Source organism: Pseudomonas sp. BN515, assembly GCF_029873155.1.
Lineage (GTDB): Bacteria > Pseudomonadota > Gammaproteobacteria > Pseudomonadales > Pseudomonadaceae > Metapseudomonas.
This window is the reverse complement of record NZ_SSOH01000030.1, coordinates 1-56063: the sequence shown is the minus strand read 5'-3', so window position 1 is coordinate 56063 and position 56063 is coordinate 1. Positions and strand designations below refer to the sequence as shown.

Sequence of the window (56063 nt, the reverse complement as noted above, 5' to 3'; positions counted from 1 at the left end):
CGACGTGTCCGAGGTGCGTGCCGGCATGGAGTGCGGTATCGGCGTGAAGAGCTACAACGACGTCAAAGTCGGCGACAAGATCGAAGTCTTCGAGAAGGTCCAGGTGGCGCGCACCCTGTAAGTGTCGCGCTTGCCACAAGCCGGGAGCCAGGAGCTGGAAGCCATCGCTTTCCACTCCTGGCTTTCGTCTTTTAAGCGTTCATGAGTGAAACGAAATGGCTAAAGACTACAGCCGTACCCAACGCATCGGCGACCAGATGCAGCGCGAACTGGCGCTGCTGATCCAGCGTGAGATCAAGGACCCGCGCCTGGGTCTGGTGACCATCACCGCGGTGGACGTGAGCCGCGACCTGTCCCACGCCAAGGTGTTCATCACCGTCATGGGTCAGGACGACAATGTCGAGAAGGTCAAGCTTAACTGCGACATCCTGCAGGACGCCGCCGGCTTCCTGCGCATGCAGCTGGGCAAGGCCATGAAGCTGCGCAGCGTGCCGCAACTGCACTTCCACTACGACGCCAGCATCCGTCGTGGTGCGGAGCTGTCGGCGCTGATCGAGCGTGCCGTGGCGGAAGACCGCAAGCACCAGGCCAGCGACGAGGAGTAATGGCGTGGCCCAGGTGAAACGTATCCGCCGCAACGTCAGCGGCGTGCTGATCCTCGACAAGCCGCGCGGCATGAGTTCCAACGCCGCGCTGCAGAAGGTGCGCTGGCTGCTCAATGCCGAGAAGGCCGGTCATACCGGCAGCCTCGATCCCCTGGCCACCGGCGTGTTGCCGCTGTGCTTTGGCGAGGCGACCAAGTTCTCCCAGTACCTGCTGGACGCCGACAAGGGCTATGAAACCCTGGCCCAGCTTGGCGTCACTACCTCCACGGGTGATGCCGAAGGTGAAGTGACCGAGCGTCGCGAGGTGACCGTTGGTCGCGAGGACATTGAGGCTCTGCTGCCGCGTTTTCGCGGTGAAATCAAGCAGATACCTCCGATGTACTCGGCCCTGAAGAAGGACGGCCAACCCCTCTACAAGCTGGCCCGTGCTGGCGAAGTAGTGGAGCGCGAGGCGCGTTCTGTTACTATTGCGCGCTTGGATTTGCTGGCCTGTGAAAACAGCCAGGCAAGACTGGCGGTAGCCTGCAGCAAGGGCACCTACATCCGGACCCTGGTCGAAGATCTCGGCCAGGCACTGGGATGCGGGGCGCATGTGGCAGAGTTGCGCCGGACCCAGGCGGGACCCTTCGTGCTGGCCCAGGCGATCAGCCTGGAGACCCTGGAGAAGGTTCACGCCGAGGGTGGCAGCGAGGCACTCGACCAGTTCCTCCTGCCGGTCGACAGCGGGCTGGAACACTGGCCACTGATCCAGCTGACCGAGCACAGCGCCTACTACTGGCTTCATGGCCAGCCGGTGCGGGCTCCGGAAGCACCCAAGTTCGGCATGATGCGAGTACAGGATCACACCGGTCGCTTCATCGGAATCGGTGAAGTGAGCGATGACGGGCGCGTTGCGCCGCGTCGACTGATTCGGTCGGAATGACCGATCCGAGGATGGCTGTTAATAGGCACGGTCAATCCTCTTTTTTGAACACGGGGCGAAGGTCCCGGCCTATTACTCTCAGAGGAAGCCCATCATGGCACTGAGCGTTACTGAAAAAGCCCAGATCGTTAACGAGTACAAGCAAGCTGAAGGCGATACCGGTTCTCCGGAAGTGCAGGTTGCCCTGCTGACCGCCAACATCAACAAGCTGCAGGATCACTTCAAGGCCAACGGCAAAGACCACCACTCCCGTCGTGGTCTGATCCGCATGGTTAACCAGCGCCGCAAGCTGCTGGACTACCTGAAGGGTAAGGACACCTCTCGTTACAGCGCCCTGATCGGTCGTCTGGGTCTGCGTCGCTAAGCGACTCAGATGAGCTGGAAGCTGGAAAACCGGAAGCTGGACATCGTTCCAGCTTTCGGCTTTCCAGCTTCTGGTTTTTTAAGGGATTGAAACGGGTCCGACTCCCGCCTCTCCCACGATTTCCCCCAAGGCAACATAGAGAAGGAAAACACCGTGAACCCGGTAATCAAGAAGTTCCAGTTCGGTCAATCGACCGTTACCCTCGAGACTGGCCGTATCGCCCGTCAAGCTTCCGGTGCCGTTCTGGTCACCATGGATGAAGACGTCACCGTTCTGGTGACCGTGGTTGGCGCCAAGCAGGCCGACCCGGGCAAGGGTTTCTTCCCGCTGTCCGTCCACTACCAAGAGAAAACCTACGCCGCTGGCCGTATCCCCGGTGGTTTCTTCAAGCGTGAAGGCCGTCCTTCCGAGAAGGAAACCCTGACCTCGCGCCTGATCGACCGTCCGATCCGCCCGCTGTTCCCGGAAGGTTTCCTGAACGAAGTTCAGGTCATCTGCACCGTGGTTTCCACCAACAAGAAGACCGATCCGGACATCGCTGCCATGATCGGTACCTCCGCAGCCCTGGCCATCTCCGGCATTCCGTTCAGCGGCCCGATCGGTGCCGCGCGCGTGGCCTACCACGAAGAAGCCGGCTACCTGCTGAACCCGAACTATGAGCAGCTGAAAGCCTCCGCCCTGGACATGGTCGTTGCCGGTACCGAAGACGCCGTGCTGATGGTTGAGTCCGAAGCTCAAGAGCTGACCGAAGACCAGATGCTGGGCGCCGTTCTGTTCGCCCACCAGGAATTCCAGTCCGTGATCGCCGCGGTCAAGGAATTCGCTGCCGAAGCCGGCAAGCCGACCTGGAACTGGACCGCCCCGGCTGAAAACACCGCTCTGCTCAGCGCCATCAAGGCCGAGTTCGGCGAGGCCATCTCCCAGGCCTACACCATCACCATCAAGCAGGACCGCTACAACCGTCTGGACGAGCTGCGCGACCAGGTCATCGCCCGCTTCGTTGGCGAGGAAGAAGGTCAGTTCCCGGCTGGTGAAGTGAAAGACGCCTTCGGCCTGCTGGAATACCGCACCGTTCGCGAGAACATCGTTAACGGCAAGCCGCGTATCGACGGCCGTGACACCCGCACCGTGCGTCCGCTGAAGATCGAAGTCGGCGTTCTGGACAAGACCCACGGTTCCGCACTGTTCACCCGTGGCGAAACCCAGGCCCTGGTCGTTGCCACCCTCGGCACCGCCCGTGACGCCCAGCTGCTGGACACCCTGGAAGGCGAGCGCAAGGACGCCTTCATGCTGCACTACAACTTCCCGCCCTTCTCGGTAGGTGAGTGCGGTCGTATGGGCAGCGCCGGCCGCCGCGAAATCGGCCACGGCCGTCTGGCCCGTCGTGGCGTTTCCGCCATGCTGCCGAAAGGTGACGAGTTCCCCTACACCATCCGTGTGGTTTCCGAAATCACCGAGTCCAACGGCTCCAGCTCCATGGCTTCGGTCTGCGGCGCTTCCCTGGCTCTGATGGACGCCGGCGTGCCGATGAAGGCGCCGGTTGCCGGTATCGCCATGGGTCTGGTGAAGGAAGGTGACAAGTTCGCCGTCCTGACCGACATCCTGGGCGACGAAGACCACCTGGGTGACATGGACTTCAAAGTAGCCGGTACCGCCAAGGGCGTGACCGCGCTGCAGATGGACATCAAGATCAACGGCATCACCGAAGAGATCATGGAGATCGCTCTGGAGCAGGCTCTGGAAGCGCGTCTGAACATCCTCGGCCAGATGAACCAGATCATCGCTGAGTCCCGCAGCGAGCTGTCGGCCAACGCTCCGACCATGATCGCGATGAAGATCGACACCGATAAGATCCGCGACGTCATCGGCAAGGGCGGCGCCACCATCCGTTCGATCTGCGAAGAGACCAAGGCCTCCATCGACATCGAAGACGATGGCAGCGTGAAGATCTTCGGCGAGACCAAGGAAGCTGCCGAGGCTGCGCGCCAGCGCGTTCTGGGTATCACCGCTGAAGCTGAAGTCGGCAAGGTGTACGTGGGCAAGGTCGAGCGCATCGTCGATTTCGGCGCCTTCGTCAACATCCTGCCGGGCAAAGACGGTCTGGTGCACATCTCGCAGATCAGCGACAAGCGCATCGACAAGGTCACCGACGTTCTGCAGGAAGGCCAGGAAGTCAAAGTCCTGGTTCTCGACGTCGACAACCGCGGTCGCATCAAGCTGTCGATGAAGGACGTAGAAGCTGCTGAAGCTTCCGGCGTCTGATAATCGTCACGCAATAGAAGAGAGGGCCCCTTGCGGGCCCTCTTTTTTTGCCTGGAGAATGGCAAACCGCCACCGTACCTGGATCAGTCATGGACAAGACGCTCTGCCAGTACCACCCAGCCCAACCCGCGACCTGGCACTGCGTGCCTTGCCAGCGCCATTTCGGCGATTGCTGCATTCCCCTCAACGCTGATGCTCCCGACGATAGCCCTGCCTGTCCTCTGTGCCGCAGCGAGCTCACCTTCCTCGGCGCGGCCAACACCGCCCAGCCGTTCTGGGAACGCCTTCCGCAGTTCTTCGCCTATGGCCTGCAGAGCAGCCCACTGGCCTTCAGTGCCCTATTGGCCCTGGCTGGCCTGTTCATGCCGCGTTCGCTGGTCCTCTGGAGCATCCTGCTGAGCGTGGCTACCAAGTATTTCCACAGCGTGATCGAGTCCAGCAGCGAAGGCGTGCGCGAGGCGCCGAGCCTGGTCAGTGCCTTCGGCGGTGACGGTTTCTCTCTGTTCATCAAACAGGTGCTGGTCTTCGCCATTGCGCTGGGTGCGCTCTGGCTGGCGGCGGACTTCAACAGCGAAACCATCTTCTGGGTGGTCAACATCGCCATCGTCCTGTTGCTGCCCGCCAGCATCATCCGCCTGGCGCTGAGCAAGGAACTGGGCTCTGCCCTGAGCCCCGACCAGGTCGGTGAAGTGATCAAGGCCATGGGCTGGCGTTACCTGATTCTCTGCGCCTTCCTCTTCATCCTCTGGCAGTCCCCGAGCTATGTGGCCTGGATGCTTTCCGGCGGCCTGCCGAGGGTCGTGCTGATGCCCATCGCCACCTTCCTCTTCGGTTATTTCGGCGTCGTGATGTGCTGCATGATGGGCTACGCGGTGTTCCAGTATCAGGGCGCACTGGGCTTTGCCATTGCCGAGGAGGGCGCCCAGCAGGGGATGCCGGAGAATGAATGGCGCCGCCGCAAGGCCCTGGCCGAAGCCGAGATCCGCCTCAAGGAAGGCCAGAGTGATGGTGCGCTGGAAACCCTGGCCAACGCGTTGCGGCGCGATCCGGAGGACTTGCGCCTGAACGAGCGCTACCACCAGCTGCTGTTTGGTTTGGGGGCTCACGAGCGCTGCCTGCGTCATCTGGACCACTACCTGCCCCTGGCCGCCCGCCAGAACCCGGCTTTGGCTGCCACCGCGCTGCTCAACGCCCGCCAGTTCAAGGCCGATTTCCAGCCGGCCGACGCCCTGGTCTGTGAGCAAGTTGCCGGAGCGCTGCTGGATCGGCACAAGGTGCGCGAGGCCCTCAGCCTGCTGCGCAATCTGCATCAGCGTTTCCCTGATTACCCGCACATTCCTCGCGCCTACCTGCTGGCGGCCCGTGGTTTCGCCGAAGGCCTCGGGCAGTTGGAGCCGGCGCAGAAGCTGCTGGCCTACATCCGCACGCGCTATCCGGCCTCGCCGTTGCTGGATCAGGTCAGTGCCCTGGAGGGCACCATCGCGAAGCTGGGTAGCGCCGGCCGCTGAGTCCGTTTTCATCGTGCAGTCTGCAACGCCTCAGTGGCGTGAACATGCAGACTGCATGCAAACGGATGCTTGGCTGTTTTCCTATCTCATTGATCTGGCGGATCTTTTTCTTCGTTGGAAAGCTGGCACAGGCCTTGCGACGTTCCTGCTGAGCCTGCAACCAGGAGCTTGTTGCAGACGTTCCGGAGAAGAGAGGAGACCCACCTCATGAAACAGACTTTCACCAAATGGACCTTTGCCGCTGTCACTGCCGCCGCCATGAGCCTGCCGTTCGCGACCGGCGCCTATGCAGAAACCAGCGGTCACCCGATGCTGGCAGCCAGCGAGACCATGCAGAAAGCCGAAGACGCGGTCTCTGATACCTGGATCACCAGCAAAGTCAAATCCACCTTCCTGGCCGACAAGAACCTCAGCGGGATGGACATCAAGGTTGAAACCAACCAGGGCGTGGTCGCGTTGTCCGGTACGGTACAGAGCGACGCCGAGCGTGACCTGGCCATCGACACCGCCAAGGGCATCAAGGGTGTCACCGCGGTTTCCGCCGACGGTCTGAAGTCCGCCCAGTAACTACCGTCCAGGCAAATGCACAAGGCCCCGCCTATGCGGGGCCTTGTCGTTCGAGGATTCAGCGCGCGAGGTGCTGCTGGTAGAGCGCGAGTTGCCGGGTCTGCTCCGCTTCGGGGAAGGCCCGGCGCAGGTATTGACCGAGTTCGCCCACTCCGCGCAGGTCCTGGCGTTGGCCCAGCTGCTTGGCCAGCTGCAGCGTCAGACCGGGTAGCTGCGGCGGCACCGGGCTTACCTGGCAGAGGCGACGCCACGGCGCCATGGCGCGGGTGCTGTCGCCAGCCTTGATCAGCCGTTGCAGCAAGTGCAACAGCACGGCCGGGTGCTGCAGCAGGCGCTGCTGCGGGTCCGCCACATCGTCTGCGAGCTTCTGCAGCAGGGGCAGGGCGGTGGCCTGTTCCGGCAGGGCGAACAGTTGCTTCAGCACGGCGGCCAACAGGGGCTTGTCCTGGCGGCTCTTGGCCAGTGGATAGAGACGTTCCAGCAGTGCCAGCCGGCCAGGATAGCGTTGCAGCATATCGAGGCCCCGAGGTGCGGCCTGATCAAGGGCGAAACGGCCGATCAACTGGTCCAGGGCGGCCAGTTCGCGCTTGAAGGGAGCGTCCGGGTCTTCCTTGCTGAGGTAGGCCTCGTCCACCTTGAGGAAGCCCACCCGGTGCAGCAGCCAGGTGGCCAGGAAGCCAAAGGCCAGGCCACCGAGGTGCGCGTAGTAGTTCACGTGGTCGTCGGCCAGCAGGACGCCATACAGTTCCTTGCCGAGCCAGGCGGGGAATATCCACAGGGCGGGGGCCTTGAAGTAGCCGATCAGCGGGCCCAGCCAGTAGAAGAAGCGAATCTTGCGCAGCCCGTATACGCCGATGGTCATACCCATCAACCCTGATACCGCGCCGGACGCACCGATGCCTGCCACCCAGGCGGGGTCCAGTGCCCACCAGAGCAGGTGCGACGCCAGCCCGCTGGCCAGGTAGAGGCCGAGATAGACCCAGCGTCCCAGGGCCGCTTCCAGGGCGAAGCCGCAGATGAACAGGAAGATCATGTTGCCCAGCAGGTGATCGAAGCTGCCGTGCAGGAACATGGCGCCGAACAGCCCCTGGACACTGAACTTGTTGGGGATGAAGCCAAAGCGCTGGGAGCTGATCTTGTCTCGCGCCGCCTCGGCCTTCTGTCGTGCCTGTTGCCACGCGGGATCGGCCTGGTACGCAGGGGCGCGGTGCAGCCAGTCCTCGAATTCCAGGTCACGCAGGATGATGGTCGCCAGTTGCTGGCGGCGCATGCCATCGATGGTGTGGCGCTGGTCGGCGTCGAACTTCTCCCGCTCCACCAGGTGGTCGACAAACAGGGCGCGCTCGCGATTGAGCAGGCCGCCGTCCAGATAGAGTTGCTGGGCCTCTTCGATCCGTGCCTGGTCACCGCCCTGATAGACGATGTAGATCAGGGTGTTGAGCAGGATCAGCAGCAGGGTGATGACCGGCGGCCGCCGCCAGTCCAGGGGTTGATCGGCGGGAAGGATGATCATCGCGCGCGGCTCAGTTGCGCTTGCTGTCGATTTCGCTGAGGCGACCGCCGACGAATCTCAGGTAGTGGTACATGCCGTTGGCGGGGCCGTAGACCCACTCTTCCACCTGCATCTCCTGACGCCCGCTGGTGGTCTCCGAATAGCCGATGAAATCGCGGGAGGCGGGCTCGCCGCACTTGCGCTGAACCTCGACGCTGCGATCGCCGATGCTCACGAGATTGCTTTCGCAGCGGAAGGTGCTGGCGTGGGCTGCGAGGGGCAGAAGGAGGGCGGCTGCGAAGAGGCAGGCGAGGGCTTTCATGGGGCGGGCATCCTGTCCGTGGGCTATAAGGCGCAGAGCCTAGCATTCCGCCCGAGAGGCTGTCAGTTGCCGCGTTTGCTGTCGATGTTGCGCAGCCGATTGCCCTCGAAACGGAGGAATTGGTACATGCCATTGCGTGGTCCGTAGACCCATTCCTCGACTCGTACCTCGTTGCGCCGGTAGTACTCGTCCACCACTTCCTTGAAACCCAGATCGGCGCGGCTGATCGGCTCTCCGCACTTGTCCAGCACTTCGCTGGTGGTGTCGTCGAGGCTGATGAGATTGCTGTTGCAGCGCAGGGTGGAAGAGGCCTGGGCATTGCCCACGGCAAGCAGCAGGGACAGGCAGAGGAGTACGCGGCGTTTCACGGGGAGGTCCGAAAGTCGGTGGGAGGTTGCGACAGCCTACACCCGGCGCCCTGGTGCGTCAGGGGCCACGCTTGGTTTCGATTCGAATCAGGCGATTGCCCTCGAAGGTGAGGATGCTGAGCATGCCGTTATTGGGGCCGTACACCCATTCTTCCACAGTGAATTCGCGGTTGTCGTAGGAACCCAGGGTGTAACCGACGAGGTCACGATGCACCGGCTCGCCGCATTTCTGCAGGACTTCGAAGGGGCGGTCGCCGAGGCTGACCAGCTTGCTGCCGCAGCGCATGGTCTCCGCCCCGGCCGGAGTGGCCAGGGCGAGGGTCAGCAGGGCGAACGGCAGCATGCGCATGAGGCCTCCTACTCGCTGTCCAGGTGCAGCGGCGTGATCACCTCTCCGGCCTGGTTGGGGTCCACGAAGCTGACGTCCAGCAGGAAGATGCGTTCGTCGGCAAGGCCGCCTCGGTCAACCAGATAGTCCTTGATGCTGGCGGCGCGGGCCTGGCCCAACTGGCGCAGTAACAGGTCGCTCTGGGCCCAGGAGGCGAGCACCGCTTCGCGCAGCTTGGCAGCGCGCTGCTCGCTTTCCAGGTCCTGCCATTCGGCCGGAGGCTGCTGTTTCAGGCGGGTGCGGTAGATGCCTTCCAGCATAGGCGCTTTCTCGTCCTCCGGAACCTCCAGCTGGCTGGCTTCGGCCGGTACCTTGTCGCCCCGGCGCTGGGCGATCTTGTAGTAGGTGCTCTGGTATTCCCGCTCCAGGCGTTGCTCGGCCAGCGGCGGGCCGTCAGCGGTCTTGGCGCTGGCGCCTTCCACTTCCAGGCGCAGGGTCGGACGCTGTTTCAGCGCCTCGGCCAGGGTATCCAGGGATTTCTGCGCTTCGGCATCCAGCTCGCTGCTGCCGGCCGGGAAGGGCACCTGGCCGAGGTCTTCGCTGCTGCCGCCCACCAGGCCGGCGACGAAGTTGAAGGGCGCCTGCACCGCACGCAACACCAGGTTGCGCAGGGTCTGCCAGACGATGGGCGCGACGCTGAACTGCGGGTCGTTGAGGTTGCCTGCCACCGGCAGCGAGATGTCGATCTTGCCCTGGGTGTCCTTCAGCAGGGCGACCGCCAGGCGTACCGGCAGGTCCACGGCATCGGGGCTGGAAACCTGTTCGCCGAGCTGCAGCTGTTCCAGTACCAGATGGTTCTCGGCCTTCAGCTGGCCCTTCTCGATCTGGTAATGCAGGTCCAGGTTCAGCCGGCCCTTGCGGATGCGGTAGCCGGCGAATTTGCCGGAGTAGGGCGTCAGTGTGGTCAGCTCGACGCGCTTGAAGCTGGTGGCGATGTCCAGGCTGTCCAGCGGATCGAAGGGGTTCAGGCTGCCCTTGATGGTCACCGGCGCGTAGCGGTCGACCTTGCCGTTAACCGCCACCTTGGCCGGCTTGGGATTGCGATTGTCGAGGGTGCCGATTTCACCGTTGAGCTGCTGGATGGCGGTGGCGAAGTTGGGTGTCAGGCTGAAGTCGGCGAAGTTGGCCGAGCCGTCCTTGATCTCGATGCCGCCGATGCGGATGCCCAGGGGCTTGCCGGCGGGTTCCGGCTGGGTGCTGGCGGTCGTCTGGGCATTGGCGTCGGCGGGTTGCTTGATCACCAGCTCGCTGGCGTTGGTGGTCAGGTCCTCGTTGATGATGAAGCGCGCATAGGGCTGGTTCAGGCTCACCTTGTCGATCACCAGGCTGTCGCCGTGCTGGTAGTTGAGCCCATCCACCAGTAGTTGCTGCCATTTGACGAAGTCGCGTTCCTTGATGGTGTCCAGGGTGTGCATCTGGTTGACCAGCGCGCGGCCGGTGATGCCCAGGGCCAGCGGCTCGGTGCTCTTCAAGTCGACGTTGAGATCGCTGTCGAGCAGGCCGCTGCGCAGCTCCAGGCGTATGAAGGGGCTGATGTAGGTCTGGGCCACGCGCAAGTCGATGTCGCGGGTCTGTACCTGCAGCTTTGCCGTGACGGGCTTGAGCTGGACCTGGCCGACCGCCTGTACCTTACCTTGCTTGCCGAGGCCAGTGTCGAGGCTGAGATTGAAGGGCGATTCGCCGCGACTGTCGAAATCCTTGAGGTCCAGGTTGAGCGGGCCCAACTCCAGTTGCACCGGCTCCTTGGGCACCCTGTCGGCCAGGTGCACCTTGTAGCCGCGCAACTGGGTTTCCTTGAGTCGCACGACCCAGGGCTTGCCGGGCTCATCAGCCTTGGCTTCGGACTGCCCGGACGCGGGTTTTTCTTCAGCCTTGGGCGCGGGCTTGGGCTCGCCGGCGAAGAGCTTCTGCCAGTCCAGTTGGCCGTCGGCCTCACGGGCGGCCCAGGTTTCCAGGTTCTGGCTGTGGATCTTGCCCACCAGCACTTCCTGTTTGGCCAGGTCCAAGGAGCTGTCGCTGACTTCCAGTGTCTCCAGCTTGACCAGGGCGCGGTTGTCCGGCGCCTTGATGGCAAAAGGCGCCACCTTGATCCAGATCTTGTCCAGGTTGAGCTGGGTGCCCTTGGACAGGTTCAGCTTGTACTCGGTGGACAGACTGAACACGCCTTGTTCCAGCACCAGGGGCACGGCATCGCGGACGTAGGGCCAGAAGGACTTCATCTTGCCTTCCGTGACCTTCAACTGGCCGCTGGAACTGAAGGGCACCAGGCTGATCTGGCCTTCCCAGTCGATGCGTCCGCCGTAGGGACCGGTGGCCACGAAGGACATCTCGGCATTGTCGTCGGGTAGGGTGCTGAGGTGGTGCAGTTCGAGGTTGAGGGAGTCGTAGACGAACTCGATGGCCTCGCTGGGGCGCAGGTCCTGGAAGTGCAGGCCACCTTCGCTCAGCTTGATGCGGTCGATGCGCACCGGAAAGGGATCGCCCGTCGGCTCCTCCGGCTTGGGTTCGCTGGGGGGCAGCTTGAACAGCTGGGTCAGGTTGAGCGTGCCGTCCTTGGCGAACAGCACCTCGGTGGTCGACTTGTCCAGCTGCACGTCCGCCAGGTGCAGGGCACCGGACCAGAGGCTGTCCAGTTGCAGGTTGGCATAGAGCCGCTCGAATCCCGCCTGCTCGGCCTTGTCGTCACCGAGGTGCAGGCCCCACAGGGTCAGCTCCAGGCTGAAGGGGTTGAGCTGGATGCGCTCCAGCCGCGCGGGGACGGTGGCGTATTGGGCCAATTGCTGGTTGACCACCCGGAGGGCGACTCCCGGGATGATCAGAAAGCCAAGCAGGCTGTAGAGGGCAACGACGATCAGCAGGGCGCAGGCGGCCCGTTTCAATCCTTTGTACATGAGGCGTCAACTATCCCGGCAAAGAGTGCCTTGGATTATGGCACGGCCTCCGGGTTCCGCCTGATGGCTGGATCTCGTTGCTGCGCGGCTTTCAGAGCTGCAGGATCAGGGTCTTGAGCGGTGGGCGTCCGTCCTGCGAAGGGAAGTCGGCGGCAGGAGCGAGCTGCTGCCACTCGCGCACCGGCCGGCCCAGCTTGCTGGCGCAACGCAGCACCTGCTCGCGCCAGTCCTCCATCGCGACCTTGGCGAGGTTGTTATTGCACACCAGCACGCCACCTTCGGCGGTCGCCATGAGCGCGGGCTTGAGCAGGCTCTGGTAGTCGCGCAGCAGGTCCACGGTGCCGAAGGCGCTCTTGGCCCAGGCCGGTGGGTCGAGGAACACCAGGTCGAACTGGCGCTGTTCCAGGCGTGGGTAGCTCGGCAGTTTCTGGCCATGACGGCGGGCGATGGTCAGGCCGGCAAACTGGCGGATGGCCGGGAAGTAGTCGGATTGCACGAAGTGCATGGGCGCAAGCGTCGGGTTCAGCTCACCGTTCTCGCGGCCGACCGCCAGGTTGCCCTCGGCGAAGTCCAGGTTCCACACCTCGCTGGCGCCGCCGGCCGCCGCACAGAGGCCGACGCCGCAGGTGTAGGCGAAGAGGTTGAGCACCGACTTGCCGGCACTGTTGGCCTTCACCCAGCCACGGGTGTTGCGCAGGTCGAGGAAGAGCAGCGGATCCTGGCCGGGGTGACGGCCACGTACCCGGTAGTTCAGGCCCCATTCATGACCCACCAGGTCCTCCAGGGCAGCGGGCTCGGCCTGGTAGACCGGGTCGCGGCGATCGACTCGCGAATTGCCCTGGGAGCGGTCGTTGTAGACCAGCAGCAGCTTCTCGCCGAGGAATTCGTCCACCGCAGCGGCCAGTTCCAGCAGGGGCTCGCGCTCCAGTGCCTGGTGGAAGCTCTGCACCATCAATTGCGCGCCGTAGCGGTCGACGGTCAGGCCGGGAGCGCCTTCCTGGCTGCCGTGGAACAGCCGATAGCAATCGGTGCCCTGGGCATGGAGTTCTGTCAGCAGCGGCTGACGGGCGTCGAGGGCGGCGCGCAGCGCCTGGAGGAGAGCGGGGGACATGCGCGGCGTCTCGCAAAAAGGGGCGCGCAGTTTAACAAAGGTCGAGGTCGGCGCGGCTCCGGCCGGCCTCGGTCGGTCTCACCGGGGCGGTAGCCCCATGCGACGGCGCGCACGATGCACGGCGCCATTGCGCATGGCCCAGCGCAGCAGCGGCGCCACGCGCCAGACCAGATCCCGCACCACGCGGCGCTGCCAGGGGCGCTGGTGCAGGCCGATCATGGCGCTGGCCCACTCCGGCATCAGGTCGATGCCGGCCTGCATCATCAGGATGCCGAAGGGTTTGGCCACGGCGCTGGGCGCCGGCGCGGCGAGGAGGACGCGCACCACTTCCAGGCTGCGTTCGTCGCAGAACAGCTGTGGGCGCATGGCTTCCAGGTAGTCCGCCACCTCCTGGCGGGACTTCGGCACATTGCTCGCGCCGAGCCGTTCGGCCACCAGGGCGATCTCGGCGTAGTAGCGATCCTGGTCTTCACCGCTCAAGTGCGGGTTGAGATAACGCAGGTGGGACTTGAGGAAGCAGCTGACCTCGGCCACGTGCACCCAGGTAAGCAGCGCGGGATCGCTGGCCGCGTAAGGGCGCCCGTCGGGGGCGGTGCCGGTTACCTGCAGGTGGATGGTACGCACCTTGTCGATCAGCCAGTCGGCGTCCTTGCGGGTGCCGTAGGTGGTGCCGGAAATGAACTGGCCGGTGCGACGCAGGCGGCCGAGCATGTCCGCGCGGAAATTGGAGTGGTCCCAGACGCCCGAGAGCGCCAGGGGATGCAGCATCTGCAGGAGCAGGGCGCTGATGCCGCCGATCATCATCGTGGTGAAGTCGCCGTGGACCTTCCAGGTCACCGAGTCCGGACCGAACAGGCCGGGGTCACCCTTGGGGTTCTCGAAGTCGAGTTGGCCGAGGGCGAGGCCAGTCAGGCCGATGATCTGGCTTTCGATACGGCGGCGGATGAATTCCATGGGGCGGGCGATTCCAAAGGAAAGGCGACAGCCCCCAGCGAGGGCTGCCGCCTTGGCAGGTGTTACTGGTTGAGGCGCTTGTCGATCAGGTTCTGCACCACGGACGGGTCGGCCAGGGTGGAGGTATCGCCCAGGTTCTCCAGCTCATTGCAGGCGATCTTGCGCAGGATGCGGCGCATGATCTTGCCCGAACGGGTCTTGGGCAGGCCCGGCGCCCACTGGATCAGCTCCGGCTTGGCGAAGCTGCCGATTTCCTTGCTGACCAGGGCCAGCAGTTCCTTCTTCAGCTCTTCGGAGGGTTCCAGGCCCTTCATCGGCGTGACGAAGGCGTAGATGCCCTGGCCCTTGAGGTCGTGGGGGTAGCCCACCACGGCGGCCTCGGCCACGGAGTCGTGCAACACCAGGGCGCTTTCCACCTCGGCGGTACCGATGCGGTGGCCGGACACGTTGATCACGTCATCGACGCGGCCAGTGATCCAGTAGTAGCCATCCTCGTCGCGGCGGGCGCCGTCGCCGGTGAAGTAGTAGCCGGGGTAGGCGGAGAAGTAGGTGTCGATCATCCGCTTGTGGTCGCCGTAGACGCTGCGGATCTGGCTCGGCCAACTGGCCTTGATCGCCAGTACGCCGGAGCCGGCGCCTTCGATTTCCTTGCCCTTTTCATCCAGCAGTACCGGCTGTACGCCGAAGAACGGGCGGGTGGCCGAACCGGGCTTGAGGGCGGTAGCGCCCGGAAGCGGGGTGATGAGGATGCTGCCGGTCTCGGTCTGCCACCAGGTGTCGACGATGGGGCAGCGGCAGTCGCCCACCACGTTGTAGTACCACTCCCAGGCTTCGGGGTTGATCGGCTCGCCGACGCTGCCGAGCAGGCGCAGGCTGGTGCGGGAGGCTTTCTTCACCGGGTCCTCGCCTTCACGCATCAGGGCGCGGATGGCGGTCGGCGCGGTGTAGAAGATGTTCACCTGGTGCTTGTCGATCACCTGCCAGAAGCGCGAGGAATCCGGGTAGTTGGGCACGCCTTCGAACATCAGGGTAGTGGCGGCGTTGGCCAGCGGGCCGTAGACGATGTAGCTGTGGCCGGTGACCCAGCCCACGTCCGCGGTGCACCAGAAGATTTCGCCGTCCTTGTAGTCGAACACGTACTTGTGGGTCATCGCCGCACCCAGCAGGTAACCGCCGGTGGTGTGCAGTACGCCCTTGGGTTTGCCGGTGGAACCGGAGGTGTAGAGGATGAACAGCGGGTCCTCGGCGTCCATCCATTCTGGCGGGCAGTCCTCGCTGACCCCGTGCAGGGCCTCGTGGTACCAGAGGTCACGCCCGTCCTGCCAGTCGATCTTGCCTTCGGTGCGCTGCACCACCAGCACCGACGAGACGTTCGGGCAGTCCTTCAGCGCCTTGTCGACGTTCTGCTTCAGCGGCACGTACTTGCCGCCGCGCACGCCTTCGTCGGCGGTGATCACGGTACGGCAGTCGGCGTCGAGGATGCGGTCACGCAGGGCGTCCGGGGAGAAGCCGCCGAACACCACCGAATGCACGGCACCGATGCGCGCACAGGCGAGCATCGCGTAGGCCGCTTCGGGGATCATCGGCATGTAGATGCACACGCGGTCGCCCTTTTTCACGCCACGGCTCTTCAGCACGTTGGCCAGGCGGGTGACATGGCTGTGCAGCTTGCGGTAGGTGATCTGCGCGGACTCACTGGGATTGTCGCCTTCCCAGATGATGGCGACCTGCTCGCCGCGCTGCTCCAGATGGCGGTCGATGCAGTTGTAGGCGACGTTCAGCTTGCCGCCCTTGAACCACTCGGCTTCGCCCTTCTTGAGGTCGCTGCGGTGCAGCTGCTCCCAGGGCTGGAACCAGGTGAGGAAACTGGTGGCCTGCTCGCTCCAGAACAGCTCGGGCTGCTCGACGGACTGCTGGTACAGGCGCAGGTAGGCATCGTTATCAATGAGCGCCTGCTTGCGCACGGCGTCTGGCACGGGGTGAAGGCTGATCTCGTACATGGCGGGTCCTTGTTGTTGTCTAGCCGAGATACCCACAAGGGTGCATCCAAGCCATCGCAGGGTTCAAGGGTTGACCATGGAGTTTTGAGCCCCAGGCCCGCCGGATCGTTCAGTGGCGCCGATATTCGAGCTGGGCGGCGACGAAAGCGGCAGTGGCGTCGCCATAGCGCGCGGCGATCCCGGCCAAGGCCTCGTCCAGCACTTTTCCGGGTGACGTCTCCCGGCCGGGGAGCGGCGGCATTCCTTTGGCTGGGGCGTCTGGTAGCAGCGTCAGGCCATTGAGGCTGCGGACCGGGCCGTTGCCGCTGGCCAGCACTTTGGTGCGGAAGCTGCGAGCCCAGGCATCGACGCGCAAGGCGAGGGTCGCTTCGTCCAGGTCCGGCTGCAGGGGCAGGGAGAGGGTTTCGTGGCGCCAGAAGGCAAGGTAATTGCCTGCCGCCGTCAGGTAGCCGCCAGCACCGAATGCGAAGGACTGGCTGTCGTGCGCTGGAGACCAGTCCGTCAACCCGATCTCCCGGCCCAGGGCTTCGGCTTTCAGCGGGCCGGCGATGGCTTCCACCAGCGCCAGGGATACCGGCACGGCGGCACTGACGCCCGAACTGGTCACCAGCTTGCCGTCCACCACATAGCGCCGGTCGGCCTGCCAACGGGTGTCGGGAAAGTCTGTCTCGCGCATTGATTTCGAATACCAGTGGCCGGTGGCTTGGCGGCCGTGGAGCAAGCCGGTGTGGCCCAGGACCAGCACGCCGTCGCAGATGCCGACGATGGTGGCGCCTTTGGCGGCCTGGCCGGCCACGAAGGCGGTGAGCACATGGTCGTCGCTGTAGTGCACGGCGGGCACGATCAAATAGTCGGCACCCTGTGGATAACGCTGCTCGAACTCGCGGGTGGTGGCCTGGGCGTCGATCTTCAGCGCCGGCATCATCTGCAGCGGCCCCTCACGGGTGGACAGGGCGACCACCTTGGCGACCCCAGCACGGCTGAGCAAGCCGAAGGGCACCAGGTAATCCACCAGTTCGGTCATGCGGTTCTCGCCGACCACGGCCACCAGCGGCTGTTCGCGGCCGAAGCGCGGCTGGTAGGGCTCAAGTGCGTCTGCTTGGGCGAGCAGGGGAGCGAAAAGCGTCAGGATCAGGAGCAGCGTGCGCATGGGTTTTCTCCGAAGTAGGGGTTCCAGTCTGGCGCGCGGGCGAATGTCAGGAATGACAGCTATCAGTGAATATCTGCCAACCCTGCTTTCGAGTATTCCCCGATGCCACACCCCCATCGCGTGCTGCTGGTGGTCTTCCCCGATTTCCAACTGCTGGATGCCACCGGCCCGGCGGAAGTGTTTGCCTCTGTCAGCGGCCACCTGTCGAAGGAGGCAGGTCCCGCCTATGTCTTGCAGAGCATCTCCGTCACCGGTGGGCTGGTGCGTTCCAGTACCGGGTTGGAGCTGATGACCGAAGCCCTGCCAGAGCCGGCCAGCCTGGCCGGGTGCACCCTGTTGGTGGCGGGCGGCTATGGCGTGCAACGGGCGATGGCGCAGGGCGTGCTGGCGCGCTGGCTCAAGGACGCGGTGGCCCGGACGGCACGCTGCGGTTCGGTGTGCACCGGGGCCTTCCTGCTGGCCCAGGCGGGTTTGCTCGATGGCCGCCCGGTGGTGACCCACTGGAAGTACGCGACGCTGCTGAAACGGCTGTTCCCGAAGTTGCTGGTGCAGGAAGACGCGCTGTTCGTTCGCGATGGGCGCTTCTACAGCTCGGCCGGGGTAACAGCCGGCATGGACCTTTGCCTGAGCCTGGTGGAGGAAGACCATGGTCGCGCGGTATCGCTGCAGGTGGCCAAGGGGCTGGTGATGTACCTGCGCCGGCCCGGCGGTCAGCGGCAGTTCAGTGCCGAATTGCTGGCGCAGCAGGCACCCCCTGGAGGCGTGATGGAGAAGCTGGTCCAGTGGTTGCGCGGTCGCCTGCACGAGGCATTGGACATCGAGGTGATGGCGGCGGAGATGGCGGTATCACCGCGGACGCTTCACCGGCATTGCCAGGCGGAGCTGGGGGTTACGCCGGCGAAACTGCTGTTCCAATTGAGACTGGAAGAGGCGTGCCGATTGCTGGGGCAGGGCGCGCCGTCACTCAAGCGTACGGCGGAGAACAGCGGATTCGGCAGCGAATACAACCTGCGCCGGGCGTTCATTCAGGCGCTGGGGGTAACGCCGAGCGAGTATCGGCAGCGGTTCTGCCGGTAGTGGCAAAAGGTTGCGAGAGTGTTGTGGCGGCGAATTCATTCGCTGACCGGACCGAAGGTTCGGCCCGGAGATATGCAGGGCGCTACGCGCCCATTGCGAATGAATTCGCCCCCACAGGATCAACCGCGGTGACGCGCGCGGAAGAAGTCGATCAGGCCTTGGGTCGAACCATCCTCGGCCTGGGCTTCGTCCTGGCCAGTCAGGCGCGAATAGACGGTCTTGCCCAGTTCCTTGCCCAGTTCCACGCCCCACTGGTCGAAGGCGTTTACGCCCCAGAGCACGCTCTGCACGTAGACCTTGTGCTCGTACATGGCAATCAGTGCACCCAGGCGGCGCGGGCTGATGCGTTCCATCACCAGGGTGTTGCTCGGACGGTTGCCGGGCACCACCTTGTGCGGCGCCAGACGCTGCACTTCTTCTTCCGGCAGGCCCTTGGCGCGCAGTTCGGCCTCGGCCTCCTCGCGGGACTTGCCGAGCATCAGCGCCTGGCTCTGGGACAGGCAGTTGGCGAACAGCCACTGATGGTGGTCGGCTACCGGGTTGTAGCTGGAGACGGGGACGATGAAGTCCGCCGGAATCAGCTGGGTGCCCTGGTGCAGCAACTGGTGGTAGGCATGCTGGCCGTTGCAGCCGACGCCGCCCCAGATGACCGGGCCGGTTCCGGCGGTGACCGGAGTGCCATCCTGGCGCACGCTCTTGCCGTTGGACTCCATGTCCAGCTGCTGCAGGTGATCGGTGAAGTTACGCAGGTAGTAGTCGTAGGGCAGGATCGCGTGGCTGCGCGCGCCCCAGAAATCACCGTACCAGACGCCGAGCAGGCCGAGGATCACCGGGATGTTGCGGTCGAAAGGCGTGCTCTGGAAGTGCTGGTCCATGCTGTAGGCGCCGGACAGCAGCTCCTTGAAGTTGGAGATGCCGATGGACATGGCGATCGGCAGGCCGATGGCGGACCAGAGGGAGTAACGCCCGCCGACCCAGTCCCACATGGGGAAGATGTTCTCTTCGCGGATGCCAAAGGCCACCGCCGCTTCCTTGTTGCTGGAAACGGCGATGAAGTGCCGGTACAGCTCTTCCTCGCTGCCGCCCTGGGCCAGGTACCAGGCGCGGGCGGCCTGGGCGTTCTTCAGGGTTTCCAGGGTGCCGAAGGACTTGCTGGAGACGATGAACAGGGTGGTTTCGGCGTTCAGGCGGCAAGCCAGTTCGCGGAATTCGCTGCCGTCGATGTTCGCCAGGTAATGGCAGCGCACGCCTTTCTGGGCGAAGGGCAGCAGCGCTTCGGACACCAGTTGCGGGCCGAGGAAGGAGCCGCCGATGCCGATGTTCACGACGTCGGTGATGGGCTTTTCCGTGTAGCCGCGCCACAGGCCGTTGTGTACATAGCCCACCAGCTCGGTCATCTGGTGCAGCACGCGGTGCACCTCGGGCATCACGTCGACGCCCTCTACCCGCACCTTGTCGCCGATGGGGCGGCGCAATGCGGTGTGCAGCACCGGACGGCGCTCCGAGGCGTTGATCACGTCGCCACGGAACATGGCCTTGATGGCATCGTCGAGCTTGGCTTCTTGCGCCAGCCTGACCAGCAGCTTCAGGGTGTCGGCGCGGACCAGGTTCTTGGAGAAGTCCAGCAGCAGGCCGCAAGCGCTCAGGCTGAACTGCTTGAAGCGCTCCGGGTCCTCGGCGAAGGCCTGGCGCAGGCTGAAGCCGGCAAGGTCCTGGCGATGCTGGTGGAGCTCCTTCCAGGTGGGCAGTTGGGTGACATCGAGCGGCGTCAGGTGGTGGTCCATGGCGTACCTGTGTGCGACTTATGAAAAAGCCCGGAAAGGTCCGGGCTTCGGGTCATGCAGCTTTCCGGTCTCAGGCGACCTGTACCGGAATCGCGTTGCTGGTGTGGCTGAGTTCGTTGCCCGGAGCCATGTACAGCATACGCGGTTTGAAATTGGCGAGTTCCGATTCGCTGTAGTGAGCGTAAGCGCAGATGATCACGCGATCACCCACCTTGGCCTTGTGCGCCGCGGCGCCGTTCACCGAGATCATCCGCGAGCCGTTTTCGGCGCGGATGGCGTAGGTGGTGAAACGCTCGCCATTGTCGACGTTGTAGATCTGGATCTGTTCGTACTCGCGGATACCGGCGAGGTCGAGCCAATCACCATCGATGGCGCAGGAGCCTTCGTAGTCGAGCACGGCGTGGGTGACTTCGGCGCGGTGCAGTTTGGCCTTGAGCATGATGGCGTGCATGGCTTTTCCTCGTCAGGATGCGGGCGGCGGCAGAGTTTGCCCGAACCCCCGAGGGGGTTCAAGGCTGCGACTGGCGTTGATCAGTGCGCTTCGAGGTTGAAGGCAAGGTTGTCGATCAGGCGGGTGTTGCCCATGAAGGCGGCACCCAGGATCACCAACTGCTGGTCCTTGTCGCCTGCGGGGCGCAGATTCAGCGCTTCGCGGACTTCCAGGTAGTCCGGGCGGAAACCGGCCTTGGCCAGTTCGGCCTGGCCTTCCTGTTCCAGCGTGGTGAAGTCACGACGGCCTGCGCGGATGGCAGAGGCCATCTGCTGCAGGGTGCGGTACAGAGCGGGAGCGGCGGCGCGCTGGGCGTCGTCCAGGTAGCCATTGCGCGAGGACAGGGCCAGGCCATCTTCGGCGCGAACGGTGGGCTCGCCCATGACCTGGATCGGCATGTTCAGATCGCGCACCAGCTTGCGGATGACCGCCAACTGCTGGAAATCCTTCTCGCCGAATATCGCGAGGTCGGGCTGCACCATGTTGAACAGCTTGCTGACCACAGTGGCCACGCCTTCGAAATGGCCTGGGCGGCTGCCGCCGCAGAGACCTTCGGAAACCAGCGGGACGTTGACGCGGGTCTGGCCGTTCATGCCGTCCGGGTACATCTCTTCCACGTCCGGGTGGAACAGGAGGTGGCAGCCGGCGGCTACCAGCTTCTCCTGGTCGGCCACCAGGGTGCGCGGGTAAGTGGCCAGGTCTTCGCTGGGACCGAACTGCAGCGGGTTGACGAAGATGCTGGCGACCACGAAATCGGCGCGCTGGCTGGCCTTCTCCACCAGGGCGACGTGCCCGGAGTGGAGGTTGCCCATGGTGGGCACGAAGCCGATGCGCTTGCCTTCGCTGCGTGCGCGGGCGACGGCTGCACGCAGTTCGCGGACGGTCTTGACGGTGATCATGCGGAGAATCCGTGTTCGGCTGCGGGGAAGGTCACGTCCTTGACGGCCTGGACGTAGGCCGACAGGGCAGCCTGGATGCTGGCCTGGCCTTCCATGAAGTTCTTCACGAACTTGGGCGCACGGCCGGTGAGGGACAGGCCGAGCATGTCGTGCAGGACCAGTACCTGGCCATCGGTGGCGCTACCGGCGCCAATGCCGATCACCGGGATCTTCACCGACTGGGTGATTTCGGCGGCCAGCTCGCTGGGCACGCATTCGAGCAGCAGCATGGCGGCGCCAGCCTGTTCCAGGGCCATGGCGTCGGCGCGCAGCTGGCGGGCCTGGGCTTCCTGGCGGCCCTGGACCTTGTAGCCACCGAGGATGTTCACGGCTTGCGGAGTCAGGCCCAGGTGGGCGCAGACCGGCACGCCGCGTTCGGCCAGCAGGCGGATGGGCTCGGCCAGCCAGGCGGCGCCTTCCAGCTTCACCATGTGCGCGCCGGCCTGCATCAGGGCGGCGCTGTTGGCGAAGGTCTGCTCGAGGTTGGCGTAGGCCATGAACGGCAGGTCGGTGATGATCAGCGCACCCTGGTTACCGCGTTTAACGGCGGCGGTGTGGTAGGCCATATCGGCCATGCTGACCGGCAGGGTGCTGTCATGGCCCTGCAGGACCATGCCAAGGGAGTCGCCCACCAGCAGCACATCCACGCCAGCCTGGCAGGCTGCCTGGGCAAAGGTGGCGTCGTAGGCTGTCAGCATGGCGATCTTCTCGCCTTTCAGCTTGAGCTCTTGCAGGGTGGTCAGGGTCACATCGGGCATGAAAACGTCCTCATCGGCGCCGGTTTGCACCGGCGCGGGGCAACGGGACGCTTATAGTCCCGATGGGGGGGCATGAAGTCAATTGCAGGTGTTACCGACCTGTTACGGCGTTACCGCCAGGTCGGGCAGGCGCTCGAGGCCTTCGAATGGGCAGGCGGTCAACAGGGCCTGCAGCGGGCGCCCATCGGGCAGTTGCAGGTCCTCGGCGATCTCGGCCAGGGGATAGAGCACGAAGGCGCGGGCGTGCATGTGGTAGTGAGGAACCTGTAACCGCGGCTCATCGAGTTGGCGCTGGCCGAACAGCAGGATGTCCAGGTCCAGGGTGCGCGGACCCCAGCGTTCGTCCTTGCGTACACGCCCTTGCGCCAGCTCGATGGCTTGCAGGGCGTCGAGCAGTTCCAGCGGCGCCAGCTCGGTATCCAGGGCGGCCACGGCATTTACATAGCGGGGCTGGTCCGGTGGGCCGAGGGGATCGCTGGCGTAGAGCGAGGAAACTGCCGCGAGACGTGTTCCGGGCAGCTCGCCCAGGGCTGCAAGGGCCCCGCGCAATTGGCTGACAGGCTCGGCGAGATTGCTGCCGAGGCCGATGTACACGCGCTCCATGATCATTCGCCCGAGTTGTCAGGCGCGCCATCGCTGCGAGGGCCGCGACGGCGGCGGCTGCCACCGCGGCGGCGGCGCTGGCCGCTGGGCTGTTGCTCGTCCTTGGTATTGAGCTCGCGAATCATGTTGCGGCGCTGGCTGTCGCTGGCGTCCTGGTAGTCCGTCCACCAGTCCCCCAGGCCATCGGTTTTCTCGCCGGCGCTTTCACGCAGCAGGAGGAAATCGTAACCGGCGCGGAATCGCGGATTTTCCAGCAGCAGGTCGGCACGCTTGCCATTGCGGCGCGGCAGGCGCTCCTGCATGTCCCAGATTTCACGGATCGGGATGCTGAAACGCTTGGGAATGGCGGTGCGCTGGACCTGTTCCATGATCAGGACATGGGCCGCTTCCTGCATTGCCGGGATCGGCGGCATGCCGCGTTCCTGCAATTGCGCGGCGCGGGCGGGCAGGGCCGGCCAGAGCAGGGCGGCGAAGAGGAAGGCCGGGGTAACGGGTTTGCCCTGGCGAATGCGCTCGTCGGTGTTGATCAGCGCCTGGCGAATCAGGCGGCCGGTGTATTCGGGGTTGCGTTCCAGGGCTGCGGCGCTGGCCGGGAACAGCGGGGCGAACAGGTCGTACTCCACCAGCAGTTCGAAGGTGCGCTCGGCCTTGCCGCCGAGGAACAGCTTGAGCACTTCGTCGAACAGGCGTGCCGAGGGGATTTCCCGCAGCATCGGCGCCAGGCGGCGAATGGGCGCGGCACTGTGCTTCTCGATCTCGAAGTCCAGCTTGGCGGCGAAACGCGCGGCGCGGAGCATGCGTACCGGGTCTTCCTGGTAACGCTGCTCGGGAATGCCGATCAGGCGCACCAGGCGGTTACGGATGTCGTGCACGCCGTGGGCGTAATCGAGGATGCGCTCGGTGGTGGGGTCGTAGTACAGCGCGTTGATGGTGAAGTCGCGACGCTGGGCGTCGTCTTCCAGGCTGCCGTAGACGTTGTCGCGCAGGATGCGGCCGCTTTCGTTGCGAGAGGCCTGGTTGCTGTCTTCCTCTTCCTCACCCTGCGGGTGGTTGGCGCGGAAAGTGGCAACCTCGATGATTTCACGGCCGAACTGCACGTGGGCCAGCTTGAAGCGACGACCGATCACCCGGGCGTTGCGGAACTCGGCGCGCACCTGCTCGGGGGTGGCGTTGGTGGCCACGTCGAAGTCCTTGGGGCGCAGATTCAGCAGCAGGTCACGGACGCAACCGCCGACGACGTAGGCCTGGTAGCCAGCCTTTTGCAGGCGATCGACGACCAGTACGGCATTGCGACTGATGCCCGAACGGTGCAGCGAATGCTGATTATTGCCCAGTACTTCGGGAGTGCTGCGCGGATGCTGCGCGCGGCGAAGGGGCGAACGGAAAGACTGGAACAGCTTCTTCAGCATGGGATGCACTGTTTTGCGGAATGGACGGCCAGAAAAGGATATGGGCGCACGATGGCCGCGGATTCTAGCACTGGGAGGGGGGATGGAGAAGAAAAGGTCTGAAAGGAGCCAAAGCTACTGGGGGAGCCGAAGCTCCCCCCCAAATTGGTGCGTGCTTTGTTTTTATTGTATCGGGCTTGGTGTTTTTGTTGTTCGACCCGTTCCAGCAGGCATTTCACCTCTGGATATGCCCTCCAATCGAGGGTTAGTAGCAAACGGATTGCTTTGGACGCTGATGGTGCCGTGATCATTCCGTGACCCAACCAGTACTGGCGCTGCTTTGGAAGCAGTTTTTGTTGTTCTCTGCCTGGCTGTGGGGCAAGCCCCAATGGCAACTCCTCTCCAAAAGAATCAGTTAGCTGCGCCTCCGCTGTCTTGTTTTTATTGTGCTGGAGTCGATACGTCTTGTTTTTATTGTGGGGTTCAGCGTTTGTTATTGTTGTTGTGCCGCAGATAAAGCAGATGCCGTGCCAACTTTTGAGATTCCTTGTAAATCAAGGGTTTGCGAAGGGTGGTGGCTGAGCGGTGGGCAAAAAAAAGCCGGGTTTTCGTTACCTTTAAACCCGGCTTTGTTACGTGATGTTAGGCGGGGTAACAGCGCAGGGAACCCTTTGTGTTCCCCCGGTGTCACCCACGCCGGGTGCTCAAGGCCCGGCTGCGGCGCCCGATTTGCGGCGCGGAATCCCCAGGCGCTGACGGCGTTCCCACAGGCATTTGCGGCTGATGCCCAGCTTGCGGGCCAGCTCGGTCTCGGTCATGTGGTCCTGATGCTCCAGCACGAAGTGCTGGAAGTAGTCTTCCAGCGACAGGTCTTCGGTGGGCTCGTGGGCGGTGTTGTTGGCCTGGGACGGAGCGGCGGTTTCGTTGAAGTCCTCTTCGTCCAGGTCGTCCAGTTCGATGTCGATGCCCAGCAGGTCCGCCGAGATGTCCGGGCTCTCGCACAGGATCACCGCACGCTCGATGGCGTTTTCCAGCTCGCGCACGTTACCCGGCCAGTTGTAGTGGCGGATGGCCTGTTCGGCATCTGTCGCGAAGCGCAGGCTGTCACGCCCCATCTGGGCGCACTGGCGCGCCAGGAAGGAGCGGGCGATTTCCAGTACGTCGTTACCGCGCTCGCGCAGGGCGGGCAGCTTCAACGAAATGACGTGCAGGCGGTAATAGAGGTCCTCGCGGAACTGGCCGGTCTTGGCCAGGGTCTTGAGGTCGCGGTGGGTCGCCGCGATCAGGCGTACGTCGACCTTCTGCGACTGAACGGAGCCCACGCGGCGGATTTCGCCTTCCTGCAGGACGCGCAGCAGACGCGCCTGGGCTTCCAGGGGCAGTTCGCCGATCTCGTCGAGGAACAGGGTGCCACCGTCGGCGGCTTCCACCAGGCCGGCGCGGCCAGCGGTGGCGCCGGTGAACGCGCCTTTCTCGTGGCCGAAGAGTTCGGACTCGATCAGGGTTTCCGGGATGGCGGCGCAGTTCACCGAAATCAGCGGTGCCTTGGCGCGGCGGGAGAGGTTGTGCAGCGCGCGGGCCACCAGTTCCTTGCCGGTGCCGGACTCGCCCTGGATGAGCACGGTCGAGTCGGTCGGGGACACTTTGCGGATCTTGCTGTAGAGCTCGAGCATCGGCGGGCAGGAACCGATGATGCCGATCTCGCCGTCGGCGTTGGCGGCTGCCGCCTTGTCGCCGCCACGGCTGGCGCCGGGGCGCTCGCTCGGGGCCGATTTGGCGTCCTGGCGCTCCTTGAGGATGCGAGAGACCGCCTGGAGCATTTCGTCATGGTCGAAGGGCTTGGCGATGTAGTCCACCGCGCCCATCTTCATCGAATCCACTGCCGAGCGCAGGCTGGCGTAGCTGGTCATGATCAGCACCGGGGTGCCCTGGGCCAGCTTGATCAGTTCGGTACCGGGAGCGCCGGGAAGGCGGAGGTCGCTGATGATGAGGTCGAAACCGGGAATGCTGTAGCGCTCCTGGGCTTCCTGGACGGAGCCGGCCTCGCTGACCTGGTACTGGTTACGTTCCAGCAGGCGGCGCAAGGCAGAGCGAATGATGGTTTCGTCTTCGACGATCAGAATATGTGGCATTAATTCGGCTCTCTAGACGGTCTCAGCTCACGGCGGATGTCGCTTCGACAAAACGAGGCAGCGTCACCCGGATTCGGGTGCCGCGCTGGTGCTCGGAGTCGGCCGGGCTTTCGATGGTTATCTGTCCATAATGCTCTTCCACGATCGAATAGACCAGTGCAAGGCCAAGGCCGGTCCCTTTCCCTGGGTCCTTGGTGGTGAAGAAGGGTTCGAACAGGCGATCCATGATCGCCTTCGGAATACCGCTGCCTTCGTCCTCGACGACGAGGTCGACGGTATGTTCCGAAGCTTCGCTGCGCACACGGATGGCGCTGCCCACGGGAGAAGCGTCGCGGGCGTTGGACAGCAGGTTGATCAGCACCTGGGCGAGGCGCTGCGGATCGCCTTCGACGACATGATGCGGATCGCAGAGGTTGAAGAAGTTCACCTCGATGCTGCGCTTGTTCAGTGATAGCAGGCCGATGGCATCCTGAGCCACCTCGGCCAGGCACACCGGCTCGCTTGCCTGCTGGCGGCCGCCGGCATGGGCGAAACTCATCAGCGATTGGACGATACGGGTGACGCGCTTGGTCTGTTCGAGGATCTGGCTGCTGAGTTCCTTGATCTCCGAATCGCCCTCACGCTCTTCTCGCAGGTTCTGCGCCAGGCAGGCGATACCGGTGATGGGGTTGCCGATCTCATGGGCGACGCCGGCGGCCAGGCGGCCGATGGAGGCCAGGCGCTCGGAGTGCACCAGCTTGTCTTCCAGCAACTGGGTGTCGGTCACATCTTCCACCAGCAGCACCAGGCCGCTGCTGCCGGGGGCCAGGGGTTCTTCGATCGCCGCTTTGTGCAGGTTCAGTGCGCGGACCTGGCCATCCAGCGTCAGGCGCTGCTTGTGCAGGTGTTCGTCGGGCAGGTTGATGAAGCCTTCCAGCAAGCCCTTCCAGGGTTCGGTGATGGTGGACAGGCGCGATCCCACGACGCGCTGCGCCGGAATCTCGGTCAGTTCCTCCATGGCACGGTTCCACATGAGGATTTCCTGATCCTTGGCCAGGGAGCAGACGCCCATTGGCAACTCCTGCAGCGTCTGGCGATGGTAGCGGCGCAGGGCGTCCAGTTCGGCGGCCAGGCCCGTGAGGCGCGAGTGGTAGTCCTCGAGGCGGCTTTCGATGAAGTGGATGTCTTCGGTGACGTAGCCCTCGCTGCCGGATTTGTAGGGCAGGAAGGTTTCCACCATGTCCTGGGCCACGCTGGGGCCCATCAGGCCGGAAAGGTTGGCCTCGATCCGGTCGCGCAGGCGGCGCAGGGCGTAAGGGCGGCGTTCGTCGAAGGGCAGGTGGAGGTCGCGTAGCGCCTGTTCCACTTCCTTCTGTGCAGTCTTGGCGCCCAGGGGCTTGGCCAACTGGGTGGCGAACTCCTGGGGCGAGCTGGCCAGCAGCTCACGGCGCTGCGGTCGGCGTACGTTGTCCACGGTGCAAGCTTCGGCGGCGCTGCATTCTTCCGGGCTGGCTTCGGTGAAGAGCGAAACCAGGGTGAAGATCAGCACGTTGGCCGCCAGGGAGGCGATGGCCGCGATGTGCCAGCTGGTGTCGTCGAGTACGTAGATGGCGTTGAACAGCGGCAGGTAGATGCCCTGCAGGTTGCCCACCAGCGGCAGCAGCATGGCGAACAGCCAGACGAGGAAACCCGCCAGCAGGCCGGCAATGAAGCCGCGGCGGTTGGCGGTCGGCCAGTAGAGCACCGAGAGCGCGCCCGGCAGGAATTGCAGGGTGGCGACGAAGGCGACTATGCCGAGGTTGGACAGGTCCTGCTCGGCCCCCAGCAGCAGGTAGAAGCCGTAGCCCGCCATGATGATGAAGGCGATCAGCGCGCGGCGGGTCCATTTCAGCCAGCGGTAGATGTTGCCCTCGGCCGGTGGCTGGTAGAGCGGCAGCACCAGGTGGTTGAGAGCCATGCCGGAGAGCGCCAGCGTCAGCACGATGATCAGGCCGCTGGCAGCAGAGAGGCCGCCGACGTACGCGAGCAGGGCCAGTACCGGGTTATTCACGGCGATGCCGAGGCCCAGGGTGAAGTATTCCGGATTGGTGGTGGCGCCCAGCTTGAGACCTGCCCAGAGAATCAGCGGGATAGCCAGGCTCATCAGCAGCAGGAACAGCGGCAGGCCCCAGCTCGCGCTGACCATGGCGCGCGGATTGAGGTTCTCGGTGAAGGTCATGTGGTACATGTGCGGCATGACGATCGCCGAAGCGAAGAACACCAGCAGCAGGGTCCGCCAGGGGCCTTCCTGTAGCGGGGTGTGCAGGGTGGACAGCGCAGCCTGGTTTTGCAGCAGCCAGAGTTCCAGCTCGCGCGGGCCGCCAAACACTCCATAGAGCGCGTAGAGGCCGATGGCACCCAGGGCTACCAGCTTGACCACCGACTCGAAGGCGATGGCGAACACCAGACCGGCGTGCTTCTCGCGGGTGGCGATATGGCGGGCGCCGAAGAGGATGGTGAAGAGGGTAATGAGCGCGCAGAAACTCAGGGCGACGCGGTTGTGCACCGGCTCGCGGGTGAGGATGCCGATGGAGTCGGCCACCGCCTGGATCTGCAAGGCCAGCAGCGGCAGGACGCCGATGATCATGATCACCGTGGTCAACGCGCCGGCCCAGGTGCTGCGGAAGCGGAAGGCGAAGAGGTCGGCCAGGGACGAGAGCTGATAGGTGCGGGTGATGCGCAATATCGGATAGAGCAGCACCGGCGCCAGTAGGAAGGCACCTGATACCCCGAGGTAGCTGGCGAGGAATCCGTAGCCGTATTGGTAGGCCAGGCCGACCGTGCCGTAGAACGCCCAGGCGCTGGCGTAGACGCCCAGTGACAGGGTGTAGGTCAGCGGATGGCGGATGATCCAGCGAGGGACGAAGCCCCGGTCACTGAGCCAGGCCACGCCGAATAGGGCCAGAAGGTAGGCAGCGCTGATCAGGATCAGCTGGGTGAGGCTAAAGCTCATCAGCATCGCGTTGACTCTGCAGAATGAAGGTCACCACGATCAGGATCAGCCACAGCAGGTAGGGGCGGTACCAGGCGCCGTTGGGGTCGATCCACCAATCCATGATGGCGGGGGAGAACAGGTAGATTCCCACCACCAGGAGCAGGACCAGTCGATAGATGTACATGCCACAAAATCTCGTCGTGTCTGCCGCGATGGTAGCGAATGCACCACCGGCGGGCGAGAGGCTAGCGAAGCTGCGCTTCGGCCAGGGTCCTGGCCCGCGGTATTCGCCCTGCATCCCAGTGGGTGATTCCCCATTCCAGTACTTCGCGAGGGCTGTAACCGGCCAGCTCGACTGGTGGCTCCTGGCCCAGGGCGCGCAGGGCGCGCGTCAGCAGCGGTCCGGCGTTGTCAGCCGGTAATGGCGGCGAGCGGTAGGACTTGCCGAGCTTGTGGCCATCCGGCTGGATGATCAGCGGAACATGTAGATAGCGCGGCTGGCTGAACCCCAGCAATTCCTGAAGATAGAGCTGGCGCGGCGTGGAATCCAGCAGGTCGGCGCCACGGACGATGTCGGTCACTCCCTGCCAGGCATCGTCCAGCACCACGGCCAGTTGATAGGCGTAGAGACCGTCTCGACGGCGGATGACGAAGTCGCCGACTTCCCGCCCCAGGTGCTGGCGGTACTCACCCTGGACGCGGTCGACAAAGTGATATTCCAGCTCCGGCACGCGGATGCGGATGGCCGCGTCGTGCTGCGGGTGCTGGGCATTGCGGCAGATCCCGGGATAGACACCCTGATGGCCTTCCAGTTGTTTGCGCGAGCAGGTGCAGGCGTAGGCGAGCCCCATCTCGTGGAGACGGTCGATCACCTTGGCGTAGACCTCATGGCGATCGCTCTGGCGGACCAATTCGCCGTCCCATTCGAAACCGTAATTCTCCAGGGTATGGAGGATCGCCGCTTGGGCGCCTTCGACTTCCCGTGGCGGGTCGAGGTCTTCCATGCGCAGCAGCCAGCGTCCACCCTTTGCGCGGGCGTCGAGGTAGGAGGCGAGGGCGGCGACCAGCGAGCCGAAATGCAGATAGCCGCTGGGCGTGGGGGCGAAACGCCCGATATAGGCAGGGGACGTCATTGGGGGGCAGGGCCCTATAAAGCGACGGGGCGCCGTTGGCGCCCCGTTTCGGCATCAGGAGCCGAGCTGCTTTTCCTTGATCTCCGCCAGGGTCTTGCAGTCGATGCAGAGGGTGGCGGTGGGGCGGGCTTCCAGGCGGCGGATGCCGATCTCGACGCCGCAGGAGTCGCACCAGCCGTAATCGTTGTCTTCGATCAGCTGGAGGGTCTCGTCGATCTTCTTGATCAGCTTGCGCTCGCGGTCGCGGGCACGCAGTTCCAGGCTGAATTCTTCTTCCTGGCTGGCGCGGTCGGCCGGGTCGGGGAAGTTGGCAGCTTCGTCCTGCATGTGGTGCACGGTACGGTCCACCTCTTCCATCAACTCCTGCTTCCATTTGTTGAGGATGTTGGTGAAGTGAGCGCGCATGCGGTCGCTCATGTACTCCTCGCCCTTGGTCTCTTGGTAGGGCACGAAGCCACGAATCAACTGGCTGTTCTGTTGTTTTGCATTGGTGGGCATGGATGGCCGCCTCTCACTTTCTCTAATCCATTGCGCAGGATTATGGTCCATCGCCGGTCGTACCGGCCCTGCGGCTGCAAGCGGGCGAACTTACCAGATCAAATCCGGGTACGCTACTCCCCGCGTCGCACATGCTGCAGCGTCCAGGGACCATTGGTTAGAATCCTCTCTTTGCCTTAATAAAGGAAGGCCAATGGCCCAGTCCTACAGTGCGCGCAGCCGCGCCATCGAACCCTTCCACGTCATGGCCCTGCTGGCTCGCGCCAACGAACTCCAGGCAGCGGGTCACGACGTGATCCACCTGGAAATCGGCGAGCCGGACTTCACTACTGCCGAGCCTATCGTCCAGGCCGGGCAGGCAGCCCTGGCCGCCGGGCATACCCGTTACACCGCCGCTCGCGGCGTGCCGCAGTTGCGCGAAGCCATCGCCGGCTTCTACGCATCGCGCTATCGGTTGAACATAGACCCAGATCGCATTCTCATCACCCCCGGTGGTTCCGGCGCCCTGCTGCTGGCCAGCAGCCTGCTGGTGGACCCGGGCAAGCACTGGCTGCTGGCCGACCCCGGCTATCCCTGCAATCGCCACTTCCTGCGCCTGGTGGAAGGCGCTGCACAGCTGGTGCCGGTCGGCCCCGAAACCCGTTACCAGCTGACCCCGCAACTGGTCGAACGGTACTGGGATTCCGACAGCGTGGGGGCATTGGTCGCCTCGCCGGCCAACCCTACCGGCACGGTGCTGCACGCCGACGAGCTGGCGGCCCTGTCGCAGGCTCTCAAGGCACGCGGCGGTCACCTGGTGGTGGACGAGATCTACCACGGCCTGACCTACGGGATGGAAGCCAGCAGCGTGCTGGAGGTGGATGACGAGGCGTTCGTGCTGAACAGCTTCTCCAAATATTTCGGCATGACCGGCTGGCGCCTGGGCTGGCTGGTGGCGCCGGCCGATGCGGTGCCCGAACTGGAGAAGCTGGCGCAGAACCTCTATATCAGTGCGCCCTCGATGGCGCAGTACGCGGCTCTGGCCTGCTTCCAGCCGCAAACCCTGGAAATCCTCGAAGAACGCCGCGAAGAGTTCGCTCGCCGTCGCGACTACCTGCTGCCGGCCCTGCGTGAACTGGGTTTCCGCATCGCGGTCGAGCCGGAGGGCGCCTTCTACCTTTATGCAGATATTTCCGCCTTTGGTGGCGATGCCTACGCCTTCTGCCGGCACTTCATCGAAACCGAGTACCTGGCCTTCACGCCGGGCCTGGATTTCGGCCGCCATCAGGCGGGCCACCATGTACGCTTTGCCTACACCCAGGGCCTGCCGCGCCTGGAAGAGGCGGTGCAGCGCCTGGCTCGTGGTCTGAAAACCTGGGCGAGCCGATGAGGTTCTCCCCGGCCTTGGAAGAGGGCAGGCTGCTCAAGCGCTACAAGCGCTTCCTCGCAGATATCGAGACGGCCTCGGGCGAGTTGCTGACCATCCACTGCCCCAATACCGGGTCGATGCTGAACTGCATGAGCGAGGGATGCCGGGTCTGGTTCAGTCGCTCCGATGATCCCAAGCGCAAGCTGCCGGGAACCTGGGAAATCGTCGAGACGCCCCAGGGCCGGCTGGCCTGTGTCAACACGGCGCGTGCCAATGCCCTGGTGGAAGAAGCGCTGCGGGCGGGTGTGATCGCCGAACTGGCGGGCTTCGACAACCTGAAGCGCGAAGTGGCCTACGGGTTGGAAAACAGCCGCGCCGACTTCCGCCTGGATTTCGCCGGCGGTCCGGCCTTCATCGAAGTGAAGAGCGTGACCCTGGGCTTCGACGACACGCCGGTGGCAGCCTTCCCGGACGCCGTGACCCAGCGCGGCAGCAAGCACCTGCGTGAACTGGCCGCGCTGGCCCGTGACGGCGTGCGGGCCGTGCAGCTCTATTGCGTCAATCTTTCGGGTATCGACGCCGTGCGTCCGGCTGAGGAAATCGACCCGGCCTACGCGGCTGCATTGCGTGAGGCAGTCGCCGCAGGTGTAGAAGTGCTGGCCTATGGCGTGGAGCTGACGCCGGAAACCGTGCGCGTCAGCCGTCGCCTCGATGTGAGGCTCTGAGTCTCAGGCTTCGCTCAGGAGCCAGATGCCGTCGGCGTCTTCGCGGCAGTCCAGTGGCTGCAGGACATCGCCGACGCAGGGGCCGGTCACGCATTCGCCCGACTCGATCAGGAACAGTGCGCCATGGGCGGCGCACTGGATCAGGCTGCCGCTGTGGTCGAGGAACTGGTCCGGTAGCCACTCCAGTGGAATGCCTCGGTGCGGGCAACGGTTTTCATAGGCATGGACCTGCCCATGCCGGCGCACCAGCATGAGTTTCAGGTCATCAACGACAAAGCCCCGGCTCTGGCCTTCGGCCAGTTCATCGGGGCGGCAAAGCAGGATCATCGGCATCTCCACGACAGGCGCGCATTATCGCGCGCCGCCGTGGCTTGCCCAAGAGGGGCACGTCCCTGTGCTGAAAGCTGAACGGGGTCAGATCTCCCAGACCAGGTTGACCGAGGCGTTGCGGCCCGGCTGGGTGTAACGGCCCAGGCTGCGGCTGCTGGCGTCCAGCCCCTGGACGTCGCCCCATTGCCAGTACTGCTTGTCGGTCAGGTTGAACAGGCCGGCGTTCACCGAGAGGGCATCGGTGACCTGCCACCAGGTATTGAGGTCGAGGGTGCCGTAACCCGGGGTGGCGAACTGCTCGCTGATGCGCAGGCTGGCGTTGTTCGACTGGTCGATGCGGTCCTTGGCCTTGACCAGGGTCCAGGCCAGGTCACCGCCGAACTTGCCGGAGGGTTCCGCGTAGGCGAGGCCGATCACCGACTTGAGCGGGTCGATGCTATTGATCGGCGCCCCGGTTTCCTCGTTCTTGCCGCGTGCATAGGCGATCGTGCCGAGGAGGCGGGTGCCGGTCGGCAGGCCGAAACTGTCGAGGAAGAGTTCGCCTCGGGCCTCGGCGCCGCGGATGGTCACCTTGTTCAGGTTTTGCGACTGGAAGGTGAGCAGGTTGTTGCCGGTCGGATCGGGGACGGTCACCTGCTCGATGAAGTCTTCATAGCGGTTGTAGAACAGCGCCACGCCGAAGCTGCCAGTGTCGTACTTGCCGCGCAGGCCGATTTCGTAGCTGTCGCTGGTTTCCGGCTTCAGATTGGTGTTGGCGATGGTCTGGTAGCCCATGCCGGCGTTGACGAACTCCCCGAAGATATCCACAGGCTCCGGCGCCTTGAAGCCGGCGGCGTACTGGCCGTAGAGGCTGTGGGCGTCGTCCAGGCGATAGGTGGCGCCGAGCTTGGGCGACAGCTGGTGATCGCTGAAGTTGGAAGGGTTGCGGTCCACCGGGTTGCTGTTCAGGTATTCCGGTGTCACGTCAGGCCTGAGTTCGTAGTAGTCGTAGCGCAGGCCGGGCAGCAGGGTCCAGCGGCCGATCTCGATGCTGTCCTGGGCGAACAGGGCGTACTCGTGGGTAACGGGGTCGGGGAAGTCGCTCAGCGGGAAGGTTTCCGCGCCGAACGCGGGCGGCAGGGGTTGCCCGGTGCTGACGCGGATCTCGTTGCCCTTGCGCAGGTCGCTGCTCTCCAGGCGCTTGAGGTCGACGCCATAGATCAGGTGGTGCTGGGTATCACCCAGGGCGAAGTGCTTGTCCAGCTGGCTATTGAACGACCAGAGCTTCTCTTCGTAGACCGAGTCGCGGGTGCGCAGGCGCTCGAAGGCTGAAGCCGGCGGCACCGGGTTGCGGTTGAAGGCCACCCAGCTGTAGCGGTTTTGGTCGGTCTGCTGGCGAATCTGGCTGTCCTGGTGGTTGAGCTGCCATTTCAGCTGATCGGCAAAGGCCGTGTTCAATTCCAGTTGGTGCTCAAGGCTGATGCGTTCGCGATCGGTGCTGTCCTTGGCGTTGCTGGCGGCGATCAGGGCATTGCTGAACATGCCGCCGCCGAGGGAAGTGGAGGTCAGGCTGGAGGCCTCGCTCAGCACGCGGGTATCGACGTCGTCCTGGAAGCGCTCGTAGGTCAGTTGCAGGCGGTCGTTGCCGGCGTAGTTCCAGCCGATCTTGGCCAGCATGTTGTCGGTGGTGAAGTCCTGCGGGTTGGCTTCCTCGCGGCCGCTGCCCAAGCCGCCACGGCCGCCGAAGGTTTCGGTTTCGTCGCCGGTTCGGCGGCCGAGGTGGAGCACGCCATCCACGACGCCCTGGCGGGCGGCGAAGGTGGCGCTGCGCAGCCAGCTGTTGTCGGCACTGCTGTAGCCGGTCTTGAGGCGGGCATAGGCGTCGTCACCTTCATCCAGGTAGTCGGCGGCATCCTTGGTCAGGAAGCTCACCGCGCCACCGATGGCGTCGCTGCCGTACAGCGAGGACGCCGGGCCACGGATGATTTCCACCTGTTTGACGATGTCCGGGTCGATGTAATTGCGCTGGGCGTTGAGGAACGGGCCGAAGTTGAACGCGTCCGGGACGGACACGCCGTCCACCTGGGTCAGCACCCGATTCCCGCCGATGCCGCGAATGGTGAAGCCGGAGAGGCCGAATCGGCTGCCGGTGCCGCTCACCGAAACGCCCGGTTCATAGCGCACCAGGTCGCGGATGTTGTTCACGTTCTTCTGGTCGATATCGCGCTCGGATTGCACGGTCACCGTGTTCGGCACCTCGTCGAGGCGCTGCTCGCTGCGGGTGGCGGTCACCGTCATGGTGTCGAACTGGGTTGCCGTCTTTTCGGCGGCCAGTGCGAGGGAAGGGCAGAGCAACAGCAGGGCAAGCCCGGATCGACGGGCAAAGGGCGGACGCAGCGCCATGGGGAGGCTCCCGGTAACAAGGGCGTACCAGCAGCCGACATGGGTTCGCCGGAGACTTTCCGGCGTCCTGGCATCCGTTTCCAGCGATATGTCCGCTTTTTCCGGGGCTTTTCCGTCAGGTCTTACTGGTGATCGCAGGTTGATATCGGCGCAGAACCATAATGACGTTGACAGTTAAATGCAAATAATAATCAAATGAATTCGTATTAATAATTGGTCGATCTCGATGCCGCGCTTCCTGCTCAGCTTCGCGCTTGTCCTGGCCCTGCACTTTGGTGTGGGCTGGCTGCTGCATGGGCTCCGAGCAGAGCCAGGCGTGGCCGTGCGAGCTCCCGAGGCGATGCTGATTCAACTGGTGAGCCCGGAACCGGCGCCCGTCCCGAGAGCAGCTCCGAAACCTGTGGCGCGCCCGTTGCCAGCCGCCAGGCCGGCGCAGTCGGTGAAGGCGCCGAGACCCGAGCCCAGGCCCATGGTGACGAGTAAGCCGCAGCCCGCGCCTGCCCGCCCGATGGCGAAGGCAGAGCCTGTGGAGCCGCGCTCCGGAGAAGCAGCAAGTGCGCCGCCAACGAAGGCTGCCGATGCTGTCCCAAGCCACCGCGAGCCGCCGGCGCTCGCCAGTACGCCGGCGACCAGGGCGGCGGACATGGAAGTCTTCAGTCGTGAGCCTGAATTCCTCACACCGCCCAAGCCGCCCATCTATCCGGCCCAGGCGCGCCGTCGCAACCAGCAAGGCCTCGTCCTGGTGGAGGCGCGGCTGGACGCAGATGGCCATCTGCGGGAGCTGAGGCTGCTTCGCTCCTCTGGCGTGGAAAGCCTGGATAGATCGGCCATGGATGCGGTCGCCAACTGGCGCTTCCGCCCTGAAACCCAGAACGGCCTGCCTGTGCCTAGCCGCGTGCACATCCCCATTGAGTTCGCCCTTTCGGCGAGTCGCTGAATCACAAGGAGCTTCAGATGAACCTGCAATCTTCGACCCCCAGCCCGGTTTCACCTCTGTACCAGGCCTGGCAAACCTTGCGTTCCGAGCAGCCGCGCCTGCGCGCGCGGGATGCCGCCCAGCACCTGTCCGTCAGTGAGGCTGAGCTGACCGCCAGCCGCCTGGGCGTCGATACCGTGCGCCTGCGACCGGACTGGGCCAGCCTGCTGCCCGCGCTGGGCGAGCTGGGTTACATCATGGCGCTGACCCGCAACGAGCATTGCGTGCACGAGCGCAAGGGCTATTACCGGGAGGTCTCCGTGGCGGCCAACGGCCAGATGGGCCTGGTGGTGTCAGCCGATATCGACCTGCGCCTGTTCATGGGCGGCTGGGCCAGCGTATTCGCCGTGGCCGAGGAAACCCCGCGCGGTATCCTGCGCAGCATCCAGATCTTCGACCAGCAGGGCACTGCGGTGCACAAGGTGTTCTTGACCGGAGACAGCGAGCTCGCCGCCTGGGAACCCCTGGTGGAGCGCTTCCGCGCCGAGGAACAGAGCGACGAGCTCGAGCTCCGGCCTCAGTCTGACCCCGTCCCGATCCGTCCCGATGCAGAAATCGATGTCGATTCCCTGCGTGAAGGCTGGGCAACGCTGAAGGACACCCACCACTTCTTCGCCCTGCTGAAGAAGCACGGTGCTGAACGCACCCAGGCGCTACGCCTGGCCGGCAGACAGTGGGCCGAGAAGCTGGATACCGCCGAACTGCCGCGCCTGATGGAAGAGGCCGGGGCGCGCGAGGTGCCGATCATGGTGTTCGTCGGCAACCGTCATTGCATCCAGATCCACAGCGGTACCGTCAGCAACCTGAAGTGGCTGGACACCTGGTTCAACGTGCTTGACCCGGAGTTCAACCTGCACCTGCAGACTGCCGGCGTGACCGAGCTGTGGCGCGTACGCAAGCCCAGCACCGATGGAGTGATCACTAGTTGGGAAGCGTTCGATGCTGAAGGTCAGCTCGTCGTGCAATTGTTCGGTGCCCGCAAACCCGGTATTCCTGAGCGGGAAGACTGGCGGGCCCTAGCGGAAAGTGCCCCGGCACTCTGAGTTCGAGCCGCCAAGGGACCATTCGCGTCCCTATCCAGGCCCGCGCCCTGTCAGCACAGGGCGTTGGCTTTCCCGCATTCAGCGATGGAGTTGTTTTCGATGCATCTAGTGGTCAGGCTGGCCAGCCTCTGTGCCGGCATTCTGTTCTTCCACCCGGCTGCTCTGGCGGAGTCCCTGCCCCAGCGCTGGGTCAGCGCCGGCGGTTCGGTCAGTGAATGGGTGGTTGCCCTCGGCGGGCAGGACAAGCTGGTGGGCGTGGATACCACCAGCCAGCACCCCGAGTCATTGAAGGCCCTGCCCAGCATTGGCTACCAGCGACAGCTGGCGGCGGAAGGCATACTCACGCTGCGCCCTGACATCCTGGTCGGGACCGAAGAGATGGGGCCGCCGCCGGTGCTGGCGCAAATCGGCGCGGCCGGGGTGCGGATCGAGCGCCTGGCATCCACCCCTGATCTGCCCACCCTGGAAAAGAACCTCAAGCTGATCGGCGCCATGCTCGGTGCCGAGGCACGTGCCGACCAGGTCTTCGCCGAGTATGGCCAGCGCCTGAAGCGCCAGGCCGAGTGGGTGGCCAAGGTGCAGCAGACGCAGAAGGCACCCAGGGTACTGTTCCTGCTCGGCCACTCCGGCAGCAGCCCGCTGGCGGCTGGCAAGGACACGGCGGCTGCCTGGCTGATCAAGCGCGCCGGCGGGCACAACCTGACCGATCACCAGGGCTACAAGGCCATTTCCAATGAAGCGCTGGCGGCGCTCGACCCCGATGTGGTGGTCATTGCCGATCGCCGCCTGGAAGGTGACGCCGCGCGCGAGGCGTTGCTCAAGCAGAACCCGGCCCTGGCCGCTACCCGTGCCGCCCGCGAGGGGCGCCTGCTCAGCCTGGACCCGACCCTGTTGGTGGGCGGGCTGGGGCCGCGTGTGCCTGACGGCATGGCCGAGCTGTCCGCCGGCCTCTATCCTTCGGCTCCGGCCCTGATCGAGAAAGCCCCGAGCCAGCCATGACTGCTTCCCTTCATTCGCGCCCGCTGTTCATCTTCCTGGGCGTCCTTCTGCTGCTGGCGCTCTGGCTGTCCCTGGCGCTGGGGCCGGTGAGCCTGCCGCTGGGCGAGACCCTTCGCGCGGCGCTACGGCTGGCTGGCTTGCCGTTTTCTGGAGAGGGGCTGGAGCAAGCCGAGCTGATCCTCGGGCAGATCCGCCTGCCGCGCACCCTGCTCGGGCTGGCGGTGGGAGCGGTGCTGGCGCTGTCCGGCGTCGCCATGCAGGGGCTGTTCCGCAATCCCCTGGCCGATCCGGGCCTGGTAGGCGTGTCCAGTGGCGCCGCCCTGGGTGGTGCTGCGGCCATTGTCGGTGGAGCCGCACTGGGCGGCCTGCCGGATGCGTTCGCTCCTTATCTGTTGTCCGTCTGCGCCTTTGCCGGCGGCCTGGGGGTGACCTTGCTGGTCTATCGCCTCGGGCGTCGTGACGGCCAGACCAGCGTGGCCACCATGTTGCTCGCCGGCATTGCCCTGACTGCGTTGGCCGGCTCGGTAATTGGCCTGTTCACCTACCTCGCCGACGACGCCACCCTGCGCAGCCTGACCTTCTGGAACATGGGCAGCCTCAATGGCGCGAGCTATTCGCGGCTCTGGCCGCTGCTGATCGTCACGCTGTTCGTGGTCTTCTGGCTGCCGCGCCGGGCCAAGGCGCTGAACGCCTTGTTGCTGGGCGAATCCGAAGCCCGTCACCTGGGGTTCGATGTGGAACGCCTGAAACGTGAATTGGTGTTCTGCACGGCGCTCGGCGTGGGCGCGGCGGTGGCGGCGGCGGGGCTGATCGGTTTCATCGGCCTGGTGGTGCCGCACCTGGTGCGCCTGGTCGCCGGGCCGGATCACCGGGTCCTGCTGCCGGCTTCGGCCCTGGCCGGGGCCAGCCTGATGCTGCTGGCGGATCTGGCGGCGCGTCTGGTGCTGGCGCCGGCCGAACTGCCCATCGGTATCGTCACGGCGCTGATTGGTGCGCCGTTCTTCCTTTATCTGCTGGTGCGAGGTCGCCCCTGATGCTGCGCGTGGAACAACTGGACGTGCTGCGGGGTGGCAAGCGGGTGCTTGCGGGCGTCGATCTGGAGCTGCAGCCCGGGGAAGTGCTCGGCGTGCTCGGCCCCAATGGCGCGGGCAAGAGCACACTGCTCGGTGCGCTTTGCGGCGAGGTGTCGGCGGCAGCCGGGCAGGTCAGTCTGGATGGACGGGCGCTGGCCGACTGGAGTGGTCCGCAACGCGCGCGGCTTCTGGCGGTGCTGCCGCAAAGCTCAACCCTGAACTTCGCGTTCCGCGTCGAAGAAGTCGTGGCCATGGGGCGCATGCCTCACGATACCGGCCGGGAACGGGATGCCGAAGTGGTCGCCGAGTCCCTCCAGGCAGCGGACGCCAGCCACCTGGCGGGCCGCAGCTATCTGGCGCTCTCCGGTGGCGAGCGCCAGCGGGTACATCTGGCGCGGGTGCTGGCGCAGCTTTGGCCGGGTAGTGCGGGACAGATACTGTTGCTGGACGAGCCCACCTCGGCGCTCGATCCATTGCACCAGCACACTACCTTGCAGGCCGTGCGCGCTTTCGCTGATCGCGGTGTGGCGGTGCTGGTGATCCTCCATGACCTGAACCTCGCGGCGCGTTACTGCGATCGCCTGCTGTTGCTCGCCGATGGCCGGCCACATCTGTTGGGTTCGCCGGAGCAGGTGCTCCAGGCTGAACCCCTCAAGGCGGTTTTCGGCCTGGAGGTGCTGGTGCAGCGCCATCCGGAGCGGGGTCATCCCCTGATCGTCGCTCGCTGAATCGAACAAGGAACCTTCATGCGCGTTTTCCTGCTTTTCATCTGTGGCTTGCTGGCCGCCTGCCAGAGCCTGCCGTCGGTACCTGCCTGGCAAAGCCCCGAGGGCCGCGATAGCGCGGACCTGGGCGTAATCCGTGACCTGCGCACCGGCGAACGACTGACGCCGGAGCAACTGGTCGACCGGCTCGCTGTCCAGCCACGGGTGCTGGTCGGCGAGCAGCACGACAACCCGGACCACCATGCCTTGCAGCTGTGGTTGCTGGAGGCACTGGAGTCCCGTCGCGACCAGGGCAGCCTGCTGCTGGAAATGCTCGATCCCGAGCAGCAGGCAAAGGTGGATGCCGTGCGCCAGGGGGCGCTGCCGGCGGACCTGCCACAGTCGCTGGCCTGGCAGGAGAACTGGGATTGGGACCTGTACGGCCCGATCGTCCGTCATGCGCTGGTGCAGCCGTACCCGCTGCTGGCTGCCAACCTCGACCGCAGCGAGATAAAGCGCATCTACAAGGAGCGTCCGGTGTTACAGGGCAAGCGCTCCACCGCCGATGCGGTACGCGGGCCGTTGCTGGAACAGATTCGTGAATCCCACTGCGGAATGTTGCCGGAGTCCCAGATGCCGGCGATGCTGGCGGTGCAGCAGCAACGTGACCGGCGCATGGCCGAGCGGCTGCTGGCGGCACCCGGCCCGGCCATGCTGTTCGCTGGCGCCTACCATGTGCGTCGCGACCTGGGCGTGCCCCTGCATCTGGCGGACCTTGGCAAATCTGATGGCAGCGCGGTACTGATCCTGTCGGAAGTGGGCAAGACGGTGGAGCGGGGCGCGGCTGACTTCGTCTGGTACACCGCGGCGCTTCCGCCCATCGATCATTGCGCCGACATGCTCAAGCAGATGGCGCCGGCGCGCTGAGGTTCGAAATCAGAAATCGTGGGCAAAAAAAGACCCGGCAAACTGCCGGGTCCAAAACCGTGATTAGCCTGATGAGGAGATAATCTGAAGAGCCCGACTGCTTGGTCTCCCAGCTTACCGGCTGATCTCGCGACCAGTTGCGTGAATAATAACAATTCTCATTTTCAAGTCAAGCGTTGATTCGGGGAATTTCTTCATGCCCTGTCGCGCGATGCCCTGAAAGCAGAAACCCCGGCCTTGTGCCGGGGTTTCCTTTATCGGGTTTGGTGGCGGGGTCAGGCCCGCTCGGGCGACAGGCGCAACTGGGTGACTTCCTTGTTCAGCAGATCGATGCGGCGCGCCATGCTCTCGATGAGGCTGTGGGCGATGCGCGGGTTGCTCTGCATCAGGCTGAGGAACTGCTCCTTGGGGATCACCATCACGGTGCAGGCCTCGCTGGCCACCACCGTGGCGCTGCGCCGCTCCCGGGTGAACACGGCCATGGCGCCGAATATCTCGTCCTTCTGCACGTCGCCCACCTTCTGCCCATCGACGTACGCCTCGGCGTGACCCTCGATGATGATGAACACGTGGTCGGCTTCGTCGCCCTGGTGAATCAGCTCTTCGCCTGCGGAGAAGTGCTGGAAACCGGTAGAGGGACGAACGTCAGGCTGCTTCAGTCGGGCCACGGCGTCCGACAGCAGGGCGGTATGGCCCACCAGGTACTGGATGAACAGTTCCTGGCGCTTTTCGTTGCCATAGATGTGCTTGAACACTTCACTGCGGCTGAATGGCAGCAGGCTGATGGGTTCGTCGCTGCTGTAGCGGCAGGAGGGCAGGTCGATGCCTTGGCGCAGCCCGATCAGGTCGCCTTCCTGCAGATAGAAGAGGGGGCGTTCGTCGACTAGGGCGTGGATCAGGCCATTCTCGATCAGGAACAACTGGTTGCCCGGCAGCATCGGCGACAGGTCCTCGACCTGCTCCAATCGCAGCGCGGGGCCGCTCGGTTCCAGCCCGTCGAGCAACTGCCCGGGGATGCTCTGCAGTCTGTTGATCAGCTGGTCGGCGTAGGCCGGTTGCTCCCCGAGTAGGTACATGGCAGAAATTCCTTGAACTGACTGGAATGGCGTCGCACACGAAGGTCCCTGAAACAATAAGGACCTTCGCCTAGCTCGTAAATCTCTCTTGGCGGAGGTTGTGAGCTAGCTCTTGTTGTTGGCGCCTGGAGTGTCCAGTTGATGGTTCAGCTCTGCCTTGTGGCCGGGGGGCAGGTCATTCCAGTGAATATCCAGAAGGGCCCCCTCGATGGCGTAGAGCAGTACTTTCGAGGCCCTGAAGCCCCTGGCCCGAACAGCCTTGTAGGCGCCGACCGCACCGAGCCGGCGCAGGTCGGAGGCACTGTGGATGCCGACGGCATGCAGCCACTGTGCTGAAGTCTTGCCCAGGTTCTTCATGTGTTGCAGTTCGTCGTTCATCGAGCCTCCTTGCGATGGATTGGGCGCGAGAGGGGCAGGGCTGTGGATAAGTGTAGCGGCCATTCGTAGTGCGTGGCCTTGTGCTATCGCTCAATCCTCGTGCGCTTCCTGCACGGATAACGATCACTGCTGACGATAGGGCGGGTCGCTTCGTTCGGGCAGAGGTGCCAACCGCCGGCGGGGATGTCGGCAATTGGAGGGAGAAGATCCTGCTGCACGGCTGAGGGCGACTCAGCCGGCAGTATAGAAGCCGCGCCGGATGTTGCCCGACGCGGCGTAGGAGGGTCAGACGCCCGGCAGATGCTGGCGGATGAGCTCCACCAGACCGTCGAGGCTGGCGGCCTGATCGGTGTCGATGCGCTTGCTTTGCGCTTGCTCGTTCGCATCCAGTGGTTCGCGGCTGGCCAGTTGAGCGCGTACCACTTCCATGGTGGCGTCGGACGGGTCGCTGCCTTCGGCCTGGCGCTGGATCAGCCAGGATTCAATCACCGCCTCCGGTGCATGGCAGTCGAGGATCAGGAACGGCGTACCGGTTTCCTCAGCGACCTGGCGTGCGGCCTTGCGTTGGTCCTGCTTGAGGAAGGTGGCGTCGATAACCACGGGGAAGCCGGCGTGCAGGGCGACACGCGCCAACTGGTTCAGGTGCTCGTAGGTGGCGGAACTGGCATCGGTGCTATAGATGCCGCTTTGCAGGCCGTCGCTACCTTGCTGCTGTTCACCGAACAGGCGCTTGCGTTCGACGTCCGAACGCAGGCGGATGGCGCCGAGGGCTTCCACCAGACGCAGCGCCACGTGGCTCTTGCCCGAGGCGGATACGCCACTGGTAATGGCCAGGAACGGCGAGGGGATGGCGCTGTAGCTTTCCGCCAGCCCGGCGTAGTTGCGGTACTGGCGAAGCGTAGCGGCCTTCTGCACCGCGTCGGGCTGGTGGGCCAGGCTGAACAGCGCGATCTTGGCGCGGACCAGAGCGCGATAGGCCTTGTAGAAGTTGAGCAGCTCCAGGCCCTCATAGTCGCCGGTGTGCTCCAGGTACTGGCTGACCAGGCGGCGGGAGAGAGACTTGAGGCCGCGATCTTCCAGGTCCATGGCGATGAAGGCGGTATCGGCGTAGACGTCGGTGAAGCGGAAAGGCTCGTTGAACTCGATGCAGTCGAAGATCACGACCTCGCCATCGATCAGCGTGGCGTTGCCCAGGTGGATATCACCGTGGCATTCGCGGATGAAGCCTTCCTGCTTGCGGCGCGCCAGCAGCGGTTTGAGTCGCTCGTGGCTGCTTTCGGCCCAGGCTTCCAGGGCGTCCAGTTGTTGCAGGTCGGCCTTATCGCTCAGCATCGGGCGGATCTGCTCGAAGTTCTGGCGCACTGGCATCATCACCGCATCAGGAGTGCCCAGCGGGTGCTCGACGGCCACTTTCGGGGCGGCCAGGTGGAAGCTGGCGATCTGCCCGGCGAGGGCGTCGATATGAGCGGGGGTCAGTTCGCCGCGGGCCTGCATGGCGCTGAGCAGGTTTTCCTGGGGGAACTGGCGCATCTTCAGTACGTACTCGATGGCCGGACCTTCGCCGCCGATCTGCGGGGCCTCGGTGCTGCCGGTGATCGGCAGGACTTCGAGGTAGAGGCCGCGGGTCAGGCGCTGATTGAGGCGCAGCTCCTCCTCGCAGAAGTGCTTACGATCATCGAGGTTGGTGAAATCGAGGAAGCCGAAGTTCACGGGCTTCTTCACCTTATATACGTAGCTGCCGGTCAGCAGCACCCAGGAGATGTGCGTCTCGATCACCTGGAACCCGTCTACCGCATGGGGGTAGAGGGCGGGGTTCTGCAGGGCGGCTATCAGGGACTGGCTCACGGGCGTTCCTTGTTCGGTAGCTGTGGAAGCCCGGCATTATCGCCTCTGAGCGACGCCCTGCAAACCGTCAGGGCGTGCCTGTTGGCTGTGGATAAAGTGCGTATAATGCGCCGCCATGACACGTCCCCGCTCTCCCAAATCCCGCTCAAAACGCCGTTCCAGCAGCCTTCGCCCATGGTTGGGCTGGGCTTTCAAACTGGGCCTGGTAGGCCTGGTGATTCTGGCCGGTTTCGCCATCTATCTCGACGCCGTGGTGCAGGAGAAATTCTCCGGCAAGCGCTGGACGGTGCCGGCCAAGGTCTACGCGCGTCCGCTGGAGCTGTTCGTCGGCCTGAAACTGTCCAAGGACGACTTCCTGAAGGAACTGGACGCCCTTGGCTATCGGCGCGAAAGCGTTTCCAACGGTCCAGGTGCCGCTTCGGTGTCGGGCAGTACCGTCGAGCTGAATACCCGCGGCTTCCAGTTCTATGAGGGCGCCGAGCCGGCCCAGCGCGTACGCGTGCGTTTCTCCGGCGACTTCGTGGCCGGGCTGAACCAGGCCAGCGGCGCGGACCTGGCGGTTGCGCGCCTGGAACCCCTGCTGATCGGTGGCCTCTATCCCGCTCATCATGAAGACCGTGTGCTGATCAAGCTGGATCAGGTGCCGGCTTACCTCGTGGAAACCCTGGTGGCGACCGAAGACCGTGAGTTCTTCAATCACCACGGCGTGTCCATCAAGTCCATCGCTCGTGCGTTCTGGGTCAACGCCACCGCCGGTGAACTGCGCCAGGGCGGCAGTACGCTGACGCAGCAGTTGGTGAAGAACTTCTACCTGACCAGCGAGCGCAGCATCTCCCGCAAGGCCACCGAAGCCATGATGGCGGTATTGCTGGAGCTGCATTACGACAAGCGTGAAATCCTCGAGGCTTACCTCAACGAGGTATTCCTCGGCCAGGACGGCCAGCGCGCCATTCACGGCTTCGGCCTCGCCAGCCAGTACTTCTTCAGTCAGCCCCTGGCTGAATTGAAGGTAGATCAGATCGCGTTGCTGGTGGGCATGGTCAAGGGGCCCTCCTACTACAACCCCCGCCGATTCCCGGAGCGTGCGCTGGAGCGTCGCAACCTGGTGATCGATCTGCTCGCCGAGCAGAACGTGATCACGCCAGCCGAAGCCGTCGCAGCCAAGGCAAAGCCCCTCGGCGTGAGCAAGCGCGGCAGCCTGGCGGACAGCTCCTACCCGGCCTTCCTCGATCTGGTTAAGCGCCAGTTGCGCGAGGATTACCGCGAAGAAGACCTGACTGAGGAAGGTCTGCGCATCTTCACCAGCTTCGATCCCATCCTGCAGTCCAAGGCGGAAACCTCGCTGAACGAGACCCTGAAACGCCTGGAAGGGCGCAAGGGTGTCGATCAGGTGGAATCGGCCATGGTCGTAAGCAACCCGGAAACCGGCGAAATCCAGGCGCTGATCGGCAGCCGACAGCCGCGCTTCGCCGGCTTCAACCGTGCGGTGGACGCCGTTCGCCCCATTGGTTCGCTGATCAAACCGGCGGTCTACCTCACCGCCCTCGAGCGTCCGAGCCAATACACCCTGACCAGTTGGGTCGCAGACGAACCCTTCTCGGTGAAGGGGCAGGACGGCCAGGTATGGCGTCCGCAGAACTATGATCGCCGCGCCCACGGCACCATCTACCTGTACCAGGGGCTGGCGAACTCCTACAACCTGTCGACTGCCAAGCTCGGTCTGGAACTGGGCGTACCCAATGTGCTCAAAACCCTCGAGAGGCTGGGTGTTTCCCGCGAGTGGCCGGCTTACCCCTCGATGCTCCTCGGTGCAGGTGCGCTGAGCCCGATGGAAGTGGCGACCATGTACCAGACCCTGGCCAACGGCGGATTCAACACACCGCTTCGGGCAATTCGCAGTGTGCTGACGGCCGAGGGTGAACCGCTCAAGCGCTACCCCTTCCAGATTCAGCAACGCTTCGATCCGGGCGCCATCTACCTGGTGCAGAACGCGATGCAGCGTGTGATGCGCGAAGGCACTGCGCGGTCGGTGTACAGCCAGTTGCCGTCGTCCCTGACCCTGGCGGGCAAGACCGGTACCACCAACGATTCGCGGGACAGCTGGTTTGCCGGCTTCAGCCAGGATCTGCTGGCGGTGGTCTGGCTGGGGCGCGATGATAACGGCAAGACGCCGCTGACCGGGGCAACCGGCGCGCTGCAGGTCTGGACCGCCTTCATGCGCAAGGCTGACCCGCTGCCGCTGGACATGCCGATGCCGGACAACGTGGTGCAGGCGTGGATTGATCCGCACAGCGGCCAGGGCTCCGATGCGAGCTGCCCCGGTGCGGTCCAGATGCCCTACATTCGTGGCAGCGAACCTGTCCCGGGCGCACCTTGCGGCCTGGGAGCTCCCGTGGACTCGGTGATGGACTGGGTTCGCGGTTGGATGCAATGAACCGAGAGGATGAAACGTGAGTAAAGCCTGGATTCCCGCCCTTGCGGCAGCCGCTCTGCTGGCCGGTTGCGCCTCCCCGCAGCGGGGCGCCATTCCCGTGGTCGATTCCGGCGCGCCCTTGTCCGAACTTGAGCAGGGCAGTTCCAACCGCGGTGGCTACAATCCGGCGCCAGCTGCTCCGCGCAGCATTCCCGAGGACGCCGGTGTGGTGGTGATGGTGCCTGGCGCCAATTCCGGCGCTCCCATCGCGGCTCCCGCTCCCAGCGCGCCCATCAGTGGCAGCATCACCAGCGGTGGGATCACCCCGGGCCCCATCACTACTGGTCCGGCAGCGAGCGCACCCAGCGTGCCGAGCTATGGCGCACCCAGTGCCAGCTACGGCTCGCCGAGCTATAGCGCTCCGGCACCCAGCGCCCCGACGGGTATTCCCGGCAACACGGGTGGCCTGGCGGCTGACGAGCAACTCGATGGCCCGGTTCTGGCGCTGCTGACCACTGCTCAGCAACAGCAGGGGGGCGGTGATCTCAATGGTGCGGCAGCCAGCCTGGAGCGCGCTCAGCGCATCGCGCCGCGCGAACCCCAGGTGCTTTATCGCCTGGCCGAAGTGCGCATGGCCCAGGGCGATGCGGCCCAGGCCGAGCAGTTCGCACGTCGCGCGCTGACTTACTCCAGCGGCCGTCCGGCTCTGCAGGCCAGCTTGTGGGATCTGATCGCACGCTCCCGAGACCGCCAGGGCGATCCGTCCGGTGCTGCACTGGCTCGTGATAAAGCCAAGGTCAACCTGTAATGGACCCGCGCTGCGTCAACATCGCCGACCAACTCCTGCTCATCGAGCAGGAGCTGCGCAGTCTTGGCTGGTGGGATGAGGTATCGCCCAGTGATGATGCCCTAGCCAGCCAGGCGCCTTTCTGTGTGGACACCCTGGCCTTCGAGCAGTGGCTGCAGTGGATCTTCCTGCCGCGTATGAAGGTCATCCTGGAGAACGACCTGGAGCTGCCTCACGCGTCGGGCATCCGTGCCATGGCGGAAGAGGCCTACCGGGAGCGGCTGACCGAAGCGGGCAGGCTGCTCGACGCCCTGGGAGCGTTCGACCGGTTGATAGGCGGGGCGAACTGAGGCGACGCCTCAGTTGCAGTTCTCGCTGATCGCCTTTTCGGCATCCTTGATTCGGGACTGCCGCTCTTCTTCGCTCAGGCGGCGCATTTCACCGTTCACTTCTGTGCGCAGTCGCGGGTTGTTCTGCAACTGCGCCAGGTTGGTACGGATGCTGTCGCAGTACTTGCGGCGCTCCGCTTCCTGAGTTGCAACTTCCGCCTTCACTTTTTCGTCGATGGCTTTCTGGTCGCCTACCGGCTGGCTCTCGGATTGCGGTGCCTGCTGCTGTTGAATCTCACTGTCCAGGAGCGGCAGGCTGGGGCGCGGCTTCGGTACCGAAGTATTCACGCTCGTGGCTTGCTGGCCGTCTGGCGGCTGCGCGCCGAAGTGGGTAACGCCCTGGGCATCGACCCATTTGTAGACTTGGCCGGCCATGGCAGACGTGGCCAGTGCCAGCAACAGGCTGCCGGCGAAAATCATGCGATGCATGCTGTTTCCTTCAAGTGGCGGTGAGTCCTCGGCTAACTATAACCAAAAGCCGGCGACCTTGATCCTGCGTCGCGTCACAGCAATCCATGCAAGATTCCTCAACGGATTACTTGACTTGTCTCGTGCTTATCCGAAGAATCCAGGGTTCGCTATTCCAGTGGGCCGGCCGCAAGTCGGAAGCTGTAGTAGACGATGAGGTGCACACCCGCGCCGACCTGTAACACCCGCAACGCGTTACCTCGCGCTGGGTGGGAAAGCCCCGCAACAACTCTCAGGGGCCGACCCGATGCTTGTTCAGTCAGTAGCTGACGTAGTCGGCGACCACCAGTCGCTCACGCGCTGATTGCAGGCAAACCTAATCAGGCTGTCCGGTCGCGGGCGGTTATCTGGCGTTCTAGAGGTGAAAAACGTGGAGCTTTTATCTGGCGCTGAAATGGTCGTCCGCTCGCTGCGTGACGAAGGCGTTAAGTACATCTATGGGTACCCGGGTGGTGCCCTCCTGCATATCTACGATGCCCTGTTCAAAGAAAATGAAGTGACCCATATCCTGGTCCGTCATGAACAGGCTGCTACCCATATGGCTGACGGCTACGCCCGCGCCACCGGCAAACCCGGTGTTGTGCTGGTGACGTCCGGTCCGGGTGCGACCAACGCCGTTACCGGCATCGCCACCGCCTACATGGACTCCATTCCGATGGTGATCCTGTCCGGCCAGGTGCCGAGCAACATGGTCGGCACCGATGCCTTCCAGGAAACCGACATGGTCGGTATCTCCCGCCCGATCGTGAAGCACAGCTTCATCATCAAACATCCCTCGGAAATCCCCGAGGTGATCAAGAAGGCGTTCTACATCGCCCAGTCCGGCCGTCCCGGCCCGGTTGTCGTCGACATTCCGAAGGACATGGGCGACCCGACCCAGAAGTTCGAATACAGCTACCCGAAGAAGGTCAAGCTGCGTTCTTACAGCCCTGCGGTCCGTGGCCACTCCGGTCAGATCCGCAAGGCCGCCGAGATGCTGCTGGCCGCCAAGCGTCCGATCATGTACTCCGGTGGTGGCGTGATCATGGGCAACGCATCCGAGCAGCTCACCGAGCTGGCCAAGATGCTCAACCTGCCGGTCACCAACACCCTGATGGGCCTTGGCGCCTTCCCGGGCACTGATCGCCAGTTCGTCGGCATGCTCGGCATGCACGGCAGCTACACCGCCAACCTGGCGATGCACCATTGCGACGTCATACTGGCCGTCGGCGCACGCTTCGATGACCGCGTCATCAACGGCGCTGCCAAGTTCTGCCCGAACGCCAAGATCATCCACATCGACATCGACCCCGCGTCGATCTCCAAGACCATCAAGGCCGACATCCCGATCGTTGGCCCGGTAGACAGCGTGCTGTCCGAGATGGTCGCCATCCTCAAGGAAATCGGCGAGACACCGAACAAGGAAACCGTCGCGGCCTGGTGGAAGCAGATCGATGAGTGGCGCGCTGGTGGCGACCTGTTCCCCTACGACAAGGGCGACGGCAGCATCATCAAACCGCAGAGCGTGATCGAGACCCTCTGGGAAGTGACCAAGGGCGATGCCTACATCACCTCCGACGTGGGTCAGCACCAGATGTTCGCGGCGCAGTACTACCGCTTCAACAAGCCCAATCGCTGGATCAACTCCGGCGGCCTGGGCACCATGGGCTTCGGTTTCCCCGCGGCTATGGGCATCAAGCTGAGCTTCCCGGAAGTCGACGTCGCTTGCGTGACCGGCGAGGGCAGTATCCAGATGAACATCCAGGAGCTGTCCACCTGCCTCCAGTACGACCTGCCGGTGAAGATCATCAACCTGAACAACGGTGCGCTGGGCATGGTCCGCCAATGGCAGGACATGCAGTACAACAGCCGTTACTCGCACTCCTACATGGAATCGCTGCCTGATTTCGTCAAGCTGGCCGAGGCCTATGGCCACGTTGGCATTCGCGTGACCGATCCGAAGGATCTGAAGGCGAAGATGGAAGAGGCGTTCTCGCTGAAGAACCGTCTGGTGTTCCTCGATATCCAGGTCGACTCCAGCGAACACGTCTACCCGATGCAGATTCGGGATGGCGCCATGCGCGACATGTGGCTGAGCAAGACGGAGCGGACCTGAACATGCGACACATCATTTCCCTGCTGCTGGAAAACGAGCCGGGCGCACTGTCCCGCGTCGTCGGCCTGTTCTCTCAGCGCAACTACAACATCGAAAGCCTGACCGTGGCTCCGACCGAGGACCCGACCCTGTCGCGTCTGACGCTGACCACCATCGGCCACGATGAAGTGATCGAGCAGATCACCAAGAACCTCAACAAGCTGATCGAAGTGGTGAAGCTGGTGAACCTGTCGGAGAGCGCTCACATCGAGCGTGAACTGATGCTGGTCAAAGTGAAGGCCACCGGCGCCCAGCGCGCCGAGGTCAAGCGCACCACCGACATCTTCCGCGGCCAGATCGTCGACGTGACTTCCAGCGTCTATACGATCCAGCTGGCGGGCACTAGCGACAAGCTGGACAGCTTCATCCAGGCCATCGGCACCAGCTCGATCCTGGAAACTGTACGCAGTGGCGTCACCGGGATTTCCCGTGGCGACAAAGTGCTGACTATCTGATCGCAGTCATGAAAAACCCCGCCTGGTGCGGGGTTTTTTATTGCCTGGATTTTACTGGCGGCGATTCCAGAATGCTGCGATCAGCGGGTCCTTGAGGCGTTTTTCCAGGGCGAACAGACCGATGTCGTAGGGGGCCAATGGCGGCTGGATATCGTAGATTCGAATGCGTGCGGTCAGTGGGCTGTTGTCGAGCACGATTTGCGGAACTACGCCAATACCGAACCCCAGGCTCACCATGCTGACGATGGCCTCGTTGCCGCTCACCTGGGCATAGATGCGCGGCTTGATGCCGTGGCTTTTCAGCCAGCGGTCGGTCCGGGTCCGGGCAAGGCCTTCTTCCGAGAGAATCATTGGTACGTCCTTCCAGCTCTGCGCCGTGGGCTGCCTCCGTTGTTCTTCGGTCAGCAGTTGAGGTGACTGTGGGCCGATGAAGCGCAGCTCCGAGCGGGTAATCGACTGGAATTCGACGCCGGCTGGCAGGTTGTCGGGTCGGGCACCGATGGCAAGATCCTCCAGCCCCTGCTGCACCCGCTCGACGGCCTTTGCGGGGTCGCCGGTGTGCAGCTTCATTTCGATGCGGGGGTAGTCCAGGCGGAAGCTGCTCAGGATGTCGTAGAGGAAGCTGTAGCTCGCCGTCACCGAGCAATAGAGGGAGAGTTCGCCGTTCAGGTCCAATTGGTCCTGCATGAGTCGTTGGCGGATGGCATGCCAGCCGTTCATGGCCTCGCTCGCGTATTCGCGGAACTGCTGCCCCTCGCGGGTCAGCTGAACCGAGCGACTGTCGCGCACGAACAGTGGTGCGCCGAGTTCGTCCTCGAGTTGCTTGATGCTGCGACTGAGCGCGGAGGGGCTGACATGCTGCTCACGGCTGGTTTTGCCGAAGTGCAGGTTGTCTGCCAGGGAAAGAAAGAGCTTGAGGGAGTGGCTGTCCACGAGCGTTTCTCATATCGGCACATTGCGTTGCGAATATATCATTTTACGCAATGGAGCAGATCGCTTAATGTGCCCTTGTCGCGGTGTGCGCACCCCATCCCTTTCGTTATAAGAGTCAAGAACATGAAAGTTTATTACGACAAAGACTGTGACCTCTCGATCATCCAGGGCAAGAAAGTTGCCATCATCGGTTACGGTTCCCAGGGCCACGCCCACGCGTGCAACCTGAAAGATTCCGGTGTGGACGTGACCGTTGGCCTGCGCCCGGGTTCCGCCACCGTTGCCAAGGCCCAGGCCCATGGCCTGACCGTCAAGAGCGTGCCGGAAGCCGTTGCTGCTGCTGACCTGGTAATGATCCTGACTCCGGACGAGTTCCAGTCCAAGCTGTACAAGGAAGAAGTCGAGCCGAACCTGAAGAAGGGTGCCACCCTGGCCTTCGCCCACGGCTTCGCCATCCACTACAACCAGGTCGTACCGCGCGCTGACCTCGATGTGATCATGATCGCGCCGAAAGCTCCGGGCCACACCGTTCGCTCCGAGTTCGTAAAGGGCGGCGGCATCCCTGACCTGGTAGCTATTTACCAGGACGCTTCCGGCAACGCCAAGAACGTAGCCCTGTCCTACGCCTGCGGCGTGGGCGGCGGCCGTACCGGCATCATCGAAACCACCTTCAAGGACGAAACCGAAACCGACCTGTTCGGTGAGCAGGCTGTTCTGTGCGGCGGTTGCGTTGAGCTGGTGAAAGCCGGTTTCGAAACCCTGGTCGAAGCTGGCTACGCGCCGGAAATGGCCTACTTCGAGTGCCTGCACGAGCTGAAGCTGATCGTCGACCTCATGTACGAAGGCGGCATCGCCAACATGAACTACTCGATCTCCAACAACGCCGAGTACGGTGAGTACGTAACCGGTCCGGAAGTCATCAACGCCGAATCCCGTCAGGCCATGCGTAACGCTCTGAAGCGCATCCAGGACGGCGAATACGCCAAGATGTTCATTCAGGAAGGTGCTTCGAACTACGCTTCGATGACCGCCTACCGCCGCAACAACGCTGCTCACCCGATCGAGCAGGTTGGCGAGCGTCTGCGCGCGATGATGCCGTGGATCTCCGCCAACAAGATCGTCGACAAGACCAAGAACTAAGGTCTTTTCCGATCCAGAAAGAACGCGGCCTTGGCCGCGTTCTTTCGTTATGGCGATAGGGTTCTGGTATAAAGCCTGTTTGCCGGGCGCTGCATCCCGCGTGTCGCCCACCACAAACCGTATTCGTTGCAAGGATGTAGTTCATGAGTGAACGTCCCGAAGAGCCGAATCAGCCCACCGAGGGCGAGAGCCTGCTGCCCATCGACGAGCATGTCGAGGAAGGGCAGGACGCCGATGGGCGCAAGGTTCGCCACCGCGGTATCTATCTGCTGCCCAATCTCTTCACCACCGCCAACCTGTTCGCCGGCTTCTACGCCATCGTCAATGCCATGAACGGCAACTTCTCGGTGGCTGCCGCTACCGTTTTCGTCGCCATGGTGCTGGATAGCCTCGATGGCCGCGTTGCGCGACTCACCAATACCCAGAGTGCTTTCGGTGCCGAGTACGACTCGCTGTCGGACATGGTCGCCTTCGGTGTTGCGCCGGCATTGCTGGCTTTTGAATGGGCCTTGAGTGGGCTGGGGAGCGTCGGTCTGACGGTTGCCTTCATCTATGTGGCCGGCGCGGCGCTGCGTCTGGCGCGTTTCAATACCCAAATTGGCAAGGTGGACAAGCGCTACTTCATCGGTCTTGCCAGTCCGGCTGCGGCAGGCGTAGTGGCCGGTACCGTCTGGGCATTCAGCGACTTCGGTATCAAGGGCTCGAACATGTCGTTCATCGTTGCCCTGCTGGTCGCCCTGGCTGGCATGCTGATGGTCAGCAACATCAAGTTCTACAGCTTCAAGGACCTGGACCTGAAAGGACGTGTGCCCTTCGTGGCCATTCTCGTGGTCGTGCTGGTCTTCGCTGTAGTGTTCAGCGACCCGCCGCGCATCCTTCTGCTGATCTTCCTGGCTTACGCCGCTTCCGGCCCGGTGCAATACTTGCTCCAACTGCGTCGCCGCAAGCAGGTCGAGTGATGTAATTTCCTCGCGGCTCCGCAGTCTACTGGGCATCCCTGCCCAAGTTGCGGAGCCGCCATGCTGATCCAGATTCCCTCTTCCTCCGCGTGTCGCGAGAGCGAAGTCACCTCCGAGTCCATCTACCTCTCCCGTCGCCAGCTGCTTGGTGCGGCCGGTGCCCTGGCGGCCATGGCTGCGATGCCTGGCCGTGCCCAGGATGCATCGGCCTATCCGGATGTTGAGCCAGCGCCGGCGCCAACGTGGTTCAGTGAGAAGCTCGCCAGTACCCGATGGCAGGCGGTAACGCCGGGGAACGAGTCGACCACCCCGTTTCAGGACGCGACCCACTACAACAACTTCTACGAGTTCGGGACTAACAAGGGCGACCCGGCGCGTTATGCGGAGAAGATGCAGGTCGAACCCTGGACGGTGCGAATCGATGGAGAAGTGGGCAAGCCGGGCACTTATTCAGTAGAGGATCTGGTCCGGCCACACGGGCTTGAAGAGCGCATCTACAGGCTGCGTTGTGTCGAGGCCTGGTCCATGGTCATTCCCTGGCTGGGTTTCCCCTTGGCTGAATTGCTCAAGCGAGTGGAGCCTACGAGCAAAGCCAAGTACGTCAGCTTCGAGACCCGCCTTGCGCCGGAAGAGATGGCTGGTGTGCGGTCCGGGTTCTCCCTGATCGATTGGCCTTATGTGGAAGGGCTGAGGCTGGACGAGGCCATGCATCCGCTGACGATTCTTGCCGTGGGTATGTATGGTCGCGTGCTGCCGAACCAGAACGGAGCGCCGTTGCGCCTGGTGGTGCCCTGGAAGTATGGTTTCAAGGGCATCAAGTCCATCGTGCGAATCAGCCTGGTCAGTGAGCAGCCACCCACGACATGGCAATCCATCGCCCCTGAGGAATATGGCTTCTATTCGAACGTCAATCCTGAGGTGGACCATCCCCGCTGGAGCCAGGCCCATGAGCGGCGCCTCCCCAGTGGCCTGTTCAGCCCGAATATCGTGCCGACGCGTATGTTCAACGGCTATGACGAAGTGGCCAGCCTCTATGCCGGGCTGGATCTGAGGAAGTACTACTGATGCGGTTCAGACTCTGGAGACTGTTCGTGTTCCTCGTGGCGCCGATCCCGGTCGGTCTGTGGTTCTATCAAGCCTGGATATTTGCCCTTGGGCCGGACCCGGGCAAGGTTCTTGTAGATCGTCTGGGGCTGGGAGCGCTCTGGTTGCTGCTCATCACCCTGTCCATGACGCCGCTGCAGAAGCTGACTGGCTGGGGAGGCTGGATTGCGGTGCGCAGGCAAGTGGGGCTTTGGTGCTTCACTTATGTGGTGCTGCATATCACGGGGTATGCCGTGTTCCTGCTCGGCTTGGATATGCAGCAATTACTGATTGACCTGGGCAAGCGTCCCTACATATTCGTAGGCGCCCTTGGGTTCTGTGGGTTGCTGGCACTGGCGGTAACGTCCAACCGCTTCAGCATCCGGCGCCTGGGTAAGCGCTGGAAGCAATTGCATCGGCTGGTATATGCGATTCTGGCGATTGCTCTACTGCATATGCTCTGGGTTGTGCGAGCGGATATGGCCGAATGGTCCGGCTATGCCGTTACAGGTATTGGGTTGCTGCTGTTGCGAGTTCCAATCGTGGAGCGCTACCTGACTAGGGTTTTCGCGCTATTCAGGCGGGATGACAAAAAAGTATCAATTTAGTGTTGACGGCAGATTTTGCATCCCTATAATGCGCCCCACTTCCGGCGCAGTCGCCAAGCAAAACTCCTTGTAGATCAATGAGTTAAATGTTTGGAGAGGGTGCTGGAAGGGTTCGCTTCAAACAGTTCGTCACTGACGAATGAAGCTGAATCGGAGGTGTTGACAGCGAGTTTGAACGCTGTAGAATGCGCCTCCCGCTGACGAGAAGAGTGAATCGGATCGGAAGCGCA

At 63.8% G+C, this 56063-nt stretch carries 52 protein-coding genes (1 of these 52 running past the window's edge); 25 read left to right on the top strand and 27 right to left on the bottom strand.

The features are described from left to right. The 7 genes from infB to E8E91_RS08950 form a co-directional block, all read left to right on the top strand. A protein-coding gene (gene infB, locus E8E91_RS08980) for a translation initiation factor IF-2 (protein ID WP_280375458.1) crosses the window boundary here: on the top strand, positions 1-121 show its end. Its footprint begins 2438 nt before the window's first position; 121 of the gene's 2559 nt are visible here — the last part of the coding sequence; the start codon falls outside the window, past its left edge; it ends in the stop codon at positions 119-121. A 94-nt stretch (positions 122-215) separates the two neighbouring features. Further along, positions 216-605, top strand: a complete 390-nt coding sequence (gene rbfA, locus E8E91_RS08975; RefSeq protein WP_280375457.1) for a 30S ribosome-binding factor RbfA — start codon at positions 216-218, stop codon at positions 603-605. 4 nt (positions 606-609) lie between these two features. Then, a complete protein-coding gene (gene truB / locus E8E91_RS08970) occupies positions 610-1527 on the top strand; it encodes a tRNA pseudouridine(55) synthase TruB (protein WP_280375456.1) in 918 nt (305 codons plus the stop codon). Between the two features lie 94 nt (positions 1528-1621). Further along, positions 1622-1891, top strand: coding sequence for a 30S ribosomal protein S15 (rpsO, locus tag E8E91_RS08965; protein WP_016494768.1), 270 nt, complete (start codon positions 1622-1624; stop codon positions 1889-1891). A 153-nt stretch (positions 1892-2044) separates the two neighbouring features. Then, positions 2045-4153 carry a polyribonucleotide nucleotidyltransferase gene (gene pnp / locus E8E91_RS08960; protein WP_280375455.1) on the top strand — a complete coding sequence of 703 codons (2109 nt, stop codon included), beginning with the start codon at positions 2045-2047 and terminating at the stop codon, positions 4151-4153. 89 nt (positions 4154-4242) lie between these two features. Next, the gene (locus E8E91_RS08955; protein WP_280375454.1) at positions 4243-5661 is read left to right on the top strand and encodes a DUF4013 domain-containing protein; all 1419 of its coding nucleotides are present in this window, start codon (positions 4243-4245) and stop codon (positions 5659-5661) included. 207 nt (positions 5662-5868) lie between these two features. Then, positions 5869-6228: a BON domain-containing protein gene (locus E8E91_RS08950; RefSeq protein ID WP_280375453.1), complete on the top strand. Its 360-nt coding sequence runs from the start codon at positions 5869-5871 to the stop codon at positions 6226-6228. Between the two features lie 58 nt (positions 6229-6286). On the opposite strand, the gene E8E91_RS08945 is transcribed toward E8E91_RS08950, so the two are convergent. The 9 genes from E8E91_RS08945 to E8E91_RS08905 all read right to left on the bottom strand — a co-directional run bounded on the left by E8E91_RS08945 (position 6287) and on the right by E8E91_RS08905 (position 16904). Further along, positions 6287-7741, bottom strand: coding sequence for a rhomboid family intramembrane serine protease (locus E8E91_RS08945; protein WP_280375452.1), 1455 nt, complete (start codon positions 7739-7741; stop codon positions 6287-6289). A gap of 10 nt (positions 7742-7751) precedes the next feature. Further along, positions 7752-8042, bottom strand: coding sequence for a DUF2845 domain-containing protein (locus E8E91_RS08940; protein WP_280375451.1), 291 nt, complete (start codon positions 8040-8042; stop codon positions 7752-7754). 62 nt (positions 8043-8104) lie between these two features. Further along, the gene (locus tag E8E91_RS08935) at positions 8105-8410 is read right to left on the bottom strand and encodes a DUF2845 domain-containing protein (RefSeq protein ID WP_280375450.1); all 306 of its coding nucleotides are present in this window, start codon (positions 8408-8410) and stop codon (positions 8105-8107) included. Positions 8411-8468: 58 nt separating this feature from the next. Then, positions 8469-8759: a DUF2845 domain-containing protein gene (locus E8E91_RS08930; RefSeq protein WP_190831837.1), complete on the bottom strand. Its 291-nt coding sequence runs from the start codon at positions 8757-8759 to the stop codon at positions 8469-8471. 8 nt (positions 8760-8767) lie between these two features. After that, positions 8768-11689 carry a DUF748 domain-containing protein gene (locus tag E8E91_RS08925; protein ID WP_280375449.1) on the bottom strand — a complete coding sequence of 974 codons (2922 nt, stop codon included), beginning with the start codon at positions 11687-11689 and terminating at the stop codon, positions 8768-8770. A gap of 91 nt (positions 11690-11780) precedes the next feature. Continuing rightward, positions 11781-12800, bottom strand: a complete 1020-nt coding sequence (locus E8E91_RS08920) for a class I SAM-dependent methyltransferase (RefSeq protein ID WP_280375448.1) — start codon at positions 12798-12800, stop codon at positions 11781-11783. Positions 12801-12878: 78 nt separating this feature from the next. Continuing rightward, positions 12879-13754 carry an oxygenase MpaB family protein gene (locus tag E8E91_RS08915; RefSeq protein WP_280375447.1) on the bottom strand — a complete coding sequence of 292 codons (876 nt, stop codon included), beginning with the start codon at positions 13752-13754 and terminating at the stop codon, positions 12879-12881. Between the two features lie 62 nt (positions 13755-13816). Continuing rightward, positions 13817-15754: an acetate--CoA ligase gene (gene acs, locus E8E91_RS08910; protein ID WP_280375446.1), complete on the bottom strand. Its 1938-nt coding sequence runs from the start codon at positions 15752-15754 to the stop codon at positions 13817-13819. Between the two features lie 109 nt (positions 15755-15863). Then, positions 15864-16904 carry a DJ-1/PfpI family protein gene (locus E8E91_RS08905; protein WP_280375445.1) on the bottom strand — a complete coding sequence of 347 codons (1041 nt, stop codon included), beginning with the start codon at positions 16902-16904 and terminating at the stop codon, positions 15864-15866. 102 nt (positions 16905-17006) lie between these two features. Between E8E91_RS08905 and E8E91_RS08900 the strand changes: the two genes are divergently transcribed. After that, positions 17007-17981, top strand: coding sequence for a helix-turn-helix domain-containing protein (locus E8E91_RS08900; protein WP_280375444.1), 975 nt, complete (start codon positions 17007-17009; stop codon positions 17979-17981). Positions 17982-18100: 119 nt separating this feature from the next. Here E8E91_RS08900 and pgi read toward each other — a convergent pair whose 3' ends face one another. The 11 genes from pgi to dksA form a co-directional block, all read right to left on the bottom strand. Continuing rightward, entirely contained in the window at positions 18101-19765 is a 1665-nt protein-coding gene (gene pgi / locus E8E91_RS08895) for a glucose-6-phosphate isomerase (RefSeq protein ID WP_280375443.1), read from the bottom strand. Between the two features lie 70 nt (positions 19766-19835). Then, positions 19836-20216, bottom strand: coding sequence for an aspartate 1-decarboxylase (gene panD, locus E8E91_RS08890; RefSeq protein ID WP_280375442.1), 381 nt, complete (start codon positions 20214-20216; stop codon positions 19836-19838). 80 nt (positions 20217-20296) lie between these two features. Next, positions 20297-21154 (bottom strand): pantoate--beta-alanine ligase, encoded by an 858-nt coding sequence (gene panC, locus E8E91_RS08885; protein ID WP_280375441.1) that lies wholly within the window; start codon positions 21152-21154, stop codon positions 20297-20299. Continuing rightward, positions 21151-21951: a 3-methyl-2-oxobutanoate hydroxymethyltransferase gene (gene panB / locus E8E91_RS08880; RefSeq protein ID WP_280364932.1), complete on the bottom strand. Its 801-nt coding sequence runs from the start codon at positions 21949-21951 to the stop codon at positions 21151-21153. Before panB ends, panC begins: the two co-directional genes overlap by 4 nt. Positions 21952-22053: 102 nt before the next feature. Beyond that, positions 22054-22554: a 2-amino-4-hydroxy-6-hydroxymethyldihydropteridine diphosphokinase gene (folK, locus tag E8E91_RS08875; RefSeq protein WP_280364930.1), complete on the bottom strand. Its 501-nt coding sequence runs from the start codon at positions 22552-22554 to the stop codon at positions 22054-22056. A 2-nt stretch (positions 22555-22556) separates the two neighbouring features. Next, positions 22557-23963, bottom strand: a complete 1407-nt coding sequence (locus tag E8E91_RS08870; protein WP_280364927.1) for a polynucleotide adenylyltransferase PcnB — start codon at positions 23961-23963, stop codon at positions 22557-22559. Positions 23964-24646: 683 nt separating this feature from the next. After that, positions 24647-26074 (bottom strand): sigma-54 dependent transcriptional regulator, encoded by a 1428-nt coding sequence (locus E8E91_RS08865; RefSeq protein ID WP_280375440.1) that lies wholly within the window; start codon positions 26072-26074, stop codon positions 24647-24649. Between the two features lie 22 nt (positions 26075-26096). Beyond that, the gene (locus E8E91_RS08860) at positions 26097-29051 is read right to left on the bottom strand and encodes a sensor histidine kinase (protein ID WP_280375439.1); all 2955 of its coding nucleotides are present in this window, start codon (positions 29049-29051) and stop codon (positions 26097-26099) included. Then, positions 29035-29211, bottom strand: a complete 177-nt coding sequence (locus tag E8E91_RS08855) for a hypothetical protein (protein ID WP_003095129.1) — start codon at positions 29209-29211, stop codon at positions 29035-29037. Before E8E91_RS08855 ends, E8E91_RS08860 begins: the two co-directional genes overlap by 17 nt. Before the next feature lie 61 nt (positions 29212-29272). Next, positions 29273-30160 carry a tRNA glutamyl-Q(34) synthetase GluQRS gene (gene gluQRS, locus E8E91_RS08850; protein WP_280375438.1) on the bottom strand — a complete coding sequence of 296 codons (888 nt, stop codon included), beginning with the start codon at positions 30158-30160 and terminating at the stop codon, positions 29273-29275. A 54-nt stretch (positions 30161-30214) separates the two neighbouring features. After that, positions 30215-30658 (bottom strand): RNA polymerase-binding protein DksA, encoded by a 444-nt coding sequence (gene dksA / locus E8E91_RS08845; protein ID WP_028630036.1) that lies wholly within the window; start codon positions 30656-30658, stop codon positions 30215-30217. Between the two features lie 193 nt (positions 30659-30851). Here dksA and E8E91_RS08840 point away from each other — a divergent pair, with 193 nt between their 5' ends. Together E8E91_RS08840 and sfsA are read left to right on the top strand one after the other, a co-directional pair. Further along, complete coding sequence (locus E8E91_RS08840) at positions 30852-32027, top strand: pyridoxal phosphate-dependent aminotransferase (protein WP_280375437.1); 1176 nt, start codon at positions 30852-30854, stop codon at positions 32025-32027. Next, positions 32024-32731, top strand: coding sequence for a DNA/RNA nuclease SfsA (sfsA, locus tag E8E91_RS08835; protein ID WP_280375435.1), 708 nt, complete (start codon positions 32024-32026; stop codon positions 32729-32731). Before E8E91_RS08840 ends, sfsA begins: the two co-directional genes overlap by 4 nt. A gap of 3 nt (positions 32732-32734) precedes the next feature. Here sfsA and E8E91_RS08830 read toward each other — a convergent pair whose 3' ends face one another. Both E8E91_RS08830 and E8E91_RS08825 read right to left on the bottom strand, forming a co-directional pair. Further along, positions 32735-33058 carry a Rieske (2Fe-2S) protein gene (locus tag E8E91_RS08830; RefSeq protein ID WP_226282651.1) on the bottom strand — a complete coding sequence of 108 codons (324 nt, stop codon included), beginning with the start codon at positions 33056-33058 and terminating at the stop codon, positions 32735-32737. Positions 33059-33145: 87 nt separating this feature from the next. After that, entirely contained in the window at positions 33146-35443 is a 2298-nt protein-coding gene (locus E8E91_RS08825) for a TonB-dependent hemoglobin/transferrin/lactoferrin family receptor (RefSeq protein WP_280375434.1), read from the bottom strand. Between the two features lie 643 nt (positions 35444-36086). Between E8E91_RS08825 and E8E91_RS08820 the strand changes: the two genes are divergently transcribed. From E8E91_RS08820 to E8E91_RS08795, 6 genes are all read left to right on the top strand, one after another. Continuing rightward, complete coding sequence (locus E8E91_RS08820) at positions 36087-36380, top strand: energy transducer TonB (RefSeq protein WP_280364909.1); 294 nt, start codon at positions 36087-36089, stop codon at positions 36378-36380. A 17-nt stretch (positions 36381-36397) separates the two neighbouring features. Next, complete coding sequence (locus E8E91_RS08815) at positions 36398-37462, top strand: ChuX/HutX family heme-like substrate-binding protein (RefSeq protein WP_280375433.1); 1065 nt, start codon at positions 36398-36400, stop codon at positions 37460-37462. A gap of 99 nt (positions 37463-37561) precedes the next feature. Continuing rightward, the gene (locus tag E8E91_RS08810; protein ID WP_280375432.1) at positions 37562-38461 is read left to right on the top strand and encodes an ABC transporter substrate-binding protein; all 900 of its coding nucleotides are present in this window, start codon (positions 37562-37564) and stop codon (positions 38459-38461) included. A 50-nt stretch (positions 38462-38511) separates the two neighbouring features. Further along, positions 38512-39495, top strand: a complete 984-nt coding sequence (locus E8E91_RS08805) for an iron chelate uptake ABC transporter family permease subunit (RefSeq protein ID WP_280375498.1) — start codon at positions 38512-38514, stop codon at positions 39493-39495. After that, positions 39495-40262, top strand: a complete 768-nt coding sequence (locus E8E91_RS08800; protein ID WP_280375431.1) for a heme ABC transporter ATP-binding protein — start codon at positions 39495-39497, stop codon at positions 40260-40262. Before E8E91_RS08805 ends, E8E91_RS08800 begins: the two co-directional genes overlap by 1 nt. Before the next feature lie 18 nt (positions 40263-40280). Beyond that, a complete protein-coding gene (locus E8E91_RS08795) occupies positions 40281-41165 on the top strand; it encodes a ChaN family lipoprotein (protein ID WP_280375430.1) in 885 nt (294 codons plus the stop codon). 275 nt (positions 41166-41440) lie between these two features. Here E8E91_RS08795 and E8E91_RS08790 read toward each other — a convergent pair whose 3' ends face one another. From E8E91_RS08790 to E8E91_RS08780, 3 genes are all read right to left on the bottom strand, one after another. After that, positions 41441-42241, bottom strand: a complete 801-nt coding sequence (locus E8E91_RS08790) for a cyclic nucleotide-binding domain-containing protein (RefSeq protein ID WP_280375429.1) — start codon at positions 42239-42241, stop codon at positions 41441-41443. Positions 42242-42346: 105 nt separating this feature from the next. After that, the gene (locus E8E91_RS08785) at positions 42347-42619 is read right to left on the bottom strand and encodes a TfoX/Sxy family protein (protein ID WP_151136930.1); all 273 of its coding nucleotides are present in this window, start codon (positions 42617-42619) and stop codon (positions 42347-42349) included. Between the two features lie 285 nt (positions 42620-42904). After that, complete coding sequence (locus E8E91_RS08780; protein WP_280375428.1) at positions 42905-44464, bottom strand: bifunctional aminoglycoside phosphotransferase/ATP-binding protein; 1560 nt, start codon at positions 44462-44464, stop codon at positions 42905-42907. A gap of 115 nt (positions 44465-44579) precedes the next feature. Here E8E91_RS08780 and mrcB point away from each other — a divergent pair, with 115 nt between their 5' ends. Genes mrcB through E8E91_RS08765 form a run of 3 tightly spaced genes read left to right on the top strand, consistent with a single transcriptional unit; the run spans position 44580 to position 48014 of the window. After that, positions 44580-46898 carry a penicillin-binding protein 1B gene (mrcB, locus tag E8E91_RS08775; RefSeq protein ID WP_280364892.1) on the top strand — a complete coding sequence of 773 codons (2319 nt, stop codon included), beginning with the start codon at positions 44580-44582 and terminating at the stop codon, positions 46896-46898. A gap of 16 nt (positions 46899-46914) precedes the next feature. Continuing rightward, entirely contained in the window at positions 46915-47685 is a 771-nt protein-coding gene (locus E8E91_RS08770) for a tetratricopeptide repeat protein (RefSeq protein ID WP_280375427.1), read from the top strand. Beyond that, the gene (locus E8E91_RS08765) at positions 47685-48014 is read left to right on the top strand and encodes a YqcC family protein (RefSeq protein ID WP_280364888.1); all 330 of its coding nucleotides are present in this window, start codon (positions 47685-47687) and stop codon (positions 48012-48014) included. The genes E8E91_RS08770 and E8E91_RS08765 overlap by 1 nt, the downstream gene beginning before the upstream one ends. 9 nt (positions 48015-48023) lie before the next feature. Here the strand turns inward: E8E91_RS08765 and E8E91_RS08760 are convergent, their stop codons facing one another. Then, on the bottom strand, positions 48024-48482 hold the full coding sequence (locus E8E91_RS08760; protein ID WP_280364885.1) for a DUF4124 domain-containing protein: 459 nt from the start codon (positions 48480-48482) through the stop codon (positions 48024-48026). A 409-nt stretch (positions 48483-48891) separates the two neighbouring features. Between E8E91_RS08760 and E8E91_RS08755 the strand changes: the two genes are divergently transcribed. Together E8E91_RS08755 and ilvN are read left to right on the top strand one after the other, a co-directional pair. After that, positions 48892-50616 carry an acetolactate synthase 3 large subunit gene (locus E8E91_RS08755; protein ID WP_190831892.1) on the top strand — a complete coding sequence of 575 codons (1725 nt, stop codon included), beginning with the start codon at positions 48892-48894 and terminating at the stop codon, positions 50614-50616. A gap of 2 nt (positions 50617-50618) precedes the next feature. Further along, positions 50619-51110, top strand: a complete 492-nt coding sequence (gene ilvN / locus E8E91_RS08750) for an acetolactate synthase small subunit (protein WP_028630051.1) — start codon at positions 50619-50621, stop codon at positions 51108-51110. A 51-nt stretch (positions 51111-51161) separates the two neighbouring features. On the opposite strand, the gene ilvY is transcribed toward ilvN, so the two are convergent. After that, the gene (ilvY, locus tag E8E91_RS08745; protein ID WP_280375426.1) at positions 51162-52043 is read right to left on the bottom strand and encodes an HTH-type transcriptional activator IlvY; all 882 of its coding nucleotides are present in this window, start codon (positions 52041-52043) and stop codon (positions 51162-51164) included. Between the two features lie 123 nt (positions 52044-52166). On the opposite strand from ilvY, the gene ilvC reads away from it, so the two are divergent. The 4 genes from ilvC to msrQ all read left to right on the top strand — a co-directional run bounded on the left by ilvC (position 52167) and on the right by msrQ (position 55833). Beyond that, positions 52167-53183: a ketol-acid reductoisomerase gene (gene ilvC, locus E8E91_RS08740; RefSeq protein ID WP_016494721.1), complete on the top strand. Its 1017-nt coding sequence runs from the start codon at positions 52167-52169 to the stop codon at positions 53181-53183. A gap of 143 nt (positions 53184-53326) precedes the next feature. Next, positions 53327-54142 carry a CDP-diacylglycerol--serine O-phosphatidyltransferase gene (gene pssA, locus E8E91_RS08735; RefSeq protein WP_190831896.1) on the top strand — a complete coding sequence of 272 codons (816 nt, stop codon included), beginning with the start codon at positions 53327-53329 and terminating at the stop codon, positions 54140-54142. Between the two features lie 60 nt (positions 54143-54202). Then, positions 54203-55207, top strand: a complete 1005-nt coding sequence (gene msrP / locus E8E91_RS08730; RefSeq protein ID WP_280364874.1) for a protein-methionine-sulfoxide reductase catalytic subunit MsrP — start codon at positions 54203-54205, stop codon at positions 55205-55207. Then, the gene (gene msrQ / locus E8E91_RS08725; RefSeq protein WP_280375425.1) at positions 55207-55833 is read left to right on the top strand and encodes a protein-methionine-sulfoxide reductase heme-binding subunit MsrQ; all 627 of its coding nucleotides are present in this window, start codon (positions 55207-55209) and stop codon (positions 55831-55833) included. The genes msrP and msrQ overlap by 1 nt, the downstream gene beginning before the upstream one ends. Positions 55834-56063: the final 230 nt, after the last annotated feature.

Bases quoted from the DNA above. Each gene is read 5' to 3' on its own strand.
- rbfA (WP_280375457.1), top strand. From the start codon at position 216: ATGGCTAAAGACTACAGCCGTACCCAACGCATCGGCGACCAGATGCAG.
- rpsO (WP_016494768.1), top strand. From the start codon at position 1,622: ATGGCACTGAGCGTTACTGAAAAAGCCCAGATCGTTAACGAGTACAAG.
- E8E91_RS08955 (WP_280375454.1), top strand. From the start codon at position 4,243: ATGGACAAGACGCTCTGCCAGTACCACCCAGCCCAACCCGCGACCTGG.
- E8E91_RS08950 (WP_280375453.1), top strand. From the start codon at position 5,869: ATGAAACAGACTTTCACCAAATGGACCTTTGCCGCTGTCACTGCCGCC.
- E8E91_RS08945 (WP_280375452.1), bottom strand. From the start codon at position 7,741: ATGATCATCCTTCCCGCCGATCAACCCCTGGACTGGCGGCGGCCGCCG.
- E8E91_RS08940 (WP_280375451.1), bottom strand. From the start codon at position 8,042: ATGAAAGCCCTCGCCTGCCTCTTCGCAGCCGCCCTCCTTCTGCCCCTC.
- E8E91_RS08930 (WP_190831837.1), bottom strand. From the start codon at position 8,759: ATGCGCATGCTGCCGTTCGCCCTGCTGACCCTCGCCCTGGCCACTCCG.
- E8E91_RS08925 (WP_280375449.1), bottom strand. From the start codon at position 11,689: ATGTACAAAGGATTGAAACGGGCCGCCTGCGCCCTGCTGATCGTCGTT.
- E8E91_RS08920 (WP_280375448.1), bottom strand. From the start codon at position 12,800: ATGTCCCCCGCTCTCCTCCAGGCGCTGCGCGCCGCCCTCGACGCCCGT.
- E8E91_RS08915 (WP_280375447.1), bottom strand. From the start codon at position 13,754: ATGGAATTCATCCGCCGCCGTATCGAAAGCCAGATCATCGGCCTGACT.
- acs (WP_280375446.1), bottom strand. From the start codon at position 15,754: ATGTACGAGATCAGCCTTCACCCCGTGCCAGACGCCGTGCGCAAGCAG.
- E8E91_RS08905 (WP_280375445.1), bottom strand. From the start codon at position 16,904: ATGCGCACGCTGCTCCTGATCCTGACGCTTTTCGCTCCCCTGCTCGCC.
- E8E91_RS08900 (WP_280375444.1), top strand. From the start codon at position 17,007: ATGCCACACCCCCATCGCGTGCTGCTGGTGGTCTTCCCCGATTTCCAA.
- pgi (WP_280375443.1), bottom strand. From the start codon at position 19,765: ATGGACCACCACCTGACGCCGCTCGATGTCACCCAACTGCCCACCTGG.
- panD (WP_280375442.1), bottom strand. From the start codon at position 20,216: ATGCACGCCATCATGCTCAAGGCCAAACTGCACCGCGCCGAAGTCACC.
- panC (WP_280375441.1), bottom strand. From the start codon at position 21,154: ATGATCACCGTCAAGACCGTCCGCGAACTGCGTGCAGCCGTCGCCCGC.
- panB (WP_280364932.1), bottom strand. From the start codon at position 21,951: ATGCCCGATGTGACCCTGACCACCCTGCAAGAGCTCAAGCTGAAAGGC.
- folK (WP_280364930.1), bottom strand. From the start codon at position 22,554: ATGGAGCGCGTGTACATCGGCCTCGGCAGCAATCTCGCCGAGCCTGTC.
- E8E91_RS08870 (WP_280364927.1), bottom strand. From the start codon at position 23,963: ATGCTGAAGAAGCTGTTCCAGTCTTTCCGTTCGCCCCTTCGCCGCGCG.
- E8E91_RS08865 (WP_280375440.1), bottom strand. From the start codon at position 26,074: ATGCCACATATTCTGATCGTCGAAGACGAAACCATCATTCGCTCTGCC.
- E8E91_RS08860 (WP_280375439.1), bottom strand. From the start codon at position 29,051: ATGCTGATGAGCTTTAGCCTCACCCAGCTGATCCTGATCAGCGCTGCC.
- E8E91_RS08855 (WP_003095129.1), bottom strand. From the start codon at position 29,211: ATGTACATCTATCGACTGGTCCTGCTCCTGGTGGTGGGAATCTACCTG.
- gluQRS (WP_280375438.1), bottom strand. From the start codon at position 30,160: ATGACGTCCCCTGCCTATATCGGGCGTTTCGCCCCCACGCCCAGCGGC.
- dksA (WP_028630036.1), bottom strand. From the start codon at position 30,658: ATGCCCACCAATGCAAAACAACAGAACAGCCAGTTGATTCGTGGCTTC.
- E8E91_RS08840 (WP_280375437.1), top strand. From the start codon at position 30,852: ATGGCCCAGTCCTACAGTGCGCGCAGCCGCGCCATCGAACCCTTCCAC.
- sfsA (WP_280375435.1), top strand. From the start codon at position 32,024: ATGAGGTTCTCCCCGGCCTTGGAAGAGGGCAGGCTGCTCAAGCGCTAC.
- E8E91_RS08830 (WP_226282651.1), bottom strand. From the start codon at position 33,058: ATGATCCTGCTTTGCCGCCCCGATGAACTGGCCGAAGGCCAGAGCCGG.
- E8E91_RS08825 (WP_280375434.1), bottom strand. From the start codon at position 35,443: ATGGCGCTGCGTCCGCCCTTTGCCCGTCGATCCGGGCTTGCCCTGCTG.
- E8E91_RS08820 (WP_280364909.1), top strand. From the start codon at position 36,087: ATGGAAGTCTTCAGTCGTGAGCCTGAATTCCTCACACCGCCCAAGCCG.
- E8E91_RS08815 (WP_280375433.1), top strand. From the start codon at position 36,398: ATGAACCTGCAATCTTCGACCCCCAGCCCGGTTTCACCTCTGTACCAG.
- E8E91_RS08810 (WP_280375432.1), top strand. From the start codon at position 37,562: ATGCATCTAGTGGTCAGGCTGGCCAGCCTCTGTGCCGGCATTCTGTTC.
- E8E91_RS08800 (WP_280375431.1), top strand. From the start codon at position 39,495: ATGCTGCGCGTGGAACAACTGGACGTGCTGCGGGGTGGCAAGCGGGTG.
- E8E91_RS08795 (WP_280375430.1), top strand. From the start codon at position 40,281: ATGCGCGTTTTCCTGCTTTTCATCTGTGGCTTGCTGGCCGCCTGCCAG.
- E8E91_RS08790 (WP_280375429.1), bottom strand. From the start codon at position 42,241: ATGTACCTACTCGGGGAGCAACCGGCCTACGCCGACCAGCTGATCAAC.
- E8E91_RS08785 (WP_151136930.1), bottom strand. From the start codon at position 42,619: ATGAACGACGAACTGCAACACATGAAGAACCTGGGCAAGACTTCAGCA.
- mrcB (WP_280364892.1), top strand. From the start codon at position 44,580: ATGACACGTCCCCGCTCTCCCAAATCCCGCTCAAAACGCCGTTCCAGC.
- E8E91_RS08765 (WP_280364888.1), top strand. From the start codon at position 47,685: ATGGACCCGCGCTGCGTCAACATCGCCGACCAACTCCTGCTCATCGAG.
- E8E91_RS08760 (WP_280364885.1), bottom strand. From the start codon at position 48,482: ATGCATCGCATGATTTTCGCCGGCAGCCTGTTGCTGGCACTGGCCACG.
- ilvN (WP_028630051.1), top strand. From the start codon at position 50,619: ATGCGACACATCATTTCCCTGCTGCTGGAAAACGAGCCGGGCGCACTG.
- ilvC (WP_016494721.1), top strand. From the start codon at position 52,167: ATGAAAGTTTATTACGACAAAGACTGTGACCTCTCGATCATCCAGGGC.
- pssA (WP_190831896.1), top strand. From the start codon at position 53,327: ATGAGTGAACGTCCCGAAGAGCCGAATCAGCCCACCGAGGGCGAGAGC.
- msrP (WP_280364874.1), top strand. From the start codon at position 54,203: ATGCTGATCCAGATTCCCTCTTCCTCCGCGTGTCGCGAGAGCGAAGTC.
- msrQ (WP_280375425.1), top strand. From the start codon at position 55,207: ATGCGGTTCAGACTCTGGAGACTGTTCGTGTTCCTCGTGGCGCCGATC.